At 47.0% G+C, this 57,671-nt stretch carries 53 protein-coding genes (2 of these 53 running past the window's edge); 32 read left to right on the top strand and 21 right to left on the bottom strand.

The window, feature by feature from the left end:
• The 3 genes in view from thrA to thrC are tightly spaced (at most 10 nt apart) and all read left to right on the top strand, a layout consistent with a single transcriptional unit that may run on beyond the window.
• Positions 1-1,500 carry the 3' portion of a bifunctional aspartate kinase/homoserine dehydrogenase I gene (gene thrA, locus C510_RS0102010; protein ID WP_018709670.1) on the top strand. The gene continues 933 nt to the left of window position 1, outside the view, so the window shows 1,500 of its 2,433 coding nt (coding positions 934-2,433); its start codon lies off the left edge, out of view; its stop codon occupies positions 1,498-1,500.
• Positions 1,501-1,504: 4 nt separating this feature from the next.
• Positions 1,505-2,716, top strand: coding sequence for a cofactor-independent phosphoglycerate mutase (locus C510_RS0102005; protein WP_026320069.1), 1,212 nt, complete (start codon positions 1,505-1,507; stop codon positions 2,714-2,716).
• A gap of 10 nt (positions 2,717-2,726) precedes the next feature.
• Positions 2,727-4,028, top strand: a complete 1,302-nt coding sequence (thrC, locus tag C510_RS0102000; RefSeq protein WP_025892091.1) for a threonine synthase — start codon at positions 2,727-2,729, stop codon at positions 4,026-4,028.
• A gap of 137 nt (positions 4,029-4,165) precedes the next feature.
• Here thrC and C510_RS0101995 read toward each other — a convergent pair whose 3' ends face one another.
• The 5 genes from C510_RS0101995 to C510_RS0101975 form a co-directional block, all read right to left on the bottom strand.
• Entirely contained in the window at positions 4,166-4,798 is a 633-nt protein-coding gene (locus tag C510_RS0101995) for a cytidylate kinase-like family protein (RefSeq protein ID WP_022340412.1), read from the bottom strand.
• 81 nt (positions 4,799-4,879) lie between these two features.
• Positions 4,880-6,259 carry an MATE family efflux transporter gene (locus tag C510_RS0101990; protein ID WP_018709666.1) on the bottom strand — a complete coding sequence of 460 codons (1,380 nt, stop codon included), beginning with the start codon at positions 6,257-6,259 and terminating at the stop codon, positions 4,880-4,882.
• A gap of 266 nt (positions 6,260-6,525) precedes the next feature.
• Positions 6,526-6,927, bottom strand: a complete 402-nt coding sequence (locus C510_RS0101985) for a hypothetical protein (RefSeq protein ID WP_018709665.1) — start codon at positions 6,925-6,927, stop codon at positions 6,526-6,528.
• A 513-nt stretch (positions 6,928-7,440) separates the two neighbouring features.
• Positions 7,441-9,642, bottom strand: coding sequence for a sodium-translocating pyrophosphatase (locus C510_RS0101980; RefSeq protein ID WP_018709664.1), 2,202 nt, complete (start codon positions 9,640-9,642; stop codon positions 7,441-7,443).
• Positions 9,643-9,768: 126 nt separating this feature from the next.
• On the bottom strand, positions 9,769-10,452 hold the full coding sequence (locus C510_RS0101975; RefSeq protein ID WP_018709663.1) for an MIP family channel protein: 684 nt from the start codon (positions 10,450-10,452) through the stop codon (positions 9,769-9,771).
• 393 nt (positions 10,453-10,845) lie between these two features.
• Between C510_RS0101975 and C510_RS0101970 the strand changes: the two genes are divergently transcribed.
• The 7 genes from C510_RS0101970 to C510_RS0101940 all read left to right on the top strand — a co-directional run bounded on the left by C510_RS0101970 (position 10,846) and on the right by C510_RS0101940 (position 17,676).
• Entirely contained in the window at positions 10,846-12,231 is a 1,386-nt protein-coding gene (locus C510_RS0101970) for a S8 family peptidase (protein WP_018709662.1), read from the top strand.
• Positions 12,218-13,522, top strand: a complete 1,305-nt coding sequence (xseA, locus tag C510_RS0101965) for an exodeoxyribonuclease VII large subunit (RefSeq protein WP_018709661.1) — start codon at positions 12,218-12,220, stop codon at positions 13,520-13,522. The genes C510_RS0101970 and xseA overlap by 14 nt, the downstream gene beginning before the upstream one ends.
• 21 nt (positions 13,523-13,543) lie before the next feature.
• On the top strand, positions 13,544-13,756 hold the full coding sequence (gene xseB / locus C510_RS0101960; protein WP_018709660.1) for an exodeoxyribonuclease VII small subunit: 213 nt from the start codon (positions 13,544-13,546) through the stop codon (positions 13,754-13,756).
• Positions 13,757-13,883: 127 nt separating this feature from the next.
• On the top strand, positions 13,884-14,903 hold the full coding sequence (locus tag C510_RS0101955; protein ID WP_018709659.1) for a branched-chain amino acid aminotransferase: 1,020 nt from the start codon (positions 13,884-13,886) through the stop codon (positions 14,901-14,903).
• A 161-nt stretch (positions 14,904-15,064) separates the two neighbouring features.
• A complete protein-coding gene (locus tag C510_RS0101950) occupies positions 15,065-15,673 on the top strand; it encodes a hypothetical protein (RefSeq protein ID WP_025892093.1) in 609 nt (202 codons plus the stop codon).
• A gap of 126 nt (positions 15,674-15,799) precedes the next feature.
• Entirely contained in the window at positions 15,800-16,558 is a 759-nt protein-coding gene (gene trmB, locus C510_RS0101945; protein WP_018709657.1) for a tRNA (guanosine(46)-N7)-methyltransferase TrmB, read from the top strand.
• Between the two features lie 17 nt (positions 16,559-16,575).
• Complete coding sequence (locus C510_RS0101940; protein ID WP_018709656.1) at positions 16,576-17,676, top strand: Mrp/NBP35 family ATP-binding protein; 1,101 nt, start codon at positions 16,576-16,578, stop codon at positions 17,674-17,676.
• An 89-nt stretch (positions 17,677-17,765) separates the two neighbouring features.
• Here the strand turns inward: C510_RS0101940 and dinB are convergent, their stop codons facing one another.
• The gene (gene dinB / locus C510_RS0101935) at positions 17,766-18,866 is read right to left on the bottom strand and encodes a DNA polymerase IV (RefSeq protein WP_018709655.1); all 1,101 of its coding nucleotides are present in this window, start codon (positions 18,864-18,866) and stop codon (positions 17,766-17,768) included.
• A 102-nt stretch (positions 18,867-18,968) separates the two neighbouring features.
• Between dinB and C510_RS0101930 the strand changes: the two genes are divergently transcribed.
• From C510_RS0101930 to fmt, 3 genes are read left to right on the top strand one after another with little or no spacing between them, the layout of a single operon-like run.
• Entirely contained in the window at positions 18,969-19,532 is a 564-nt protein-coding gene (locus C510_RS0101930; RefSeq protein WP_025892094.1) for an L-threonylcarbamoyladenylate synthase, read from the top strand.
• 33 nt (positions 19,533-19,565) lie between these two features.
• Positions 19,566-21,365: a chloride channel protein gene (locus tag C510_RS0101925; RefSeq protein WP_018709653.1), complete on the top strand. Its 1,800-nt coding sequence runs from the start codon at positions 19,566-19,568 to the stop codon at positions 21,363-21,365.
• 24 nt (positions 21,366-21,389) lie between these two features.
• Positions 21,390-22,361 (top strand): methionyl-tRNA formyltransferase, encoded by a 972-nt coding sequence (gene fmt / locus C510_RS0101920; protein ID WP_018709652.1) that lies wholly within the window; start codon positions 21,390-21,392, stop codon positions 22,359-22,361.
• Between the two features lie 87 nt (positions 22,362-22,448).
• Here the strand turns inward: fmt and C510_RS0101915 are convergent, their stop codons facing one another.
• The gene (locus C510_RS0101915; RefSeq protein WP_025892095.1) at positions 22,449-23,174 is read right to left on the bottom strand and encodes a NigD1/NigD2 family lipoprotein; all 726 of its coding nucleotides are present in this window, start codon (positions 23,172-23,174) and stop codon (positions 22,449-22,451) included.
• Between the two features lie 159 nt (positions 23,175-23,333).
• Between C510_RS0101915 and C510_RS0101910 the strand changes: the two genes are divergently transcribed.
• From C510_RS0101910 to glmM, 7 genes are all read left to right on the top strand, one after another.
• A complete protein-coding gene (locus C510_RS0101910) occupies positions 23,334-23,873 on the top strand; it encodes an RNA polymerase sigma factor (protein WP_018709650.1) in 540 nt (179 codons plus the stop codon).
• 2 nt (positions 23,874-23,875) lie between these two features.
• Entirely contained in the window at positions 23,876-25,192 is a 1,317-nt protein-coding gene (locus C510_RS0101905) for an outer membrane beta-barrel protein (RefSeq protein ID WP_018709649.1), read from the top strand.
• 102 nt (positions 25,193-25,294) lie between these two features.
• Positions 25,295-25,948 carry a ribulose-phosphate 3-epimerase gene (rpe, locus tag C510_RS0101900; protein ID WP_022340402.1) on the top strand — a complete coding sequence of 218 codons (654 nt, stop codon included), beginning with the start codon at positions 25,295-25,297 and terminating at the stop codon, positions 25,946-25,948.
• Between the two features lie 7 nt (positions 25,949-25,955).
• Positions 25,956-27,947 (top strand): ComEC/Rec2 family competence protein, encoded by a 1,992-nt coding sequence (locus C510_RS0101895; RefSeq protein WP_018709647.1) that lies wholly within the window; start codon positions 25,956-25,958, stop codon positions 27,945-27,947.
• Positions 27,948-27,992: 45 nt separating this feature from the next.
• On the top strand, positions 27,993-29,030 hold the full coding sequence (locus tag C510_RS0101890; RefSeq protein WP_018709646.1) for a DHH family phosphoesterase: 1,038 nt from the start codon (positions 27,993-27,995) through the stop codon (positions 29,028-29,030).
• 81 nt (positions 29,031-29,111) lie between these two features.
• On the top strand, positions 29,112-29,768 hold the full coding sequence (bamK, locus tag C510_RS0101885; protein WP_022340400.1) for a BamK family beta-barrel-assembly machinery protein: 657 nt from the start codon (positions 29,112-29,114) through the stop codon (positions 29,766-29,768).
• A 9-nt stretch (positions 29,769-29,777) separates the two neighbouring features.
• Positions 29,778-31,166, top strand: coding sequence for a phosphoglucosamine mutase (gene glmM / locus C510_RS0101880; RefSeq protein ID WP_018709644.1), 1,389 nt, complete (start codon positions 29,778-29,780; stop codon positions 31,164-31,166).
• A gap of 96 nt (positions 31,167-31,262) precedes the next feature.
• Here the strand turns inward: glmM and hemW are convergent, their stop codons facing one another.
• Entirely contained in the window at positions 31,263-32,393 is a 1,131-nt protein-coding gene (gene hemW, locus C510_RS0101875; protein ID WP_018709643.1) for a radical SAM family heme chaperone HemW, read from the bottom strand.
• Positions 32,394-32,498: 105 nt separating this feature from the next.
• Here hemW and C510_RS0101870 point away from each other — a divergent pair, with 105 nt between their 5' ends.
• Complete coding sequence (locus tag C510_RS0101870; protein ID WP_025892096.1) at positions 32,499-32,918, top strand: putative signal transducing protein; 420 nt, start codon at positions 32,499-32,501, stop codon at positions 32,916-32,918.
• Between the two features lie 35 nt (positions 32,919-32,953).
• On the opposite strand, the gene C510_RS0101865 is transcribed toward C510_RS0101870, so the two are convergent.
• On the bottom strand, positions 32,954-33,562 hold the full coding sequence (locus C510_RS0101865; protein WP_018709641.1) for an HU family DNA-binding protein: 609 nt from the start codon (positions 33,560-33,562) through the stop codon (positions 32,954-32,956).
• Between the two features lie 439 nt (positions 33,563-34,001).
• Here C510_RS0101865 and C510_RS0101860 point away from each other — a divergent pair, with 439 nt between their 5' ends.
• The 3 genes from C510_RS0101860 (at position 34,002) to rprY (ending at position 38,685) form a co-directional block, all read left to right on the top strand.
• Positions 34,002-36,161 (top strand): elongation factor G, encoded by a 2,160-nt coding sequence (locus tag C510_RS0101860; protein WP_018709640.1) that lies wholly within the window; start codon positions 34,002-34,004, stop codon positions 36,159-36,161.
• 264 nt (positions 36,162-36,425) lie between these two features.
• Positions 36,426-37,985 carry a sensor histidine kinase gene (locus tag C510_RS0101855; RefSeq protein ID WP_025892098.1) on the top strand — a complete coding sequence of 520 codons (1,560 nt, stop codon included), beginning with the start codon at positions 36,426-36,428 and terminating at the stop codon, positions 37,983-37,985.
• A gap of 1 nt (position 37,986) precedes the next feature.
• Complete coding sequence (gene rprY, locus C510_RS0101850) at positions 37,987-38,685, top strand: response regulator transcription factor RprY (RefSeq protein ID WP_018709638.1); 699 nt, start codon at positions 37,987-37,989, stop codon at positions 38,683-38,685.
• 78 nt (positions 38,686-38,763) lie between these two features.
• On the opposite strand, the gene C510_RS17470 is transcribed toward rprY, so the two are convergent.
• Both C510_RS17470 and C510_RS0101840 read right to left on the bottom strand, forming a co-directional pair.
• Positions 38,764-38,940 (bottom strand): hypothetical protein, encoded by a 177-nt coding sequence (locus C510_RS17470; RefSeq protein WP_022340395.1) that lies wholly within the window; start codon positions 38,938-38,940, stop codon positions 38,764-38,766.
• Between the two features lie 132 nt (positions 38,941-39,072).
• Positions 39,073-39,519 carry a MarR family winged helix-turn-helix transcriptional regulator gene (locus tag C510_RS0101840; protein ID WP_018709636.1) on the bottom strand — a complete coding sequence of 149 codons (447 nt, stop codon included), beginning with the start codon at positions 39,517-39,519 and terminating at the stop codon, positions 39,073-39,075.
• 341 nt (positions 39,520-39,860) lie between these two features.
• On the opposite strand from C510_RS0101840, the gene rpsF reads away from it, so the two are divergent.
• The 3 genes from rpsF to rplI are packed head-to-tail and all read left to right on the top strand — an operon-like array spanning position 39,861 to position 40,947.
• Entirely contained in the window at positions 39,861-40,208 is a 348-nt protein-coding gene (gene rpsF, locus C510_RS0101835) for a 30S ribosomal protein S6 (protein ID WP_018709635.1), read from the top strand.
• Between the two features lie 2 nt (positions 40,209-40,210).
• Entirely contained in the window at positions 40,211-40,480 is a 270-nt protein-coding gene (gene rpsR, locus C510_RS0101830) for a 30S ribosomal protein S18 (protein ID WP_005841178.1), read from the top strand.
• A 17-nt stretch (positions 40,481-40,497) separates the two neighbouring features.
• Positions 40,498-40,947, top strand: a complete 450-nt coding sequence (gene rplI, locus C510_RS0101825; RefSeq protein WP_018709634.1) for a 50S ribosomal protein L9 — start codon at positions 40,498-40,500, stop codon at positions 40,945-40,947.
• Positions 40,948-41,258: 311 nt separating this feature from the next.
• On the opposite strand, the gene C510_RS0101820 is transcribed toward rplI, so the two are convergent.
• The gene (locus C510_RS0101820; RefSeq protein WP_018709633.1) at positions 41,259-41,453 is read right to left on the bottom strand and encodes a PG1828 family lipoprotein; all 195 of its coding nucleotides are present in this window, start codon (positions 41,451-41,453) and stop codon (positions 41,259-41,261) included.
• A gap of 301 nt (positions 41,454-41,754) precedes the next feature.
• On the opposite strand from C510_RS0101820, the gene mtaB reads away from it, so the two are divergent.
• From mtaB to C510_RS0101800, 3 genes are read left to right on the top strand one after another with little or no spacing between them, the layout of a single operon-like run.
• The gene (gene mtaB, locus C510_RS0101810) at positions 41,755-43,074 is read left to right on the top strand and encodes a tRNA (N(6)-L-threonylcarbamoyladenosine(37)-C(2))-methylthiotransferase MtaB (protein WP_018709631.1); all 1,320 of its coding nucleotides are present in this window, start codon (positions 41,755-41,757) and stop codon (positions 43,072-43,074) included.
• The gene (locus tag C510_RS0101805) at positions 43,071-44,090 is read left to right on the top strand and encodes a glycosyltransferase family 2 protein (protein ID WP_018709630.1); all 1,020 of its coding nucleotides are present in this window, start codon (positions 43,071-43,073) and stop codon (positions 44,088-44,090) included. The genes mtaB and C510_RS0101805 overlap by 4 nt, the downstream gene beginning before the upstream one ends.
• Positions 44,091-44,118: 28 nt before the next feature.
• Positions 44,119-45,153 carry an AI-2E family transporter gene (locus C510_RS0101800; RefSeq protein WP_018709629.1) on the top strand — a complete coding sequence of 345 codons (1,035 nt, stop codon included), beginning with the start codon at positions 44,119-44,121 and terminating at the stop codon, positions 45,151-45,153.
• Between the two features lie 54 nt (positions 45,154-45,207).
• Here the strand turns inward: C510_RS0101800 and miaA are convergent, their stop codons facing one another.
• The 9 genes from miaA to C510_RS0101755 form a co-directional block, all read right to left on the bottom strand.
• Positions 45,208-46,119 carry a tRNA (adenosine(37)-N6)-dimethylallyltransferase MiaA gene (gene miaA, locus C510_RS0101795; protein ID WP_034775716.1) on the bottom strand — a complete coding sequence of 304 codons (912 nt, stop codon included), beginning with the start codon at positions 46,117-46,119 and terminating at the stop codon, positions 45,208-45,210.
• A gap of 78 nt (positions 46,120-46,197) precedes the next feature.
• Positions 46,198-46,752 carry an IS1096 element passenger TnpR family protein gene (locus C510_RS0101790; RefSeq protein WP_018709627.1) on the bottom strand — a complete coding sequence of 185 codons (555 nt, stop codon included), beginning with the start codon at positions 46,750-46,752 and terminating at the stop codon, positions 46,198-46,200.
• A gap of 53 nt (positions 46,753-46,805) precedes the next feature.
• Entirely contained in the window at positions 46,806-47,573 is a 768-nt protein-coding gene (gene lpxA, locus C510_RS0101785; protein WP_018709626.1) for an acyl-ACP--UDP-N-acetylglucosamine O-acyltransferase, read from the bottom strand.
• Positions 47,574-47,581: 8 nt separating this feature from the next.
• Complete coding sequence (locus C510_RS0101780) at positions 47,582-48,967, bottom strand: bifunctional UDP-3-O-[3-hydroxymyristoyl] N-acetylglucosamine deacetylase/3-hydroxyacyl-ACP dehydratase (protein WP_018709625.1); 1,386 nt, start codon at positions 48,965-48,967, stop codon at positions 47,582-47,584.
• Between the two features lie 5 nt (positions 48,968-48,972).
• A complete protein-coding gene (gene lpxD / locus C510_RS0101775) occupies positions 48,973-50,013 on the bottom strand; it encodes a UDP-3-O-(3-hydroxymyristoyl)glucosamine N-acyltransferase (protein ID WP_022340390.1) in 1,041 nt (346 codons plus the stop codon).
• A 318-nt stretch (positions 50,014-50,331) separates the two neighbouring features.
• Positions 50,332-51,156, bottom strand: coding sequence for an orotidine-5'-phosphate decarboxylase (gene pyrF, locus C510_RS0101770; protein WP_018709623.1), 825 nt, complete (start codon positions 51,154-51,156; stop codon positions 50,332-50,334).
• Between the two features lie 83 nt (positions 51,157-51,239).
• Positions 51,240-52,349 (bottom strand): peptide chain release factor 1, encoded by a 1,110-nt coding sequence (gene prfA / locus C510_RS0101765; protein WP_018709622.1) that lies wholly within the window; start codon positions 52,347-52,349, stop codon positions 51,240-51,242.
• A gap of 13 nt (positions 52,350-52,362) precedes the next feature.
• A complete protein-coding gene (locus C510_RS0101760; protein WP_022340389.1) occupies positions 52,363-53,532 on the bottom strand; it encodes an AIR synthase-related protein in 1,170 nt (389 codons plus the stop codon).
• An 89-nt stretch (positions 53,533-53,621) separates the two neighbouring features.
• The gene (locus C510_RS0101755) at positions 53,622-55,289 is read right to left on the bottom strand and encodes a glycoside hydrolase family 10-like protein (protein WP_025892099.1); all 1,668 of its coding nucleotides are present in this window, start codon (positions 55,287-55,289) and stop codon (positions 53,622-53,624) included.
• 195 nt (positions 55,290-55,484) lie between these two features.
• Here C510_RS0101755 and C510_RS0101750 point away from each other — a divergent pair, with 195 nt between their 5' ends.
• Entirely contained in the window at positions 55,485-56,915 is a 1,431-nt protein-coding gene (locus tag C510_RS0101750) for a carbon starvation CstA family protein (protein ID WP_026320066.1), read from the top strand.
• Positions 56,916-57,035: 120 nt separating this feature from the next.
• Positions 57,036-57,671 carry the 5' portion of a hypothetical protein gene (locus C510_RS0101745; RefSeq protein WP_026320065.1) on the top strand. 606 nt of this gene lie beyond the right edge of the window, so only the first 636 of its 1,242 coding nucleotides appear in the window; it begins with the start codon at positions 57,036-57,038; its stop codon lies beyond the right edge, outside the window.

The following is a 57,671-nucleotide window of genomic DNA, read 5'->3' as shown; positions in this document are numbered from 1 at the left end:
ATTACCATGACCGGTCTGGGCATGGTGGGTGTCATCGGAGTGGATCACCGTCTGTTCCGTGCGCTGGCCGAGAACGGCATCAGCGTGTTCCTGGTTTCGCAGGCTTCTTCCGAGAACTCCATTTCCATCGGTGTACGGAACGGAGAGGCCGAACTGGCATGCTCCCTGCTGAACGAGGAATTCGCCAAGGAAATCGAAATGGGTGAAATCAGCCCGATGAAGGTGGAAGGCGGACTGGCTACCGTAGCGATTGTAGGCGAGAACATGAAACATACGCCGGGTATCGCCGGGAAGCTGTTCGGTACGTTGGGACGGAACGGTATCAATGTCATCGCATGCGCACAGGGAGCTTCAGAGACCAACATCTCGTTTGTGGTAGACGGCGCTTCGCTCCGCAAGACCCTGAACGTGATTCACGACTCCTTTTTTCTTTCGGAATATCAGGTGCTGAATCTTTTCGTCTGCGGTATCGGAACCGTAGGCCATAGCCTGTTGGAGCAGATTCACGGCCAGCAGGAACGCTTGAAGAAGGAACGCGGACTGAAGCTGAGAGTCGTAGGCATCGCCAACGGACATCAGGCGTACTTCTGCCGCCAGGGCATCGATTTGGCGAACTTCCGCCAGGAACTGGACGAGAAGGGGGTACCGTCGTGCACCCAGTTGCTACACGACGAGGTCATCGGTATGAACATCTTCAATTCGGTGTTTGTGGATTGTACCGCAAGCCCGGAAATCGCCGGCCTGTACAAGGACTTCCTGAAGCACAACATTTCGGTGGTGGCCGCCAATAAGATAGCCGCCTCTTCGGATTATGAAATCTATGCGGAACTGAAGCAGATAGCCCGCCAGCGTGGAGTGAAATTCCTCTTCGAGACGAACGTAGGTGCCGGACTTCCGGTCATCAATACCATCAACGACCTGATAAACAGCGGTGATAAGATTCTGAAGATTGAAGCGGTGCTGAGCGGTACGTTGAATTACATCTTCAATACCTTGAGCGCGGAAGTCCCGTTGAGCGAAACCATCCGCAGAGCCAAGGAGGAAGGCTATTCCGAGCCGGACCCGCGCATCGATCTGAGTGGAAAGGACGTCATCCGGAAACTGGTCATCCTGGCCCGTGAAGCCGGTTACCGCCTGAACCAGGAAGACGTGGTGAAACACCTGTTCATTCCGGATGAATTCTTCGAAGGTACCCTGGACGATTTCTGGACCAAGATTCCGCAACTGGATGCCGATTTCGAGAAACAACGCCAGAAACTGGAGGCCGAAGACAAACGCTGGCGTTTCGTGGCCAAGCTGGAAGACGGCAAGGGAACGGTTTCCCTGCAGGAAGTGGGGCACGACCATCCGTTCTATACCCTGGAAGGAAGTAACAATATAATTCTGCTGACAACTGAACGATATAACGAATACCCGATGCTGATTCAGGGATACGGTGCCGGTGCCGGTGTGACCGCGGCCGGTGTGTTCGCTGACATCATGAGCATCGCTAACATTTAGGATTATGAAACATCTGATTATTTTGGGGGACGGTATGGCCGACTGGAAAGTACCGTCTTTGGGAAACAAGACTTTGCTGCAATACGCACATACACCTTATATGGACAAGCTGGCCAGCCTGGGACGTACCGGTATGCTCAAGACCGTGGCCGACGGCTTCCATCCGGGAAGCGAGGTGGCCAACATGTCCGTCATGGGATATGACCTGCCGAAAGTATACGAGGGGCGGGGAGTACTGGAAGCCGCCAGCATCGGTGTCGACCTGGAACCGGGTGACATGGCTATGCGTTGTAACATCATCTGTGTGGAAGGAGAGACGCTGAAGAACCACTCGGCCGGTCACATCACGACCGAAGAAGCCGATGTGCTGATCAAGTTCCTGGACGAAAAGCTGGGGAACGACCGGATTCATTTCTATACCGGTGTCCAGTACCGCCACCTGTTGGTGATAAAGGGAGGCGACAAGCGCGTGGCCTGTGTCCCTCCGCACGACATCCCGTTGCAACCCTTCCGGCCGAACCTGGTGAAACCGCTCTGTCCGGAGGCACAGGAAACGGCCGACCTGTTGAACGGTCTGATTCTGAAATCACAGGAATTGCTGGCCGGTCACCCGTTGAACCTGAAGCGGATGGCCGAAGGAAAAGACCCTGCCAACAGCATCTGGCCGTGGAGCCCGGGGTATCGTCCGAAGATGGAGCCGCTTTCACAGAAGTATCCGGCTATCCGGAAAGGCTCGGTCATTACGGCGGTCGACCTGATTCGAGGTATCGGACGCTACGCGGGCTTGCGTTGCATCGATGTAGAAGGAGCTACCGGCCTGTATACGACCAACTATGAAGGAAAGGCGCAGGCGGCCATCGATGCCTTGAAGACCGACGATTTCGTATACCTCCACATCGAGGCAAGCGACGAGGCCGGCCATGAAGGCGATGTAGACCTGAAGCTGAAGACCATCGAATACCTGGACGGCCGGGCACTGAGACCCATTTATGAAGCCGTGAAGGACTGGGAGGAACCGGTGGCCATCGCTGTCCTGCCGGACCATCCGACACCTTGCGAGCTACGTACACATACCAATACTCCCGTGCCGTTCCTGATCTATTATCCTGGCATTGTTCCGGATTCCGTACAGACATACGACGAGGAATCCTGCCAACAGGGCGCTTACGGCATGATGGAGAAGGATGAGTTTATGAACCTGTTTATGAATCTTTAAGTTGACGAATATGAAATACTATAGCACAAACAAACGGGCTTCCGACGCTACGCTGGAGGAAGCCGTAGTGAAAGGTCTGGCGGCTGACAAGGGCCTTTACATGCCTTATCAGATAAAGCCGCTCCCCCAGTCTTTTTACGATGAGATAGAACATCTTTCCTTCCAGGAAATCGCTTACCGGGTGGCGGATGCCTTCTTCGGCGAAGACGTGCCTGCCGATACCCTGAAGCAGATTGTATACGACACGTTGAGCTTCGATGTCCCTGCCGTAAAGGTGAAGGAAAACATCTATTCACTGGAGCTGTTCCACGGACCGACCCTGGCCTTCAAGGATGTAGGCGGACGTTTCATGGCCCGTCTGTTGGGGTATTTCATCCGCAAGGAAGGAAAGAAGCAGGTGAATGTGCTGGTGGCTACTTCGGGCGATACGGGTAGTGCCGTAGCCAACGGTTTCCTGGGTGTGGAAGGTATCCATGTATATGTCCTGTATCCGAAAGGAAAGGTGAGCGAGATTCAGGAAAAGCAGTTCACTACATTGGGACGGAACATCACCGCCATCGAAGTGGACGGCACGTTCGATGATTGCCAGGCGCTGGTGAAGAACGCCTTCATGGACGAGGAGTTGAACGCCCACATGCAATTGACTTCGGCCAACTCCATCAATGTGGCCCGTTTCCTGCCGCAGGCTTTCTACTATTTCTATGCATACGCCCAGATGAAGCGCCGGAACCTGGCCGATAACCTGGTGGTTTGTGTACCGAGCGGTAACTTCGGTAACATTACGGCCGGCCTGTTCGGCAAACGGATGGGATTGCCGGTGAAGCGTTTTATCGCGGCCAATAACCGGAACGATATCTTCTACCAGTACCTGAAGACCGGCCAGTATAATCCGCGTCCTTCCATCGCTACCATCGCGAATGCCATGGATGTGGGCGACCCGAGCAACTTCGCCCGTGTGCTCGATTTGTACGGGGGCAGCCATGACGCCATTGCCGCTGAAATCAGCGGAGCCACCTATACCGATGAACAGATCCGCGAAACGGTCCGTCAGGTATACGATGAAACCGGTTACCTGCTCGACCCGCACGGTGCCTGCGGCTACCGGGCTTTGGCCGAAGGACTGGCTCCGGACGAAGTCGGTGTATTCCTGGAAACTGCCCATCCGGCCAAGTTCCTCCAGACGGTGGAAGGCATCATCGGCCGTAAGGTGGAAATACCCGAAAAGCTTCAGGCTTTCATGCGCGGAACCAAGCAGAGTATTCCGATGAGCAAGGATTTTGCATCGTTCAAGGAATATCTGATGAATGAATAAGTGACGAAGAATAATGGGGCCTGGAAGAATTGTCCGGGTCCATTTACCGAAAAACACCGGTTCCTGGTTGGAGCCGGTGTTTCTTTATTCTTTGGGGAATGTCCTGACGGAAAGGTAATCCGTCGGAACGGGAATTGTCAGGGAAGCTGCAATTTCAATTTGACAAACTGCTTGATGAAGTCGATTGTTCCTTCGATGCCCAATACCGATGAGTCGATGCACAAGTGATACGTGGCGGCGGCTCCCCAGGTCTTGTAGCTGTAGTAGTTGTAATAGGTGGAGCGTTTCTTGTCGGCTTTCTCCATCAGCTCTTCCGCTTTCTCGGCGGTGATGTGATGCAGGCGCATCAGGCGTTCGATACGGGCCTCGGGGGAAGCGGAAACAAAGACGTTGCAGCACCGGGGATGGTCGCGCAGGATATAGTCGGCGCACCGTCCTACGAAGAGGCAGGACTGTTGTTCGGCCAGCTGGCGGATGACATCGCTCTGTATCTTGAACAACGAGTCGTTGCTCAGGTAAGAATTATATGGGTAGGCACCTTCCGTAATGAACGGGAAACGCGAGCCGAAGAGACCGCCCAGCAGGCTCTGGGAAGCTTTCTCGTCCGCCTTTTCAAAAAATTCCTTGCAGAGGCCGCTTTCTTTGGAGGCCAGGTTGATGAGTTCCTTGTCGTAGAAAGCGATTCCTAATTCTTTTGCCAGTTTTTCACCGATTTCTTTTCCGCCGCTTCCTAACTGGCGGCCAAGATTGATTACATAGTGCTCGTTCATATCGTTGTCCTTTGTTACTCCTTGACAAATATACAATTTTTTTATATTGTTCCCAGTTGTAGGAACTTTTTTCTGCCGAATTTATTGCTTATCGATAGTCAGGCCCTGTTCGATGGCATGACGCTTGAAGGTCTGGAACTGCTTGTAGAGCATGATGGCCGCAATGATGCTGGCCGCCGCGTCGGAGATAGGCATGCTGAGCCATACTCCTTTGGCATCCCAGAGCATCGGAAGGATGATCAGGCAAGGAATCAGAATCAGTACTTGGCGGCTCAGTGACAGGATGATGGCCTTCCGTGCCATTCCGATACTCTGGAAGAAGTTCGAGGTGACCATCTGGAAACCGATGATGGGGAAGAACATCACGACAATCCGAAGTCCCTGGGCGGAGATGTTGATCAGGGTTTCATCGTTGGTGAAGGCGGAAACGGCCAGTTTGGGCATGAGCTCGCCGACCAGGAATCCGGTGGTGGTGATGAGGGTGGCCGCGATGACCGTCAGTTTCATGACCTGGTTCACCCGGTGGTATTGCTTGGCTCCGAAGTTGTATCCGGCGATGGGTTGCATGCCTTGGTTCAAGCCCATGACAATCATGACGAAAAGGAAAGAGATACGGTTCACGATACCGAAGGCACCGATGGCCAAATCGCCGTCATACAGCTTCAATCCCTTGTTGATGAGGATGACAATGAAGCAGGACGCTACGTTCATGAAGAAAGGGGCCAGACCGATGCCGATGATGTTTTCCACCAGGACCCGTTTCAGCCGGTAAATACCCCGATGCAGATGAAGTACTTCTTTCTTGTTGCAGAATATCTTGAACAACCAGATGAGCGACAGAATCTGTGCCAGGATGGTAGCGATGGCAGCTCCTCGGATTCCCCAACCGAATCCGTAGATGAAGATGGGGTCGAGTATCGTATTGATGACTACCGTGAAGATAGTGGCCAGCATGGCTTTTTGCGGATGTCCGGCCGAACGGAGTACTGAGTTGAGTCCGAGATACATGTGGGTGACTACGTTGCCCAACAAGATTGTAACCATGTAGTCGCGGGCGTATGGAAGAGTTGCTTCGCTGGCACCGAAGAAATACAAGATAGGGTCGAGAAAGGCCAGTGTGATGATGGTAAACACGATACCGATGAGAAAGTTCAGTGAAACTACGTTGCCTAGAATCTTGTGAGCGGTATCGTAATCCTTTTGTCCCAGCTTGACTGAAATCAGTGTGGACGCGCCTACACCTACCAACGAACCGAAAGCGGCTGCCAGGTTCATCAGCGGGAAAGTGACGGCCAGTCCGGAGATAGCCAACGGTCCTACGCCGTGACCGATAAAGATACTGTCTACCATGTTATAAAGGGAAGAGGCCGTCATGGCGATGATGGCCGGAACCGCGTATTGTGTCAGTAGTTTTCCGATACGTTCAGTCCCTAGTTCGTTGATTTTTCCATTTTGCGACATAAAACTCTTTTTATTGCTAAGTGGTTGATATAAAAAACTCTCTAATTTAGTCGCCGCAAAGGTACGGAAAATACGGTAAAATTGGGGAAAGGTAATGTAAAACTTGTCAAAAATGTATATATTTTTTTAGAACTAGTCGATGTGAAAAGATGAAAACAATTTGCTCTGATAAAATTTTCAGAACATCTTCGGAATAGCCTGATATAGAAACAGGTCTATTTATCTTTCTTCAGATAAATAGACCTGTCTTAAGTTATAGAAAAGCCTTAATCGATTGTACAACCATCTTTGGTGATATTCAGTGTACTACTTTTTACTGTTTTCCCGTTACTGGTTTTTAGATGGAAAGTAATATGCAGAGTTCCTGCAAATCCTGTTACACCTTCAGAGAACTCGTATTGCATGGCCTTTACAGCTTTGTCAAAATAGTAGATAGCTTCATCTTTAGTTAATTTCTCCCAACCTATATCTGATAAAGTTGTATTCAGTTCTGATTCGATCAGATTAATTTCTTGAGAATCCAGTCCCCCTCCAGAAACTTCAACTTCGATGTAATAATCGTTTAAAGCCTGGTCATCCACTTCGTCATCATCATTACTACAACTTGCCATACATAATGTTACAATTAACATTGCTAACCATAACGGTAAATACTTAACTGCTTTCATAGTGCTATAATTTAATTTAAAGTTTAAATGTCTATGATTTATCGGGATAGATAACCTGAAAGGTTATCAGGCACATTACATATACTAATCTATTTAAAACAAAAATACCTAAAAAAGTATTAATAATTATACAATATATATGCATCATGGATTATTCGGGTCTGATACGGGGATATTAGTATGAAAAACGAGTATAAGTGGATTAAATAAATTCGGTTACTAGGGAAACGTCAAAATCTATTTTTATAATGATAAACTTTTATCAGAGATTTGTCTTGTTCATTGTAATGAATAGGGATAGACGAAACAGAACGGTATACTTAGGTAAGTTTAGAATATGGGAAATAAACAAAAGAATCTTATCAGACATCCGATTGGAGAATGATAAGATTCCTTTAGTATAGATGAAAGTAATCAATCAGCCGATTTTCATGAAGATTAAGCTTTTCTTCCTTTGGAGTTTTCTGATTAAATTCATAGTTATGACAAGTTTTCTGATACTTAGATATGGTATCAGAAGATGCTCCAGGCCACGGTCAGACCGGCCATGACGATGGCCACCATGCTCATCAGTTTGATGAGGATGTTCAGGCTCGGGCCGGAGGTGTCTTTGAACGGGTCGCCCACGGTATCGCCTACAACGGTCGCCTTGTGTACGTCACTTCCTTTTCCGCCGAAGTTGCCTTCTTCCACGTACTTCTTGGCATTGTCCCACGCTCCGCCGGAGTTGGCCATGAAGATAGCCAGCACGAAACCGCTACTCAGGCCACCTATCAGCAATCCCAATACACCGGGTACACCGAAGACGATGCCGGTCAGGATAGGAGCGATGATGGCGATGAGCGAAGGTACCACCATCTCACGTTGGGCACCCTTGGTGGAGATGGCTACGCAACGGGCGTAATCGGGTTCCGTTTCGCCGGTCAGGATTCCCTTGATTTCGCGGAACTGGCGGCGTACCTCGTCTACCATGTGGGCGGCGGCACGTCCTACGGCATTCATGGTCAGACCGCAGAACAGGAAGGCCATCATGGAGCCGATGAACATGCCCGACAAGACCTTCGGATTCATCAGCGTAACGTCATAGTAGTGCATGAAATCGAAGAACGTCGCGTCCTGCAAGGGGACGGAGGTCCCGCCTACCGTGATTTCGGTCGTGCCGATGCGGGTGAGACCGATACGGATTTCTTCGATGTATGAAGCCAGCAACGCCAAACCGGTCAGGGCGGCCGAGCCGATGGCGAATCCCTTGCCGGTAGCGGCGGTGGTATTTCCCAAGGAATCGAGGGCATCGGTACGTTTACGCACTTCGGCACCCAGGCCCGACATCTCGGCATTACCGCCGGCGTTGTCGGCTATCGGACCGTAAGCGTCGGTGGCAAGAGTGATACCCAGGGTAGAAAGCATACCTACCGCCGCGATGCCGATGCCGTAAAGGCCGAGGCCTACGTTACTGAAATCGAAGCCCGAGGCAAACAGGTAAGATGCGATGATACCTACTACCACGGCAATGACCGGGATGGCGGTGGAAAGCATTCCCAGACCGATACCGGAAATGATGACGGTGGCCGGACCGGTCTTTCCGCTTTCACTCAGCTTTTGGGTGGGCCTGTAGGATTGGGAGGTGTAATATTCCGTGGAACGTCCGATGACGATACCCACCAGCAGACCGACGACAACCGAGCAGGAAATCCACATCCAGTTATCCAGCTTCAATAGCCAGAGAATGAAGAAGGTAGCCACGACAATCAGTACCGAGCTGAGGTTGGTCCCGAAGCCCAGGGCTCCGAGCAAATCTTTCATGGTGGCGTTCTCCTTGGTACGTACGGCAAAGATTCCGATGATGGAGAGCAGGATACCTACGGCCGCAATCAGCATCGGGGCAATCACCGCCTTGTATTGCATGAGGGTATCACCGCTATGGATAAAAGCGGCGGCTCCGAGGGCGGCGGTGGCCAGGATGGAACCGCAATAGCTTTCGTACAGGTCGGCACCCATACCGGCTACATCGCCTACGTTATCGCCTACATTGTCGGCGATGGTGGCAGGGTTGCGCGGGTCGTCTTCCGGAATACCGGCTTCTACCTTACCTACCAGGTCGGCTCCTACATCGGCGGCTTTCGTATAGATACCTCCACCGACACGGGCGAACAGGGCTTGCGTAGAGGCACCCATACCGAAGGTCAGCATGGTCGTGGTGATGACGCAGAGTTTGTGGGTCGGGGTCAGTGTGTCCGCCGGAATCACGGCATTCAGCAACAGGTACCAGAAGGAAATGTCGAGCAATCCGAGTCCGACCACTACCAGTCCCATGACCGCTCCGCTACGGAAAGCGATGCGCAGACCGCTGTTCAACGAGGCGCGTGCGGCATTGGCGGTACGTGCAGAAGCATAGGTAGCGGTCTTCATGCCCAGGAATCCGGAAAGTCCGGAGAAGAATCCGCCGGTCAGGAAGGCTACCGGTACCCAATGGTTCTGTACATCGAAGCCGTAGGCCATGATGGAGAACAGGATTACCAGTCCGAGGAAGACCATCCCGACGATTTTGTATTGTTGTTTCAGGTAAGACATGGCGCCTTTGCGTACGGCGGCGGCAATCTTCATCATTTGAGGAGTTCCTTCGCTCTCTTTCATCATCTGGCGGTGGAAGTGCCAGGCAAAACCGAGGGCCAGGATAGAAGCGACGGGTATAACCCAGAATAGCAATTGGTCCATAGCGTGTATAAATTTAAGGTTTGGTTTTAGAATTGTTCCGGCTGACAGGGTTTGGATACTGGTCCGGGCGGATTCCCGGCAGGCTGCTGATGGGGTTCCGCCCGGAAATAAGGTTTGCTGGGCGCGTCACTTGCGTCCGGCCGTAAAGAATTTCCAGACCAGTGCGCTACAGGCGGCTCCCAGGAACGGAGCGACAATGAACAACCACAGCTGTGAAAGGGCTTGTCCGCCTTCTACCAGTGCCGGGCCGATGCTACGGGCCGGATTGACGGAAGTGCCTGTAATGGGGATGCAGACGATGTGAATCAGGACCAGTGTCAGACCGATGGCGAGTCCTGCCAGGTTTCCGGCACCGCCCTTTTCGTCGGTGGCCCCCAGAACTACCAGGACGAAGATGAAGGTGAAGACGGCTTCGGCAATGAAGGCCTGGGCGGTTTCTCCCATGTCGAAGGTATTCGACCCTGTGGTGGTAGGACCGTCAAATCCGCCCGTCGAAACCAGTAGGGCGAGGATGAATGAGCCTAGCAAGGCACCTATCACCTGGAAAAGCATGTACATCGAGGCATCCTTGTTGCTCATCCGTCCCGACATCCACACCCCCAGGGTGATGGCCGGGTTGATGTGGCATCCCGAAATGCTTCCAATAGTATAGGCCATGGCCACAACGGATAGTCCGAAAGCCAAGGCAACTCCCAGGGTTCCTACTCCGGCGCCTACCGTTCCGGCCATGCTTCCGGCAAATACGGCGCTACCGCATCCCATCAAGACAAGCACCATGGTGCCTATCATTTCTGCCAAATACTTTCTCATACGCTTCGATATTTAGAGTTAGACAATCAGCTGTAGGAAAAGATGTCTCTAAAATACGAAAATTCTTCGGAAAACGGGTGGCGCAGGGAGGTTTTAACATTTGCTTTGCCGGTCGCGAAGTCTTCTTGGTCCTTGGGGATAGAGGGGTGTTTCCCCGCTTTTTTCGAACGTGGAGACGTGTCCGTCAAAACAAACGTTCGTTTCAGGCAAGATGTCCGTTCGTCTTGAGTAAAACGTCCGTTCGTCTTGCACCAGATGTCCGTTCGTTTTCCGTTCGGTTCCAATCATCGGTGGCCTGTCACGTGATTCGGCTGAAATTCGGTATCGTAACGTCTTTTATCGGCCGAAAAATCGTATCTTTGCACCCGCTTAATCATTGTGAAAAGAAGAAACATGTGTAGAAAGATTGTGCTGTTGCTCGGTATGCTGGCCTGTACGTTGCTGGTTCCGGCTCAGGAGAGTTACAAATTCAGGGTACAACTGACTGATAAGAACCCTACCGTTTATTCATTGGACCGCCCGGAGGAATTCCTGTCCGAAAAGGCTTTGCAAAGACGTGAAAGACAAGGATTGGGTGTCGATTCTACCGACTTGCCGGTCTGCAAGGAATACATTGCCCGCCTGGTACAGTTGGGAGGAAAACTGGTAACATCCAGTAAATGGAACAATACCGTAGTGATGGGAGTGCCCAGCGAAGGAATAGCTCAGTCGTTTCTGGACCTGCCTTTTGTGCGTGCCGTCAAGCGGGTATGGGTTTCGCCCGATACGGTTTTTCCGCGTACGGAAAACCGGAAGAAAGAGGTGAAGAACGAGTGGAAGAAAATGGACGATTATTACGGTGTCAGCGCACAGCAGGTGAAAATCCATCACGGCGATAGCCTGCATCAGGCGGGATTCCGTGGTCAAGGGATGGAGATAGCCGTCATCGACGCCGGTTTCTACAATGCCGATGTCATCAAATATTTCAAGTCGGTTGCGGTGCGTGGAATCCGTGACTTTGTAAATCCGGAATCGGATATCTACGGAGAACATTATCACGGCTTGAAGGTGCTCTCCTGTATGGCGGCCAATGCCCCTCATGTGATGGTCGGTACGGCTCCCGAGACGGCTTACTGGCTCTTGCGGAGCGAGGACAACGATACAGAGCAGCCGGTGGAGGAAGATTACTGGGCGGCCGCCATCGAGTTTGCCGATAGTGTGGGCGTCGATGTGGTCAATACGTCGTTGGGATATTATGAATTCGATGACCCGCTTTGCAACTATACTTACCGGGATTTGGACGGAAAGACTTCGCTGATGTCGGCGTCGGCTTCGCGTGCGGCAGACAAAGGTATCCTGGTGGTCTGCAGTGCCGGAAACTCAGGTATTGACCGCTGGAAGAAGATTACTCCGCCTGCCGATGCCTTCAATGTGCTGACGGTGGGAGCGGTCGACCAGTTCGGGCTGAATGCCGATTTTTCTTCGGTAGGAAATACGACGGACGGCCGGGTGAAGCCGGATATCATGGCCGTGGGGGTACGTTCCAGCGTGTCTGGTGAGGACGGGAATGTATCGTATGCCAACGGAACTTCGTTCGCTTCGCCTACGTTCTGCGGATTGGTCACCTGTTTGTGGCAGGCCTGTCCGTGGCTGACCGTGAAGCAATTGATTGATGTGGTCCGCCGTTCGGGCGATCGGGCCGATTATCCGGATAATGTCTACGGATATGGTATTCCGGACGTCTGGAAGGCCTATAAGCTGGCACTGGCACTCAAACCTGAAGCAGATGGAAACCAATAACCGTTCCCTGTCGCTGGTAGAACTGAATGCGTTGGTGCGCCGGAGCATCCGTACTTGTCTGCCCGATGAGTATTGGGTACAGGCCGAACTGAGCGATGTGCGCAGCAACTATTCGGGACATTGCTACCTGGAATTCGTACAGAAGGATACCAAAAGCAATGCCTTGGTGGCCAAGGCGCGGGGAATCATCTGGAGCAATGTGTATCAGTTGCTGAAACCTTATTTCGAACGTGAAACCGGACAGGCTTTCGTCTCAGGCATCAAGGTGCTGGTAAAAGTTACCGTCGATTTTCATGAACTCTACGGGTATTCCTTGACGGTAGTCGATATCGACCCTTCGTATACCTTGGGGGATATGGTGCGACGGCGGAAAGAGATTCTCCGCCGGTTGGAGGCCGACGGTATCCTGACGATGAACAAGGAGCTGGAACTTCCGGAGTTGCTTCAACGTATCGCCGTCATTTCTTCGGCTACGGCCGCCGGTTACGGCGATTTCTGTAACCAGTTGGCACACAATGCTTTCGGATTTGTCTTCTATCCGAAACTTTTTCCGGCGGTGATGCAGGGAGATCAGGTGGAGATATCCATCATCGCTGCCCTTGACAAGATTTATGCCTCCGGTATCGACTGGGATGCGGTAGTCATCATCCGTGGGGGAGGGGCTACTTCCGACCTCTCGGGATTTGATACTTACGACCTGGCCGCTCATTGTGCCCAGTTCCCTCTTCCGATAATTACCGGTATCGGTCATGAACGGGATGATACGGTTCTCGATTTGATATCGCATACCCGGGTGAAGACTCCTACGGCGGCTGCCGAGTTCCTGATAAATCATCAGCGGCAGACGGCGGAGCATCTGGAAGCGTTGGCCCTGTTCTTTGCGGAAAGTCTGCCCGACCGGATTCGCCGGGAGAAAGAACGGTTGGAACGATGTGTGTCGCGCATTCCTTCGCAGGTTCAGATGAGGCTTCAACGTGAAACCTTCAGGCAGGAACGTTTGGGCAAGCGGATGGAAATGGCCTGGCAGACCCGTCTGGTACGTGAACAGTACCGGCTACAGGTAGAGCAACGGCTGATGTCGGCGGCCGGGAGAAGGTTGGAACAGGAACAGCATCGGTTACAACTGCTGGAACAACGTGTACAGGCGGCTTCGCCCGAAGTGCTGTTGAAGCGGGGGTACAGCCTTACGCTGAAAGACGGGAAGGCGGTGACCGACATCGCCCAGCTACAGGCGGGGGATGAAGTGGAGACCCGGCTGGCAAAGGGGACCTTCCGAAGTAAAGTATTATAATTAAAGGTAAGAATAAAGAATATGGCAGCAACCAAAGAAACCTATTCCGAGGCCATGAAACGCCTGGAAGCGATCGTATCACGGATTGAAAGTAATGAGCTCGACATCGACCAGTTGGGAAGTCAGCTTCAGGAAGCGCAGAAACTCATCAAGTTCTGCCGGGAGAAACTTTATAAGGCCGATGAGGAAATCAAGAAGATACTGGAGGAGGGTAAGACTCCGGAAGAAAAATAAATCTGCAACAAAAGTATGGGCTCTCCGTATAATTATCGGAAAAAATAAGCGTTAAAATTTGATTTTGTAAATTAAAGCAGTACTTTTGCCCTTGTAATACTAGGAAATAAACATAACACAATACAATATGAAAGAAATTGATTGGTCTAATCTGTCATTCGGCTATATGCGGACAGATTACAATGTACGTTGTTATTATCGGGATGGAAAATGGGGTGAAATGGAATTATGCTCAGAAGAAACCCTGAATATCCACATGGCAGCTACTTGTCTGCATTACGGACAGGAAGCTTTCGAAGGTTTGAAGGCTTACCGTGGCAAGGACGGTAAAATCCGTATCTTCCGTCTGGAAGCCAACGCAGAACGTCTGCAAAGTACTTGTGACGGTATCTTGATGCCGAAATTCCCTACAGAATTGTTCCGTGAAGCAGTTACTAAGGTAGTGAAGGCCAATGAACGCTTCATTCCTCCCTACGAAAGCGGTGCATCGCTGTATATCCGTCCGTTGTTGATCGGTACAGGCGCACAGGTAGGTGTACATCCGGCCAACGAATATTTGTTCGTAGTCTTTGTAACACCGGTAGGTCCTTATTTCAAGGGTGGTTTCGCTACCAATCCGTATGTCATCATCCGCCAGTTTGACCGTGCGGCTCCGCTGGGAACCGGTACTTATAAGGTAGGTGGAAACTATGCTGCCAGTCTGCGTGCCAACAAGATGGCTCACGATGCTGGTTATGCCAGTGAATTCTACCTGGATGCCAAAGAGAAGAAATACATCGACGAATGTGGCGCTGCCAACTTCTTCGGTATCAAGAACAATACATACATCACACCGTTGTCTACTTCTATCTTGCCATCCATCACCAACAAGAGCCTGATGCAGTTGGCCGAAGATATGGGTATGAAGGTAGAACGTCGTCCGATTCCGGAAGAGGAACTGGCTACGTTCGAAGAAGCCGGTGCTTGCGGTACTGCTGCCGTAATCAGTCCGATTGAACGGATTGACGATTTGGAAAACCACAAATCGTATGTTATTGCCAAGGATGGTAAACCGGGTCCGATCAGCGAAAAGCTGTATAACAAATTGCGTGCTATCCAGTATGGTGACGAGGCTGACCCGTACGGCTGGGTTACTGTGCTTGATTGATAAGACTGAAATGGAAAGATTGTAAGTGGATTTATATACACTTACAATCTTTTTTGTATTGGAACATAAGTATCTGTTGGGAAACAGTAGACGACTTTTTCCGTTCATTCTGAAGAATGTGAATTTCTTTTATTATATTGTTAACCTTAAATCTGTAACTTATGGGAAATAAAATCACGGTCGGCGGAGTCCTGACTGAAGGGCTTAGCATTGGTTTGAAAAATGTAGTATCTCTCCTTGTAGCTACCTTATTGTGGCTGGTGACCATCTGGATTCCTTATTTGAATGTGGGCACTACCATTGCCATGACGGTTATTCCGGTAGAACTGAGTAAAGGAAAGGTTATCTCTCCTACATTTATTTTTGATGGTAAATATCGTCAGTATATGGGTGAATATTTCACGCTGATAGGGTTGATGTCCATGTCTATTATTCCAGCATTACTCTTTATGGTTGTTCCCGGACTTATCATTGCTCTGGGCTGGAGTTTGGCTTTCTATCTGTTGCTTGACAAAGGACTTGCTCCGGGTGAAGCTCTTGTACAAAGTAATAAGGCGACTTACGGATATAAATGGACCATCTTTGGTGTGAACTTCATCATCATGCTGGCCTTTTACATCTTGAGTTTTATTTTTGCTTTGATTCCGTTTATCGGTGCGTTGTTGATGCTGGTTGCTGTATTGGCTATTGTTGTCGTTTCTTTGGGATGTTCAGCTGTTATCTATCGTAACCTGACTGCAGATGAACAACAGGCAGATGCAATAGAGTAAGGTATCAAAATATTAATTTCTGAAGGCTTCTCTCGTTCTGTTTATTGGAACGGGAGAAGTTTTCTTTTGCCTGTTCCGTAAAAAACAGCTAACTTTGCCGCCACGTAGTAATCCATAAAAACAAGCATGGGAAAAGGAAAGTTAGCGAAATTTGCAGATATGGCGGAATACCCGCACGTGTTCGAATATCCGTATTCGGTAGTAGACGATGTACCGTTCGACATGAAGGGACGTTGGAAACAGGATTTTTTTGGAAATGATAATCCGATTGTGCTGGAGTTGGGATGCGGACGGGGTGAATATACGGTAGGATTGGGCCGTCGTTATACCGACAAGAATTTCATCGGAGTAGACATCAAAGGGGCCCGTATGTGGACCGGTGCAACCGAAGCCTTGAACGAAGGGCTGAAGAATGTTGCGTTCCTGCGTACGAACATCGAAATCATTGACCGTTTCTTCGCACCGGGCGAAGTGGACGAAATCTGGCTGACTTTCTCGGACCCGCAGATGAAGAAGGCGACGAAGCGGTTGACTTCAACCTATTTCATGAACCGTTACCGGAAGTTCCTGGTGCCCGACGGGCTGATTCATCTGAAGACGGACAGTAACTTCATGTTTACCTATACGAAAAGTATGGTGGAAGCCAATCATCTGCCGGTAGAATTCATGACGGACGACCTGTATCATTCGGGCATGGACGATGATATCTTGAGTATCCGTACTTATTACGAGCAGCAGTGGTTGGACCGTGGACTGAACATCAAATACCTGAAGTTCCGTTTGCCGCAGGAAGGTGAACTGGTGGAGCCCGACGTGGAAATCGAACTCGATGATTACCGGAGTTATAACCGCAGCAAACGGAGCGGACTGAAAACAAGCAAATAAATCAAACGATTGTTGATATGACATTATATCCGAAATTGATTCTTGACGCACTGGCAACCGTGCGTTATCCGGGAAACGGAAAGAATCTGGTAGAAGCCGAAATGATTGCCGACAACCTTCGTATCGATGGTATGAAGGTAAGTTTCTCCATCATCTTTGAAAAGCCGACCGACCCGTTCATGAAATCGGTCATCCGTGCGGCAGAAACAGCTATCCATACGTATGTTTCGAAAGAGGTGGAAGTGACGATTGCTACGGAAAGCCGTCAGGCTGCACGTCCGGAGCCTGGAAAATTGTTGCCGCAGGTAAAGAATGTGATTGCCGTATCCTCCGGTAAGGGTGGGGTAGGTAAATCGACGATAGCCGCCAATCTGGCTGTAGCCTTGGCGAAGCTGGGCTACAAGGTTGGTTTGCTGGATGCCGATATTTTCGGTCCGTCTGTTCCGAAAATGTTCCAGGTGGAAGATGCCCGTCCGTATGCCGAAGAAGTGGAGGGTCGTGACTTGATTGTTCCGATTGAAAAATATGGCATCGAACTGTTGTCTATCGGTTTCTTTGTTGACCCGGACCAGGCTACCTTGTGGCGTGGCGGTATGGCCAGCAATGCTTTGAAACAGCTGGTAGGTGATGCCAAATGGGGTGAACTGGATTATTTCATCCTTGATACTCCTCCGGGAACCAGCGACATTCACTTGACGCTGCTGCAGACATTGGCCATTACCGGGGCGGTGATTGTCAGTACGCCACAGGAAGTTGCGCTGGCTGATGCACGGAAAGGTATCAACATGTATATGAACGATAAGGTGAATGTGCCTATCCTGGGATTGGTAGAGAACATGTCTTGGTTTACACCGGCCGAATTGCCGGAGAACAAGTATTACCTGTTCGGAAAAGAGGGTACCAAACGTCTGGCAGAGGAGTTGAATGTACCGTTGTTGGGTCAGATTCCTATTGTGCAGAGTATTTGTGAAAACGGTGATAAGGGTACGCCGGCCGCACTTGATGAAAACAGCCTGACTGGTATGGCCTTTATCGAGCTGGCACGCAACGTAGTGGCACAGACCGAGAAACGGAATGCGGAACTGGCTCCTACAGAGATTGTCCATACCCATAAATAAAATTGTCGGATTGATCGGGGAGGTCCCCGAAGACAATTGATGGCCTTCTGAAGAAGTTGTTTACCGTGGCAATTCTTCAGAAGGCTTTTTTAGTCTTCTTGGAAATCGAAGGACAGTTGTACCCATTCCGGTGAGTTCGGTAAGATGAGGGAGTCTGTATCTTTCGGGTTTGAGACAGACAATCCTATCAGGCGGATGGGGTGGTGGGTGTAGTCGACGTCTTTCAATAGCTTTTTGGCCAAGGGAAGTATTTCCTTCAAGGTGGTCAGTGGCCGGGAAATACTTTGGCTACGTGTTATTTGGGTGAAGTCGCCGAATTTTATCTTCAAGGTAAGCGTCGTTCCCTTGAACTGTTTCCGTGCCAGGCGCTCTACCAGTTCGCAGGCTACATGGTATAACTCGATGATGACAGAAGAAGACAGTGAGATGTCTTTTTCCAGTGTGTGTTCGCAACCTATGGATTTCCGGATGCGCACGGCTTCTACCGGACGGTTGTCTATGCCACGGGCAAAATCGTAATAGAGAGAACCGATTTTTCCGAATTGTCGGGTCAGCATTTCCATGGAGCATTGCCGTAAGGTTTCCCCGTTGTATATTCCCAACTGATGCATTCTTTTGGCGGTGACCGGCCCTACTCCCCAGAATGATTCGATAGGCAGACGGTCGATAAAGGCTTGTGCCTGGTCTGGATGGATGGTACATAGGCCATCCGGTTTCCGGTAGTCTGAAGCTACCTTAGCCAGGAATTTGTTGTAGGAAACTCCGGCTGAGGCTATCAGATGGAGGTCGGTCCGGATGCGTTGTTTGATTTCTTTGGCTATATCGACAGCCAGTTCCATGGATTTCTTGTTTTCTGTGACATCCAGAAAAGCCTCATCCAGAGAAATAGGCTCAATCAAGTCAGTGTATTCCTGGAAAATGGCATGTACCTGGGCAGATACTTCCTTGTATACTTCCATCCGTCCTTCCACAAAAATCAGGTCAGGGCAAAGTTTCAATGCTTTCTGTGAGGGCATGGCCGAACGTACTCCGAATTTCCGGGCCTCGTAACTGGCTGCGGCCACTACTCCCCGTTTCTCGGCATGCCCTACGGCAACGGGTTTCCCCTTCAGCTCAGGATGGTCACGTTGCTCCACTGAGGCGTAGAAGGCATCCATGTCAATATGGATAATTTTCCGGAGTTCAGTCATAAAACAGATAGCTTTTGTGCAAAAATAATGAAACTTTTTTGGGTCATCCTAAAAATCATTTGTACTTTTGTCGTATCTTACAAAATTGTGACGATTTTTATGATGAAAGATGAGATTAAAAAGGCCTGTGAGGTCATGCAGAAAGGGGGTGTCATCCTTTATCCTACTGATACAGTGTGGGGAATAGGATGTGACGCAACCAATGAAGAGGCTGTGAAGCGGGTGTATGAAATCAAGAAACGTGCCGACAGCAAAGCGATGCTGGTATTGGTAGACAGCCCTGTGAAGGTGGATTTTTATGTACAGGATGTACCCTCTGTGGCTTGGGATTTGATTGAAATGACCACCAAGCCGTTGACGATTATATACGATGGAGCGCGTAATCTGGCTCCGAATCTGATTGCTGCCGATGGCAGTGTAGGTATCCGTGTTACTTCCGAAGAATTTTCCAAGGAGCTTTGCTTCCGTTTCCGGAAAGCCATCGTTTCTACTTCGGCCAATATCAGTGGTCAGCCTGCACCGGCTGTATATAGTGAGATTTCGGAAGAAATCAAGCAGGCTGTGGATTATGTAGTGGATTTCCGTCGGGAAGAGACAGGACATCCCAAACCTTCCAGTATCATTAAATTAGGAAAAGGGGGAGAAGTAAAGATTATCCGCGAATAAAATCCAAACAAAACTAAACTCCATTACTGAGCCATGCAGATAGAAGAAGAGAAATACAGTTGGCTTCAGCGTTTCCTGGTGTGGAGAGAGAAACATATCAAAGATAAGCAGTTTATTCTGATACTGAGTTTCCTGGTGGGAATATGTACGGCACTGGCTGCTTTTGTGCTGAAGTTTTTAGTGGAATATATCAAAGAGTTTCTGACAGAGAATTTCGATACAACCCGGGCCAACGGATTATATTTGGTATATCCGGTGGTGGGTATTCTGTTGACAAGCCTTTTTATCCGAAAGGTGGTACGTGATGACATCAGTCATGGTGTGACGAAGATTCTGTATGCCATTTCCCGGAAACAGAGCCGTATCAAGCGTCACAATGTATGGTCGTCGGTGTGTGCATCTGCCATCACCATCGGTTGTGGTGGTTCGGTCGGAGCCGAAGCACCGATTGTGTTGACCGGTTCTGCCATCGGTTCCAATTTGGGAGCCCTGTTCCGGATGGACCACAAGACCCTGATGCTGCTGGTAGGATGTGGAGCAGCCGGTGCCGTTTCGGGCATCTTTAAAGCTCCGATTGCCGGACTCGTTTTCACCTTGGAGGTATTGATGATTGACCTGACAATGGCTTCGTTACTTCCGTTGCTGATTTCGAGTGTGACAGCTGCCTCTGTGGCTTATGTGCTGACCGGAACCGAAGCTATGTTCCAGTTTCATCTGGATTATCCGTTTGCTTTGGAACGTATTCCTTATGCCATTGGACTGGGGATATTCTGTGGATTGATAGCGTGGTATTTCACCCGTTCGATGAATTGGATTGAAAATATCTTCCGCCGATACTCTAACCCTTACGTCAAGTTTGTGATAGGGGCTTCCATGCTGAGCATTCTGATTTTCTTGTTCCCGCCATTGTACGGTGAAGGTTACGATACCATCACCCTGTTGCTGAACGGTAAGTCGAGTGTGGACTGGAATACGGTGATGAACAATTCATTCTTCTACGGAAACGGCAGTTTGCTTATCATCTATTTGATATTGATCATTCTCTTGAAGGTATTTGCATCGAGTGCTACGAACGGTGGAGGCGGTTGTGGAGGTATCTTTGCACCGAGTCTGTTTTTGGGTTGTATCTCCGGCTTTGTCTTCTCTTACGTATGTAATGAGTTTCATATCGGGAACACTTATATTCCGGAAAAGAATTTTGCCTTGATGGGAATGGCCGGGCTGATGTCGGGAGTTATGCATGCTCCGTTGACGGGTATTTTCCTGATTGCAGAGTTGACCGGTGGATATGACCTGTTCCTTCCGCTGATGATTGTATCTGTCAGTGCATACCTTACGATTATCGTATTCGAGCCACATAGTATTTACTCCATGCGTTTGGCCAAAAAAGGGGAACTGCTTACCCATCACAAGGATAAGGCGGTACTGACATTGATGAATGTGGAGAGTATTATTGAAACTGATTTCCAGAAACTTCGTCCGGATATGGACTTGGCAGGAATGGTCAAAGCAATTTCACTTTCCACCCGTAACCTGTTTCCCGTTGTCGGTGTACAGGGGGAATTTCTGGGAATGGTCAATCTGGACGATGTCCGGAATGTAATGTTCCGTCAGGAGTTATATCATAAATATTACGTAGAGCGGTTCATGAAGGAACCGAAAGCGATTATCAATACCACAGACTCCATGGAGGTGGTGATGCAGAAATTCGACAAGACTGGCGCCTGGAATTTGCCGGTGATTGACGAACAACGTAAATACAAAGGCATTGTTTCGAAATCGAAGATGCTGAATACGTACCGTCAGGTAATGGTGGATTTTTCTGCCGAATAAGTGTAACATTAAAAAGAGCAACGAATGGACAAGAAAGACTTACGTATCGTGTATATGGGAACTCCCGAGTTCGCTGTAGAAAGTTTGAAGCGATTGGTGGAAGGCGGTTACCAGGTAGTGGGTGTTATTACGATGCCCGATAAACCGATGGGACGCCACGGAAGTGTCCTTCAACCGAGTCCCGTTAAGGAATATGCTGTTTCTCAAGGTTTGAAAGTCCTGCAACCGGAGAAACTGAAAGATGAGGCTTTTCTGGATGAACTGCGTGCATTGAAAGCCGACCTTCAGATTGTGGTGGCTTTCCGTATGCTTCCGGAAGTTGTCTGGAATATGCCTCGTTTGGGAACCTTCAACCTGCACGCTTCGTTGTTGCCCCAATACCGGGGAGCTGCTCCTATCAACTGGGCGGTCATCAACGGTGATACAGAGACTGGAATCACGACATTTTTCCTGAAACATGAAATCGATACCGGTGAAATCATCGATCAGGTGAAGGTGCCGATAGCCGATACGGATAATGTAGGAATCGTATATGACCGGTTGATGCTCTTGGGCGGTGATTTGGTCGTGAAGACGGTGGATGCCATTTTAGCAGGTAATGTGAAGACTACTCCACAAGAGGAACTGGCTAAGGTGGATGAACTCCGTCCGGCTCCTAAAATATTCAAGGATACTTGTCGTATCGACTGGACAAAAGGAGTTAAACCTGTCTATGACTTTATCCGGGGACTGTCTCCTTATCCGGCCGCTTGGACGGAACTTTCTCAGGGAGAGGCTTCACCTGTCATGCTGAAAATTTATGAATCCGCTAAGATTTTCTGTGAACATGCATTACAGCCGGGTACTGTAGTGACCGATAAGAAAACCTATTTCCGGGTTGCATCAACCGATGGGTATGTAGATATTCTGTCTTTGCAACTGGCAGGTAAGAAACGGATGCGGGTAGCCGATTTCTTGCGTGGATACCGTCATACGGAAGATACCTGTGTCAGATGACGGACAATGTGTAAAAGTTTAAAAGGCCAGTCACTATTCAGCGGAATAGAAACTGGCCTTGCTACTTGTTGATAGAATAGATTGGAACTAATTGCTCTTTTTGACTTCCCATACAGCTTGGCTGTCAGCACCGCTGTTGTATTTGATGAGAAAGCCCTGAAAGTTGTTTTGTTGATATTCAGGAATGCTTTTCAAGGTAAAGGATGTGACTCCCCAATACCATCCTGTCGGTGTATCCGATTTCGCGTCGTGGCGTAACTCAACAAGAAGCATTCCCCGATTGTCCAGTTCGGTTCCTTCAGGTAGGATTAGCGTGAAGTCATGGATGTTGTTATTGCCAGAACCTTTGAAATTAAATTCAATGTTCAGGTGTTCTTTGCTGATGGAACTTCCGGTAATCTGTACCGGATCGTTTCCGAATCGGTTCAAATCATTATCTTCAGCTTCTCGTAAATCGGTGGCTGCCCGTGTCGGAATATTGTAGAGGTTGAGCACAATGACCTCCTGTGCTGTAGATATTGGATTATGTGGGTCCGATTGGAATACAACATTCAGAAATACTCGTTGCCCGATACTGTCCGCTCCGCTTTTTTCAAAGACTTCAGGATTGGTTGGTATGAGAGTGCCATAAGTATCGGATGCGATGGTGATTGGATCAACATCTTCTACCGTACCTAAAGTCGGGTAATAAGCGTTGGTTCCGTCTAAGGAAGCTGAAAGATCATCGGAATAATCTTTCTCCATACAGCCAGACATCAGTGTGTATCCTGCCATCAATCCTCCCAGCATTATTTTACGGATAATTTTTATCATGTGTTCATTCTTTCTATTTGTCTAGAAAATGTAGTTTCTGAGGAAATACTGCATTTGTGTCTGTTAAAAACTTCCTGAAGAAGAAAATTTTGTACGATGTGCAGTATTTTTGTGGACTTTTCATTTATAGAATGTATAGTTCGAACACGAAGCACGGTTATGACAGAAGAAGAATTAGCGCAACGATGTGCCAAGGCGGATGCTTTGGCACGAAAGCAACTGTATGAACAGTACGGTGGGCAGCTTATGGCTATTTGTCTCCGTTATGTCAGCGACCGGGAGTCCGCTCAAGATGTATTACATGACGGATTTATACGGATTTTCCAATCTTTTCAGCAGTTTCATTATCAGGGAGTCGGATCGTTAAAAGCTTGGATGTCACGGATTATGGTCAATGAGGCTTTAGGCTTTTTGCGCAAGAAGAACCAACAGGTACAGCAGGAAGTGCTGATGGATGAAATTCCTGACAGGGAGGAGGATGAATCGACGGAAGACATTCCTCAATCCGTGCTGATGAGACTTATCCGTGAATTGCCTGACGGTTATCGTACAGTGTTCAATCTGTATGTCTTCGAAGAAAAAAGCCATAAGGAAATCGGTACGCTTTTAGGAATAACCGAGCGTACGTCTTCTTCTCAGTTTTATCGGGCGAAAACATTGTTATTGAAAAAAATCAAAGAATATAGAAAGAGTTTATAGGCATGAAAGAAGATGATAAATGGATACGACAAATGCGTAAGCAGCTGGAAGACTATTCAGAGCCTTTGCCGACCGGTTTGTGGGAGGAGATTGAAAAGGATTTGAATCAGCCTGCTTTACAGCCGAAAGTGGTTCCTCTCTGGAAACGCTGGCAGGCTGTTGCCGCCGTTGTGGCTGTAGTACTCGTGTCATCGACGGCTGTTTGGATGCTGATGACCGGTAATGGGGAGTCGACGGGACAAACTTCGTTGGTAGCAGATACCTCATCTTCAGAACCGTCGGTTAACGATGGGGAAGTATCTGATGTTGTGGAGGAGGAATCTTCTACACTCCCTGCTGTCCATCAGGTTACTCAAGGAGTGACCTCTTTGCTGGCTGCTGTAGCTCCATCATTGGTTTCGGCAGACTTGGATGCACAGGAAAAACATCCGTTGCAGACAGATATCGCTGTAGTGCCTTCTGATGGTCAGACTACTGACAACGAGGAAATTCAAGAGAGTCAGGAAGAGTATGAAAATACCGCAAGAGAAGCCCGTGAAATCCAACGGAAGGCAGACCGTGAGCAGTTGAAACGAAATGCTTTACTTGCGGTTGCCGACAAGTCTTCTGCTTCGCATGGCTGGCAGATAGGAGTAACCACGGGTAATTCTTTTTCTTCGGCTTCAAATAATTTTCAAGGCCTTGCGACTTTGATGAGCCGGAACAGTATGTTGATGAACGATGATTTGGCTATGAATTCAGTTAGTGATAACAGCATGGCTTATACTCAAGTATTGTTCCATAACCGTGACCAGGTTACCGAAACCCGTGTTCATCATCGGATGCCGGTAACGGTTGGGGCTACATTAAGTTATTCCTTTTCTGATAGGTGGAGTGTGGAAACAGGTTTGACTTATACACTTCTTTCTTCCGAACTTCATACGGGAACTCAGTCATACATCGAAGAAGAGCAAAAATTACATTACGTAGGAATTCCGTTGAAGGTGAAGCATACATTCTGGCAGAACAGATGGGTTACGGTATATGCGGTTGCCGGAGGAGCGGTGGAAAAATGTGTTTCAGGTAGTTTGGAAACTTTGTATGTGACCGGAAATTCTGACCGTAAGAAGGAACATACTTCCTTGGATGTAAAGAATTTGCAATGGTCGGTCAATGCTGCAGTCGGTGGACAGTTCAATATGACCCGTCAGTTGGGACTGTATGTCGAGCCAGGGATTTCTTATTATTTCGATGATGGTACAGGCATAGAAACCATCCGGAAAGAACACCCTTGTAATTTCAATCTGCAGTTAGGTCTGCGTTTTACCCTTCCCAAATGAAGTTGAACAGCAAGATGGATAGCCGAAAAATCAGAACTGTTTCTATCGTTATTGTGGAAAAAAAACGTAACTTTGTCTTTTGAAATACTAATTAATGTACAGATGAAGGAAATTAAGTTATCTCCCTCTTTGCTTTCTGCCAATTTCGCTAATTTGCAGGATGATTTGGATAAGATAAACCGGAGTGAAGCCGATTGGCTTCATATCGATATCATGGACGGGGTGTTCGTACCGAATATCTCTTTTGGTTTTCCGGTTTTGAAGTATGTGGCCAAGTTATCGAAAAAACCGTTGGATGTGCATCTGATGATTGTTCAGCCTGAAAAGTTCATTACGGAAGTGAAGGAGTTGGGGACGATGCTGATGAATGTACATTATGAGGCTTGTACGCATTTGCATCGGGTTGTTCAGCAGATTAAGGCTGCCGGAATGCAGGCGGGAGTAACGTTAAATCCAGCTACACCGGTCTGTATGCTTGCAGACATTATTGAAGAACTGGATTTGGTCTTATTGATGTCGGTCAATCCGGGTTTCGGCGGTCAGAAATTTATTCCTCATACGCTTCAGAAAGTGTCTGAGCTTCGGGAACTGATAGAACGGACTCATTCTCATGCTTTGATAGAAGTGGATGGCGGTGTGAATCTGGAAACAGCTCCCTTGTTGAAGCAGGCAGGTGCTGATGTACTGGTAGCAGGAAATGCCGTATTCAAGGCACCTGATATGATAGAAATGGTTCACCAGTTGAAAAACATCTGACAACAGTTTGCTGAAAAACGCTTCTTATATTATTTATCCGTTGTTCCGGCTGGCTTTTTCGATGGCAGCCGGAATTTTTTTATTCGACAGGTTTCTGTCGGACCGTTTGTCTTGGCCGTGGGCGTTCGGGCTGTTTGGAATAGCTGTTGTCCTGACCTGTGTTTGTTTCCGTTCATCGGTTTACCGGTGGAGGAGCCTGTTCGGTTACCTGGCAACTCTTTCCTTTTTTCTGTTAGGTGGTTGTTCCGTCTTATACCAACAAAGCCGTATTGACTATCCATGGCCGCAGGAAGCGGAAGTTTATGAAGGAGTGGTTCAAACTGTACCTTACCTGAAGGGTAAAACTTTTCGGGCTGAAGTCACAGTAACGCATCGGTTGGAGGCTTCGGAAGATACATGTATACGGGAGAAGAGGTGGTTGCCTGTCAGGCGGAAAATCCTGTTGTATTGGATTCTCGATTCTGCAGGGACATCGTTGCAGTGCGGTGACCGCATCTGCTTTCACGCAACCGTTTCCCGTCCTGTTTCGGATATGAATCTGACAGGATTTGATTATGGAAAATACCTGTTTCGACAGGGAATCAGTGGTACGGCTTTGGCTTTTGAAGGGCATTGGAAGCGCTTGCAACCTGCGTTCATGCTGACGTGGAAGCAACGTGCCTTGTTGTTGCGGGAGCGACTGCTGGAGCAGTATCGGAACTGGGGGTTGGAAGGCGATGTGCTGGCAGTTGTTTCGGCATTGACAGTCGGCGAGAAACGAGAACTGACCGAGGAACTGAAAGCTGTCTACAGTGCGGCGGGAACCAGCCATGTCCTGGCGCTTTCCGGACTTCATGTGGGGATGATAGTAGGTATCCTTTGGATATTGTTGGCACCCTTGAAGCGGTGGAGGCATGGAAAGAATGTTGCTTCTGTTCTGCTGGTCGTTTGTCTGTGGATGTTCGCTTTTCTTTCCGGACTGAGCGCTTCTGTGGTACGTGCCGTGACGATGTTTACGCTTTATGTGTTGGCTTCGTGGGTCTCGGAAGAGCGTTTCTCGGGCTTTCTTTCCGTCACCCTGACCGCCTTTCTGATGCTTGTCTATCAGCCTATGTATCTGTTCGATATCAGCTTCCAGTTATCCTTTGTGGCCGTATACAGTATTCTGCTGTTGTATCCGCTCATTTCTTCCTGGTGGAGTCCTCGTAACCGGATAGGTACTTACGTATGGAATGCCTTATCGGTATCTTTAGCCGCACAACTAGGTACGCTTCCGCTTATTCTGTATTATTTCGGTGCTTTCCCCACTTATTTCCTTTTAGCCAATCTGGTTGTGAGCCCGTTGGCCTGCTGCATCTTGTGTGCCACACTGGGGGCTTTCCTTTTAGGAAATCTTCCAGTCGTCGGGGCGGGTGTCATCTGGTTATTGACACAGACAACTGTATTGCTGAATGTCATAATGGAGTCTGTCAGTTCCTTGGACGGTTCCCAACTGACAGCTATTCATCTTTCTGCTTTTCAGGCCTTGTTGCTGTTTCTGTTGCTGGGGGCAGTCTATGCGTACCTGCATCGTCGTTCGGCACTGCGGCTGATGACTTGTCTCGGGATAGTTAATGTCTTTCTGGTGATAGGTATCTGGCGTTATGGCCGACCTTTCTCCGACAGTTTCTACCTGTATCGTTCCGAAGTCTATCATCGGAAACGATTCGAAGCGGAGGTCTTGTCTTCTGCGAATGGTTTTTACAGGTTAGATGCTTTGAAGGTGGCTGTATTGAAGGACAGCACCTGGAGGAAGAAGCAGGCTGCTGAGAAGCTGGCTGTCGATTATGCCTATATTTGCAGGGGGTTCCGTGGAAATGTCGAGGGACTTTCACGGGTGTTTGAAATCCGTCAGGTTGTATTCGATGGTTCGTTGAACCCTTCTTACCGAAAGTCTCTGAAAGCGGAATGTATGCGGTATCAGATTCCGTTTGCGGAATTGCCGGCTGAAGGTTCTTATCGAATCGTTCGCAAGTATTGAAAAAAAAATGTATTTTTGTCGCTTCAAAAATATCTACATCGATTTATGTTAACTAAAATCATTCAACAGGCTAATATCGATAAGGTGAAGACCTATTTCGAGCGTGCCGAAAAAATAGTCATTGTCACCCATGTCTCTCCTGATGGAGATGCGTTAGGCTCTTCGTTGGGACTGATGCATTACTTGTATGAAGAGGAGAAAACCGTCCATGTCATTGTACCGAATGCGTTTCCGGATTTCCTGCGTTGGATGCCCGGTGCCAAAGATATTATCCGTTATGACAAATACAGTGAGTTCGCTGATAAGTTGATAGCCGAAGCCGATGTCATCTGTTGTCTGGATTTCAATGCCTTGTCGCGCATTGATGCCGTTGGTCCTGCTGTGGCGGCTTCAGCCGGACGTAAAGTGATGATTGACCATCATCTGAATCCGGAACCTTTCTGTCGGGTTACTATTTCGCATCCGGAAATTTCTTCTACTTCCGAACTCGTGTTCCGTCTGATTTGTCGCATGGGATGTTTCGATGAGATTACCTATGAGGGTGCCCAATGTATCTATACCGGTATGATGACCGATACGGGAGGATTTACATACAATTCCAACAACCGTGAAATATATTTTATCATCAGCGAATTGCTTTCGAAGGGAATTGATAAGGATGAAATCTACCGGAAGGTATTCAATACGTATTCCGAAGGACGTCTGCGGCTGATGGGTTATGTGTTGTATGAAAAGATGGAAGTCTTTCCCCAGTTCCATGCGTCGCTCATCTGGCTGACGAAGGAGGAACAAGGAAGGTTCCAGTATGTAAAAGGAGATACCGAAGGGTTTGTCAACATGCCTTTGCAGATGAAGGGTATCTGTTTCTCTGTATTCTTGCGCGAAGATACCGAGAAGAAGATGATTAAAGTTTCGTTACGCTCTGTCGGCAGTTTCCCTTGCAACAAGGTCGCTGCTGAATTCTTTAACGGCGGTGGACATCTGAATGCTTCCGGTGGCGAATTTTATGGAACAATGCCCGAAGCCATCGAACTCTTCAAGCAGGCTTTGGTGAAATACGAAGACCTTTTAGTAAAAAATTAGTTATTAAAATAAATAATAGAATAAAAAGGAGGGCAGATAAAGGCCGATTTATTACTTTTGCTCCTACTAATTTTTAGAAAAATGAAGAAACTACATCTAGTCCTGATGCTAGCTTTTGTATTCGGCTGTTTTTTACAGAGTTGTAATGACGGTAAAACCTATGCCGAATTGAAAGAAGAAGAAGCTGACGCAATCAATGCCTTTTTGGCGAAGAATGATATTGAAGTCATTTCTGAAGAAGAATTTTTGAGAGATACGGTCACTAAAGAGAACCAGTATGTATTGTTCGATGACAATGGAGTCTATATGAACATCGTCCAGCGTGGAGTAGGCGAGAAGTTGGGTGACGGTTCTTACGAAATCCATTCCCGTTTCATGGAGATTGCTTTACAGGACCGCACCGAATTGTTTGCTTCGGGCGATACGCTGCTGGCAAATATGCATTGGAATGATTATCCTTCGGCCCAGACCGACCCGGAGACTTTCCGTCTGGATGTTTCAGGAGATTCCTATTCCGCTACTTTTATGGACCGTTCCAAGATGGCTTCTTACTATGAAAGTTCAGCCGTTCCTTCAGGTTGGCTGGTACCTATTCCTTTCCTGAAGATTTCCCGTACTACGGAGGCTTCGAAAGTATCTCGTGTGAAGTTGATTGTTCCTCACAGTCAAGGTACAATGATGGCTTCTCAATATGTATACCCTTGTTTCTATGAAATAACCTATAACCTTGGAAGATAATTTATTATTATGACACTGATTAAATCTATTTCTGGAATTCGCGGTACTATCGGCGGACCGGCAGGTGACGGACTGAATCCGTTGGACATTGTAAAGTTCACTTCGGCTTATGCTACATTGATTCGTAAGACCACTTCTGTAAAGAGTAACAAAATTGTAGTAGGTCGTGATGCCCGTATTTCAGGCGAAATGGTGAAGAATGTCGTGTGTGGAACCCTGATGGGAATGGGCTTCGATGTTGTGAACATCGGTCTGGCATCTACTCCTACCACAGAGTTGGCTGTGACAATGGAAGGCGCTTGTGGCGGTATCATTCTGACTGCCAGCCATAATCCGCGTCAGTGGAACGCCTTGAAACTGCTGAACGAGCATGGTGAATTCCTGAATGCAGCCGAAGGTAATGAAGTGTTGCGTATCGCTGAGGCTGAAGCTTTCGAATATGCAGATGTAGACCATATCGGTCATTATACCGAAGATAATTCCTACAACCAGAAGCACATTGACAGTGTATTGGCACTGAAACTGGTGGATGTGGATGCTATCCGCAAAGCCAATTTCCGCGTGGCACTCGATACCGTAAACTCAGTGGGAGGTATTGTCCTTCCGGAATTATTGAAACAGCTGGGTGTGCAGCATGTAGAAACCTTGTACGCTGAACCTACCGGCGATTTCCAGCATAATCCGGAACCTTTGGAAAAGAACTTGGGCGACATCATGGGATTGATGAAAACCGGTAATAACGATGTGGCTTTCGTCGTTGACCCGGATGTTGACCGTTTGGCTATTATCTGCGAAGACGGTACGATGTACGGTGAAGAATATACCTTGGTGACAGTAGCCGACTATGTATTGAAACATACTCCGGGCAATACGGTATCAAACCTGAGCTCTACCCGTGCCTTGCGCGATGTAACCCGTAAATACGGTATGGAATACAATGCTTCTGCCGTAGGTGAAGTGAATGTAACAACCAAGATGAAGGAAACTCATGCCGTCATCGGTGGTGAAGGAAACGGTGGAGTCATCTATCCGGAATCACACTACGGTCGTGATGCACTGGTAGGTATCGCTTTGTTCCTGAGCCATCTGGCACACGAAGGCAAGAAGGTTTCCGAACTGCGTGCCACTTATCCGAACTATTTCATTGCCAAGAACCGTATAGACCTGACTCCGGAAACCGATGTAGACGCTATTCTGGCAAAGGTGAAAGAGCTGTACAAGAACGAAGAAATCAATGATATCGACGGTGTGAAGATAGATTTCCCTGACAAGTGGGTACATCTGCGTAAGAGTAATACCGAACCGATTATCCGTGTATATTCTGAAGCTTCTACCATGGAAGCTGCCGATGAACTGGGTAAGCAGATTATGGATATCGTTTACAGTCTGGCAAAATAATCCGTTCTTCGGATGCTTTAAATAAAGGAGAAGACGTCTTCTGAGGTGATTCAGAGGGCGTCTTTTTTTAGCTCCTTCCGGCTTCTTTTGCGAAGCCTAATCCACCCAAAGCATATCGCTCATGATGCCGTCGGAAATGAAGATTCCCTTTTCGGTCAGTTTCAGCGTTTCTTCGGTTATTTCCAGGGTGCCTTGCTGAAGATGCGGTTGAGCCATCCGCAGGCAGTAACGGTACAGCTTTTCTCCGAACTTTTCTTTCAGTTGTCCGAGCGGCATTCCCCAGCAGGTGCGGATGGAGGTGATGACAAAGTCGTTGTAGCGGGTATAAAGGTCAAGCTCTTCGATTTCCGAAACCGGACTCCCTTCCGTAATACCTTTGATATAATTGTCCAGCGATGCGATATTCCATTGACGGCTTGTTCCGTTATAGGAATGTGCGGAAGGTCCGCATCCCAGGTACTTTTTCCCGGTCCAATAGCTTGAGTTATGGCGGGAATACTTGTCCGGTAGGCAGAAATTAGAGATTTCGTAATGCTGGTAACCGTTCTCTTTCAACCGCTGCATCAGCCGGTTGAAGAAATCCACGCTTAAATCTTCGTCCACCTCTTTCACCCGGTGCTCTTCGCGCAGTTTCCAGAGTGCGGTACCTTCTTCATAAATCAGGTGATAGGCGGAAATGTGTTCGGGATGCAGCCGGACAGCTTGCGATAAATCGTTCTCCCAACTTTCGGTAGTCTCGCCGGGAAGACCGTACATCAGGTCGATACTGATGTTCTGGAAACCGGCTTTCCGGCAATTTTCGAACGCTTCGATGGCCTGTCGGGCGGTATGTCGGCGGTGCAGCCGTTCCAGCATGACTTCGCTGAACGTCTGGATGCCCATGCTCAGCCGGTTGAACGGAAAGGAACGTAGCATGCCGATGTATTCCGGAGTCAGGTCATCCGGATTGGCCTCTAAGGTGATTTCAGGGGATTCCGCTATCGGATACATCCGGTAGATGGTGTCGAAAATCCGTTTGAAATCGTTCTCTTCCAACTGGGAGGGAGTTCCACCGCCCAGGTAGATGGTTTCCACTGTTTCGCCTTGCAGGTAATCCTGCCGTTGTTCCAGTTCCTTGCACAGGGTACGTATGTAGGCCTCCCGTTTTTCGCCTTGGGTGGTTGAATAGAAGTCGCAATAGATGCATCTCCGTTTGCAGAAGGGGATATGTAGATAGATTCCAGCCATGATATTGGGTTTGATGCGTCAAAAGTACATATTCCGAAAGAAAATTCCGTAAAATTGTTTTTCTTTTTGTATCTTGTCACTTGTAAATCCTTTTATTTGATTGCCATGAAAACGGTACGTCTGATGGCCTGTGACGATTCTTTCCAGGCTAATCTTATCAAGGGAGCCTTGGAGAATGAAGGCATCCCGGTTATATTACACAATGAGCATACCTCCGACGTTATGCGCGGTTATATCCGGGAAGCCTCTACGGTGGATATATTTATCGATGAACGGGACAGCGAGCGGGCCTTGGAGCTACTGGAACGGAATCAGATGATTCCGGAGCGGTTGAATTGTTGTCCTTACTGTCATTCGGACCAGATAACATTTGTGCTGAAGAAAAAGCACCGTGTCCGTGCCATCTTGGCGGGACTGTTGGCGCTGTTGGCCGCTTCTTCCCCCGGTACGGAACATTGGGAATACGTCTGTAAGCAGTGTGGAGCTCGTTTTGACAGACCGGTGGGTAAGGAGAAGAAGCAGTGACCTTTTGGATTTTATACGGTTCCATGAGTGACGGTTCAGGTAGCCAACAGGTAAACTTTATGTGGAGCTCTTCCCCGGGTGACAAGCCGTCCTTCTTTCACCCATCGGTTCAAGTCGCTCCAGGCTTTTGTCTTCAGGAGTCCGGTCAGTTCACCGTAAGTTGTCCGGCTGATGAAGGTGTGCTCTTTCAGGTACTGTTGAAGAAGTCCGAAACGTGCTTCTTCATTCAATTCTGACGAACTGGCTCCGAACTTGAAGGCAAGGGGAGCCCGTACCAGGTCTCCTTGACAGCGTCGGCTGAATCCCTTGGATACCTGTATCTTCACTTTATCGAAGCGGATGGATTGGGCATGGATTCCTTCTTCCTTATATACGGTACGGTCAGCTTTCAAGGTGGCTGTTGCCGTGCCGATAGTCCCCAGCTCTACCCGATAGCCGTGTGCCAGGTAATACAGCATCCATTTTTCCAGTTCTTCCTGCACTCCCAGTATCGTGCCTTCCTTGAAGGTAGACGATTCGGCAATCCGTCCGGCCAGTTCACGGAAGGTGACGGTACCGTTGGATACCAGTTTCGGATAAAGTACAGGAGGTTCATCCGTGCTTTTAGGTTGTGGAACCTGTAGAAAATCATACTTTGCTTCCATCTGTTTGTAGGTTTAGGCGGTGAATGTTTATGTTCTTTGTCTGGGAACCGAATATTCTCCGTTTCTGGTCCATACGTTCTTTGTCCGGCGACTGTATGTTTTCCGGTTGGGGGATATCGGTTTCCTGCGGACAAAAGTAGAATCATCTGCCGGAGGAAAGTTGTCGTTCCTTCGGATTCCGCCGGTTTGGTCCGTTTTCTTGCGCTTAAAGCACGATGGCAAGAGCATGGATATGTTAATGAAAACTCCAGCATGACGGGGACTTAGAACGTATCTTTCAGAGGATTCGGACGGGTATTGCAGGAGATATGCCTTACAACATAGTTTAGTAACACGAAGATAAAAGTTGTTTTTCTACACATTTATTTCTAATTTGCGCCTCACTTACAAGAGATATGAAAAGCATATCCTTCTGTTACTAATTAAATCTTGAAATACCATGAAAGTATATCAGACTAACGAAATCAAGAACATTGCCCTCCTTGGTAATGACGGATCAGGTAAGACCACCCTCACAGAAGCGCTGCTCTATGAGAGTGGTATCATAAAACGTCGCGGTAGAATTACGGCAAAAAATACAGTCAGCGATTATTTTCCGGTAGAGCAAGAGTATGGTTACTCTGTTTTCTCTACCGTTTATCATGTAGAGTGGAATGGTAAGAAACTGAATATCATCGACTGTCCGGGTAGTGACGACTTTGTAGGTGCAGCTATCACCGCATTGAACGTAACCGATACAGCCATCCTGCTGTTGAACGGTCAGTATGGTCCGGAAGTAGGTACACAGAATCATTTCCGTTATACAGAAAAATTGGGTAAGCCGGTTATTTTCCTGGTGAACCAGCTGGATAGCGAAAAATGTGACTTCGACCATGTACTCGAGCAGTTGAAAGAGAATTACGGTCCTAAAGTAGTTCCGGTGCAGTATCCGTTGGCCACTGGTCCGGACTTCAATTCGTTGATCGATGTACTTTTAATGAAAAAATATTCATGGGGACCGGAAGGTGGTGCTCCAACAATCGAGGATATTCCTGCAGAAGAAATGGAAAAAGCCATGGAATGGCACAAAACTTTGGTGGAAGCTGCTGCAGAACACGATGAGACCTTGATGGAAAAATTCTTTGAATCGGAATCGTTGACCGAAGACGAAATGCGTGAAGGTATCCGTAAAGGATTGGCTGCGCGTGGTATGTTCCCGGTATTCTGCGTTTGCGCCGGAAAAGACATGGGTGTACGCCGTCTGATGGAATTCCTGGGTAATGTGGTTCCGTTCGTTGACGAGATGCCGGTTGTTCACAATACCCGTGGTGTTCCTGTTCCTCCCGATCCGAACGGACCTACTTCACTGTATTTCTTCAAGACCGCTGTCGAGCCGCACATCGGTGACGTACAGTACTTCAAGGTGATGAGCGGTGTCGTAAAAGAAGGTGACGACCTGAGTAACGCAGACCGTGGCTCGAAGGAACGTATGGCCCAGCTGTATGTTTGTGCAGGCGCTACCCGTGATAAGGTAGACGAACTCCGTGCCGGCGATATCGGTTGTACCGTGAAGCTGAAAGATGTAAAGACCGGAAATACACTGAACGGCAAGGATTGTGAAAACCGTTTCAACTTCATCAAATATCCGAATCCGAAATATACCCGTGCCATCAAGCCGGTGAACGAAGCCGATACAGAAAAGATGATGGCGGTATTGAACCGTATGCGTGAAGAAGATCCGACATGGGTGATTGAACAGTCGAAGGAACTGAAGCAGATTCTGGTTCACGGACAAGGTGAATTCCATCTGCGTACCTTGAAATGGCGTCTGGAAAACAATGAAAAGCTGCAGGTACAGTTCTTCGAACCGAAGATTCCGTATCGTGAAACCATCACAAAAGCTGCACGTGCCGATTATCGTCATAAGAAACAGTCGGGTGGTGCCGGTCAGTTCGGTGAAGTTCACCTGATAGTTGAGCCTTATTACGAAGGTATGCCGATGCCGGATGTTTACCGTTTCAACGGTCAGGAATTCAAGATGAATGTGAAAGGTACAGAAACCATCGATTTGGAATGGGGCGGCAAGCTGGTATTCGTGAACAGCGTAGTAGGTGGTGCCATCGATGCACGCTTTATGCCGGCTATCCTGAAAGGTATCATGAGCCGTATGGAGCAGGGACCGTTGACTGGTTCTTATGCCCGCGATGTACGTGTCATTGTATACGACGGTAAGATGCACCCGGTAGATTCCAATGAAATTTCGTTCATGTTGGCCGGACGTCATGCGTTCAGCGAAGCCTTCAAGAATGCCGGTCCGAAGATTCTGGAACCGATTTATGACGTAGAAGTATTCGTACCGAGCGACAAGCTGGGTGATGTGATGAGCGATATGCAGGGACGCCGTGGTATGATTATGGGTATGAGCAGTGAAAAGGGATATGAAAAACTTGCTGCCAAAGTGCCTTTGAAAGAAATGTCCAATTATTCTACTTCATTGAGTTCATTGACAGGTGGACGTGCATCCTTCATCATGAAGTTTGCCAGCTACGAACTGGTTCCGACAGATGTACAGAACAAGCTGATGAAAGAGTTCGAAGAACAGGATAAGGATGATATGTAAAATTAACTTGTTATTTCTATAGGTAAAAAGGTCGTATTTCTTAAAAATACGACCTTTTTTATTTAATGAACCTTAAACAAAACGGGGGAGAAACTTGTTCTAAGTTTAAAATTTGATTATTTTTGCATAGTAGACAATACGGATTCTGAGGTTAATACCGTTTTTAGGATGTTAATTTTAAGATTCTGTTAATATAAAGAAATGCGACTCTAAATTATGTTAAGTGTTGTATAGGGTATGCTTTAGGTAGTTAATTTTGTCTTCATGAAAAAGTCAACTATTTGGATTTTAGGTGTTATTATGGGCCTCTCTTTCCTGAGCCTGCTTTACCTGCAGGTCAGTTACATTGAAGAGATGGTCAAGATGCGCAGAGGACAGTTCGAAGAAAGTGTGAACCGTAGTCTGGTACAGGCTGTGCACAACCTGGAGCTGGTAGAAACCAAGAAATACCTGGAGAAGGATGTCGCTGCCCAGGAACGGGCTGCACGTCTGTCGGAGCAGTTGCAGCAGCAACAGCGCCAGGAATCCTCCGGCAATGTGGTGGAACATCATCAGTATACGGTGACATCTCCGGATGGAACCATGTATTCTACGTTCGAGTTGAAGACCATTACCAACCGTCCGGCCAATGTGCCGAAGGTGATAATCTCTACCGGAAAGAACATTCCGCAGACTTCACGCCGTCTGCAGGAAATCCTGAAGGAACGCTATGTCTATCAGCGGGCACTGCTGGATGAAGTGGTCTATAACATTCTTTATACGGCAAGTGACAAGCCGTTGAAGGAACGGATTAACTTCAAACAGCTGGATCATTTCCTGAAGTCGGAACTTTTGAACAACGGCATTGATATTCCGTATCATTTCTCGGTGACCGACCGTGACGGCAAAGAAGTGTACCGTTGTTCGGATTATGTGTTCGATGGCGAAAAGATTTATTCGCGGCTGTTGTTCGAGAATGACCCGCCGGCCAAGATGGGATTTGTGAACATCTTCTTCCCGACACTGGATTCGTATATCTTCAGTTCGGTACGGTTCATGATACCTTCCATCGTCTTTACGCTGGTATTGCTGGTGACATTCATTTTCACCATCTATATCATCTTCCGGCAAAAGAAGCTGACTGAAATCAAGAACGATTTCATCAACAATATGACGCACGAGTTCAAGACGCCGATTTCAACCATATCGTTGGCTGCGCAGATGCTGAACGATCCGGCTGTAGCCAAATCGCCGATGATGTTCAAACATATTTCCGGAGTCATCAACGATGAGACGAAACGGTTGCGTTTCCAGGTAGAGAAAGTACTTCAGATGTCCATGTTCGAACGGCAGAAGGCGACATTGAAGAAGAAGGAGATAGATGCTCATGAACTGATCAATGGAGTCATCAATACTTTCCGGCTGAAAGTGGAAAAGTACAATGGAAGTCTGGATGCAGAACTGAATGCGGAAGATCCGATAATCTTTGTGGACGAGATGCATTTTACCAATGTCATCTTCAACCTGCTGGATAACGCGGTGAAGTATCGGAAGCCGGACGGAGAACTTCGGTTGAAGATCAGGACCTGGAACGAGGCGAACAAGCTGCATATCTCTATCGAAGATAACGGTATCGGTATCAAGAAGGAGAATCTGAAGAAGATATTTGATAAGTTCTACCGGGTTCATACCGGAAACCTGCACGATGTGAAGGGATTCGGATTGGGTCTGGCCTATGTAAAGAAAATCATTGCGGATCATAAAGGTACTATCCGTGCCGAGAGTGAGCTCAATGTAGGAACTAAATTTATAATTGTATTACCTTTATTTAAAGACGAAGAATAATATGGATGAAAAATTACGAATCTTGCTGTGCGAAGACGATGAGAATCTTGGCATGCTGTTGAGAGAATATTTGCAGGCTAAAGGATATTCTGCAGAGTTGTATCCGGATGGTGAAGCCGGCTATAAGGCTTTTCTGAAAAATAAATATGATTTGGTCGTTACTGACGTGATGATGCCTAAGAAGGACGGATTCTCATTGGTTTCCGAAATCCGTCAGGCCAATGCTGAGATTCCGGTCATTTTCCTTACCGCAAAAACGATGAAGGAAGATATCTTGGAAGGCTTCAAACTGGGTGGTGACGATTATATTACAAAACCGTTCAGCATGGAAGAGCTGACACTGCGTATCGAGGCTATTCTGCGTCGGGTACGTGGAAAACGGAACAAGGAAAGTACGGTTTACAAGATTGGCCGTTTCACCTTCGATACCCAGAAGCAGATTCTGTCTATCGGTGACAAACAGACCAAACTGACTACCAAGGAATCTGAACTGCTGGCCTTGCTGTGTGCACATGCCAACGAAATCCTTCAGCGTGACTTCGCCTTGAAGACTATCTGGATAGATGATAATTATTTCAATGCACGAAGCATGGATGTGTATATCACAAAACTGCGTAAGCATCTGAAGGCGGATGATTCCATCGAAATCATCAATATCCACGGTAAGGGGTATAAACTGATTACATCCGACAATGAATAAGGATGTAGATGATACATTAAAAAAGCCTGGAAAGCTGTTGGCTATCCAGGCTTTTTTATTCCTTTGACGAATGGGAAATCAGTCGGTGATTCGTTTGTTCATGATAATATGAACGATGAGTCCGACAACTACCAATACCAAAGAAAGACCCAGTGTGGCATTGTCGTTTACATTGGCTGTGCTGTAGCATGCGATCAGGACTACTGCACCGATGATTACCAATATCACTCCTAAATACTTTAAAAAGTTTTTCATGTGTGTCTTCGTTTTATGGTTTATTATTTCTTGGTTACAAATTAAAGCATAATTCTTCTATCTCGGAAATTATTTGATGAAAAAAAATAGAAATTCAATCAAATAACAGGCACTTGTACAGGAGTTTTTTCTTTAATCTTTGGTATTTGTGAATATTTTGCGTAAAACTTCCTGACTGACACGCAATTCTTCCAATGTCAGTCCGTGTAAGGCTTCCTTGAGGGTTTTGTTGGCAATGAACCGAGCCTTCTCTTCCAGTTCTTTTCCGGTACGGGTCAGGTGAATCTGGTTGGTGCGGCGGTCTTTCTTGTCCGAAATCCTCACGACCAGATGCTGCCGTTCCATGTTATCTATCAGACGGGTCATACTGGGCTTGTCTTTGAATGTAGCATTGCACAGCTCTTGCTGGGTGACCCCGTCCTTTTCCCACAGGAACAGCAGGACGGTCCATTGTTCAGGAGTGATGTCCATACCGTTCTGCCGGAAATTCCGGCTCAGTTTCCGGTTGATGGCTGCCGACACTTTTCCGTTCAGGATGGCGAAGATGAGCTGTATGTCGAAATTGAACTGTTCTATCATGTAATTATTGTTTAAACAACTAGGCAAAGATACAATTTCTTTGGGCAATATGTAAGAAGAAATCGTTATTTTTACTTGTATTCTGCCGAAAAAGGGGCTGGGAGCGCCGAGAAGCGTACCGTTTGCGGTTGATTAATTCGTTCGGTTACATGAATTTGAGTGTAAGAATGGAGTACTGGAGGTTGGGTTTGTTTACCTGGTTTCCTTAATATTTCATAATTGGACGGAGCTTTTTGCACTTTTCATTAAAAAAGACTGCATAAGTGTTTGTAGGTTAGAGAAAAAAATGTACCTTTGCGCCGCAATTGAAATTTATTTATTAATTATTTAATTAACAAAGTATGAATCAATACGAAACCGTTTTCATTTTGACTCCCGTTTTGTCTGACGTACAGATGAAGGAAGCGGTAGAAAAGTTCAAAGCTATCCTGACTCAGGAAGGTGCAGAGATCATCAACGAAGAAAACTGGGGATTGAAGAAGCTGGCTTATCCTATCCAGAAGAAATCTACTGGTTTTTATCAGCTGATTGAGTTTAAAGCAGACCCGTCGGTAATCGCAAAATTGGAAGTTAACTACCGTCGTGACGAACGTGTTATCCGTTTCTTGACTTTCAAGATGGACAAATACGCTGCAGAATACGCTGCTAAGAGAAGAAATGTTAAATCAACTAAAAAAGAGGAAAACTAATCATGGCACAGCAACAATCAGAAATCAGATATTTAACTCCGCCTTCAGTAGACGTTAAGAAGAAAAAATACTGCCGTTTCAAAAAGAGTGGTATTAAGTATATCGACTACAAAGATCCTGAATTCCTGAAGAAATTCTTGAACGAACAGGGAAAAATCCTTCCGCGCCGTATTACAGGTACTTCATTGAAGTTCCAGCGTCGTATTGCGCAGGCTGTTAAGAGAGCTCGTCACTTGGCTTTGCTGCCTTTCGTAACTGATATGATGAAATAATTTAAGGAGGAATAAGTATGGAAATTATCTTGAAAGAAGACGTAGTTAACTTGGGCTACAAAAATGATATTGTAACCGTTAAGTCAGGTTATGGTCGTAACTATCTTATTCCGACTGGCAAAGCAGTTATCGCTTCTCCAGCTGCAAAGAAAATGTTGGCTGAAGAATTGAAGCAGCGTGCTCACAAATTGGAAAAGATTAAAAAGGATGCTGAAGCAGTTGCTGAATCTTTGAAAGGTGTATCTTTGAAGATTGCTACAAAGGTTAGCTCTACAGGCTCTATCTACGGTTCAGTAGGTAACATTCAGATTGCTGATGAATTGGCTAAATTGGGTCATAACATCGATCGTAAGATCATCGTTGTTAAGGATCAGGTTAAAGAAGTTGGTCAGTACAAAGCTATCGTTAAACTTCACAAGGAAGTATCTGTAGAAATTCCTTTTGAAGTAGTTGCAGAAGAAGCTTAATTTTGTTATCTGTAGATACTTGATAAGTCCCCGGTTGGATGTGGAATCCGATCGGGGATTCTTTTTTGTGTGTCCGCTGATGCGGTTTTAATGAGGACAGCGCCAGGATGTACGCGAATAAGAAGATTATACCTGCTCTGAAATATCAGGTTGATTGTGGGAGGAGCTGAATGCTTGCTGGGGGGAGTGAGCGGGGGAAGTGAATGTTTCCTTCAATGAAGGAAGGGCGTGTTGTGGGTAAAGTGTGGGCATAAAAAAAGTCTGTAGGCTGAGCTTACAGACTTTCAATTCTCTCTAATTGTTCAATCAGATTATTCAGCTGTTGCAACTGAATCAGTTGCTACAGTGTCAGCAACTACTGCTGCAGAGTCAACAACCGGAGCAGCTTCTTCTACAACTGCTACAGAATCAGTTTCAGTGCTTACTTCAGTGTTAGCTGCTTTGTTACCGCAAGATGCGAAAGATACAGCAGCGAATGCTACGAACAAAAATACTAATTTTTTCATTTTCTTTGCTTTTTAAATCTGTAATACTTATGTTTGTTTCTTAAAACGCTGCAAAGATATAGACTTTTATGATACGTTGTTCTCTTTTCTTCGATTTTTTTGAGGGAAAATACACTTTTTTCTTTAATTGGTTGATTTTCAATATGCTGTAAAACATATTTTTTTGAGCATTCGATTAGCAGAACTGCAAAATCATGGTCTGTGACGCAAAGATACTGTTTGTGCTAATTGAGGGGCGGATACCTTAAAATCACGAAATATTGTGTACCTTTGCAGGAGATATTTTATAGATTAAATAGGTATGATTGATACAACTGTTTTTCAAGATAAAAAGGCTGTTTATTATACGTTAGGATGTAAGCTGAACTTTGCTGAGACTTCTTCCATCGGGAAAACCCTGAAAGAAGCAGGCGTGCGTACTGCCCGGAAAGGTGAGCGGGCAGACATCTGCATCGTCAATACGTGTTCGGTAACGGAAGTGGCTGATAAGAAGTGCAGACAGGCTATTCATCGGTTGACAAAGGAGCATCCGGGTGCTTTTGTTGTAGTGACGGGATGCTACGCTCAGCTGAAACCGGAACAGGTGGCCGATATCGAAGGAGTGGACTTGGTACTGGGAGCGGAACAGAAGGGTGACTTGATGAAGTATTTGGGGAACCTGGAGAAACATGCTCACGGTGAAGCCATCACAACGGCTACGAAAGATATTCGGACGTTTTCTCCTTCGTGTTCACGAGGTGACCGTACCCGGTATTTCCTGAAGGTGCAGGATGGGTGTGACTATTTTTGTTCTTACTGTACAATTCCTTTTGCAAGGGGGCGCAGTCGGAACGGAAGAATCGCCGATTTGGTGGAACAGGCCCGGCAGGTGGCTGCCGAAGGTGGTAAAGAAATAGTCTTGACCGGTGTGAACATCGGGGATTTCGGAAAATCTACCGGAGAAACTTTCTTCGAACTGGTGAAGGCGCTTGATCAGGTGGAAGGTATCGAACGTTACCGCATCTCTTCCATTGAGCCGAACTTATTGACCGACGAGATTATTGCCTATGTAGCCCAGTCTCGTGCGTTCATGCCGCATTTCCATATACCTTTACAGTCTGGTTGTGACGAAGTCTTGAAACTGATGCGTCGCCGGTATGATACGTCTTTGTTTGCTTCGAAGGTCCATCGGATTAAGGAACTGATACCGGATGCCTTTATCGGGGTAGATGTCATAGTTGGTACCCGTGGCGAAACACCCGAGTATTTCGAGCAGGCTTATTCTTTTATTCAAGGATTGGATGTTACCCAGCTGCATGTGTTCAGCTATTCGGAACGTCCCGGAACACAGGCATTGAAGATTGATTATGTGGTTCCGGCCGAAGAGAAACATCGTCGTAGCCAGTGCTTGCTGTCTCTCTCGGATGAAAAGACCAAAGCTTTCTATGCCCGGCATATCGGTCAGGAAGCGGATGTGCTGATGGAAAAATCGAAGACCGGTTCTCCGATGCATGGCTTTACTGCCAATTATATCCGGGTGGAATTACCGTACGATATGACGCTTGACAACCACCTGGTCCATGTACGTCTGGGTGATTTCAATGAAGACGGTACGGCACTGAAAGGAGAAGTGTTGGGATGAAGGTTTCGGTAGTCATATTGAATTGGAACGGAGAAGAAATGCTTCGCAGGTTTCTTCCTTCGGTTGTGGCTAGCGTTCCCGAGCGTTATGGAGAAGTCTGTGTAGCTGATAATGCTTCGACTGATGCTTCCTGTGAGGTTGTTTCGAAAGAATTTCCTTCTGTACGTCTGATTCGGTTGGATAAGAATTACGGGTTCGCGGAAGGATATAACCAGGCCTTACAGCAGGTGGAGGCTGAATATGTTGTTTTGCTGAACAGCGATGTTGAAGTGTCTGAGGGCTGGTTGGAACCGATGGTAACTTACATGGATGAACATCCGGAAGTGGCAGCTTGTCAGCCGAAGTTGCTCAGTTACAGAGTACGTGACCATTTTGAGTATGCGGGTGCCTCCGGAGGATTTATTGACCGTTACGGTTATCCGTTCTGTCGTGGACGTATTTTTGAAGAAGTAGAGATGGACAAGGGGCAGTATGATACTGTGCTTCCGGTTTTCTGGGCTACTGGAGCGGCTCTGATGGTCCGGCTGGATGTCTACCGGAAGGTAGGTGGTTTGGACGGACGTTTCTTTGCGCACATGGAAGAAATAGATCTTTGCTGGCGGATGCGTAGCCGGGGATATGAATTGGTTTGCTTGCCGTTCAGTAAGGTGTATCATGTGGGAGGAGCTACGCTCAAGAAAGAAAATCCGCGCAAGACATTCTTGAATTTCCGGAATAATCTGCTGATGTTGTATAAGAACCTTCCTGAAAGTGAACTGGCAACAGTTATGCGGGTACGAGCCTGTCTGGACTTACTGGCGGCGTTGGCGTTTTTGTTGAAGGCTGATTGGAAGAATGCACAGGCGGTGATACGGGCCCGGAGGGAATTCCGGCAGATGCGACCAGACTTTGTAGCCGACCGTCAGGAGAATCTGCGCCAGACATCGGTTCAGGTAATTCCTCAACGTTTCCTGTTCAGTATTTTGTGGCAGGCAAAAATGAAGCAAAGAAAACATTTCTCTGATCTTTTTCATTAATAGATTTAGATTCATCAATAGATAGATTATGAAGGAACAATACTGGAAATATTCACTGATTCTGCTGATAGTAGGGTTAGGTATATTGCTGTTTCAACAGGCACAACCGTTCATGAATGGTATTTTAGGCGGTTTTACGCTTTTTCTTCTGGTGCGTAACTGGACCTATCGCTTGAAGGCTAAAATGAAGCCCGCACCGGCAGTATGGTTAGTGACCATTACTACAACTTTGTTTTTCCTGATACCTTTGTCTTTTCTGGTTTGGGTATTAATAGACCAACTTTCCGGTCTGCATCTGGATGCCAAGAGCCTGGTTGCACCGGCTAAACAGGCAGCACAGATAGTCAAGGACCGTACTGGATTCGATGTATTCTCGGAAAACAGTGTTTCATTCATGGTAAGTCATTTATCCAGTTTCGGTCAGCAAGTGATGTCTGGAGTCAGTGACTTTTTTGTCAACCTGTGCGTGGCTATCATGTTGCTTTTCTTTTTGCTGTATGAAGGGAAATCCTTGGAAGAATACATTTCTACGATCCTTCCTTTCAAGGAGAAGGATAAGAAGGAGGTACTCGATAAGATTCAGGTGATTGTCCGTTCCAATGCCATCGGCATTCCTTTGCTGGCTGCTATTCAGGGAATCATATCCTTGGGTGGGTATTGGTTATGCGATGCGCCGAATCCGGTCTTCAGTGCGATGCTGACAGCCTTTGCTTCCATTATCCCTTTGGTAGGAACGGCTTTGGTATGGGTACCTATCTCCATTTATTTCCTGTTGACCGGTAATTGGGTAAGTGCCTTGATTCTGCTGGGATATGGTGGTATTGTCATTTCGCAATGCGATAACCTCATTCGTTTCATGTTACAGAAGAAGATGGCGAATATCCATCCGTTAATTACGATTTTCGGTGTAGTGGCAGGTTTGCCTATATTCGGTTTTATGGGAATTATTTTTGGTCCGCTGATGGTTTCGCTGTTCTTGCTTTTCCTGGATATGTTCCGGAAAGAATACTTGTTGCCAAATCAGGAGGGTAGTGTTTCATCGACGGAAACCGGAAAGGAATAAATATCGGTTGAAGGTAAAAAACAAAGGCGGCAGTCTGTATTATGTCTGTCGCCTTTATTGTATCCGATGGGATAACTGTCTTTCTATAAAATCCAGTATTTCGTCATGTTGGTCCGGATGGAACCAGGTAATGTCTGTATCCCGTTTGAACCAAGTCATCTGTTTCCGCGAGTAGATTCGGGAATTCTGCTTGATTTTCTCAATGGCAAAAGCCAAGTCCCATTCTCCATCGAAATAGTTGAATAACTCTTTGTAACCTACTGTATTCAGTGCATTCAGTTGGCGGTAAGGATAAACTTTGCGTGCTTCTTCCAGCAGTCCTTCTTCCATCATGAAGTCTACCCGTCGGTTTATCCGTTCATAAAGTTCTTCACGTTCTCTTTTGAGCCCGATTTTCAGTATATGGAACGGTCGTTCTTTGGTAGTACGGGTACGGAAAGATGTGTAGGTCTTGCCTGTCATGTAACAGATTTCGAGGGCATGAATTACGCGCTTCGGATTTTTGAGGTCTACTTGCTGATAGTATTCCGGATCCAGAAGCTTCAGTTCTGCACATAACTGTTCCAATCCTTCTGTTTCATAACGATGCATCATCAGCTCTCGTGTATCTTTATCTACAGTAGGTATGTCATCGATACCTTTGCAGACCGCATCTACATACATCATGGATCCTCCGGTCATCAGAACTACCGGATGGGTAGGGAATAGTTCCTCCAGTTTCTTCAATACTTCTGCTTCGTATTGTGCCGCACTGTAATAGTCAGTGAGTTTCAATGTACCTACAAAATAGTGAGGTACACGGGCTAGTTGGTCAGGGGTAGGTGCAGCTGTTCCAATTTTCAAATCGGCATAAAGCTGACGGGAGTCGGAAGAAAGTATGGGGGTGTGGTATTTTTCAGCAATTTTCAGGCTGAGTTCTGTCTTTCCGACTCCCGTAGGGCCAATGAGGACAATAAGCGTAGGCATGTCTGCCTGATTGGTTCGGATGATTGCCTCTGTATCCATTATGGGATATAATAGTCTCTGTTCAGCTTAAATATTTGTTTAATATCTTTCGTCATCGTAAGGATTGCCACCTTCTCCTACTTCATAGCCTTCGGGATCGAAATCATCCATATCGAAATCCTGATCGCCATAGAAGTTTTCATCCAGATCGATGGCAGCATTGGTATTCATCTGTTCATCGAAGTCGATAATCTGCTGAGGTGGATTACCTTCTTTTCGTGTACAAGTGGCTTTCTGTAATTCTTTTCCTGTGATGATTTCGGATAGTTCAATAAAGAATACACGTTCAGCCAGCGGGTCGAATACATAAATCAGTTTCTGCTTTTCGTCTTCTAGCAGTTCGCTGAGGTGGGTATCTTTCATTACATATGTATCTTCTTCAGAACTTCCGTTTCCCATGTCTTCCAGAGTGATTTCTGTTTCTTTTTCCCAGTCCTCATCACAGATGAAGAAAGAAGTCATCTGGTCATCTTTATATCCGGTACATTTCAGGATAGCTTCATGCAAATCGTAGAATGAAGCTTCGGAGTCAATTTTGATTTCTCTCAGGAAATCATCGACTTCATCTGATATGATTCTAAATTTATATACCATTGTAATTTACTTTTTATTGTTTCAATTGATGAAGCAAAGATATATTTTTTTATTTAACGGATAATGCCTCGTTGTGAATTTTCAACAAAAGATACGATATATGTTATTTCCGGTGTCATCGGCATTTCTTCTTTGATCTGTGCGATGGCTTCTGTAACGTTCTTACCACTGTTATAGATGATGCGGTAGGCATTATGGATGCTTTCAATCTGTTCGTTGGTGAATCCACGACGGCGGAGCCCTACAATATTGATACCACAGTAGGCAATCGGGTCTCTACCGGCAATGATGTAAGGAGGAATGTCTTTGCTGAAACGGCATCCACCTTGAATCATGACGTAGCTTCCTACGTGGCAGAATTGGTGCATCAGTACAGCTGCACTTACGATGGCATTGTCGTCGATAACGATTTCACCGGCCATTTTGGTAGAGTTACCGATGATACATCCGCTTCCGATGAGAGCATCATGAGCTACATGTACACCTTCCATCAGCAGGTTGTTGCTGCCGACTATCGTTTTTCCTTTAGCTGCTGTTCCCCGGTTGATAGTTACGTTTTCACGGATGGTATTGTTGTCTCCTATTTCTGCGGTCGTTTCTTCTCCTCTGAATTTCAAATCCTGAGGAATAGCACCGATGACAGCTCCCGGAAAGATACGGTTTCCGTTACCGATACGAGAGCCGTAAAGGATATTTGCATTGGGCATAATCACGTTATTGTCGCCGATAACAACATTTTTGTCGATAAAGACAAACGGACCTACCTCTACGTTTTCGCCGATTATAGCTTCCGGATGTATATATGCTAATGGACTGATCATTTTTCTGTTTATTTATTTTTTACGATTTGTGCCATGAATTCAGCTTCGCAAACAATCTTTTCGCCTACGAATACGTAACCTTTCATGGTGGAAATTCCTCTACGGATAGGAGCCATCAGTTCAACCCGGAACAACAGTGTATCTCCCGGTACTACTTTATGGCGGAACTTCACATTGTCTATTTTCAGGAAATAAGTGGAATATCTTTCAGGTTCTTCCAGTGAGTTCAATACCAGCAATCCTCCTACTTGAGCCATAGCCTCAATCTGCAAGACACCAGGCATAACCGGTTCCTGTGGGAAATGTCCCTGGAAGAAAGGTTCGTTGGAAGTAACGTTCTTTACGCCGACAATGTAGTTGGCACCCATGGCGATGACCTTATCTACCAATTGGAACGGATAGCGGTGAGGTAAAAGTTCACGGATACGGTTGACATCCATCAACGGTTCTTCGTTGCAGTTATAAATGGGTGCCTGGATTTCATGCAGGCGGATTTCTTTGCGTAACTGGCGGGCAAATTTGTTGTTGATGGTATGTCCCGGACGGGTAGCGATGATACGCCCTTTGATCGGTTTACCTATTAAAGCGAGGTCACCGATAATGTCCAGTAATTTATGGCGAGCTGGTTCATTTGGCCATACTAATGGAATGTGGTTGATGTAACCTATGTGGGTTGCATCCATATGAGGAACTCCCATGACATCTGCCAGTTTGTCAAAGTTTTCCTGAGTCATCTGTCTTTCATAAATGACAATAGCGTTGTCCAAGTCACCTCCTTTTATCAGTCCAGCATTCAATAACGGTTCTATTTCGCGGACGAATACGAATGTACGTGCAGAAGCGATTTCGGTAGGGAACTGTTCCATATTCTCCAAAGTAGCATATTGATTGTTCAAAATGCTGGAATCGTATGAAATCAGTGTATTGATGCTGAATTGTTCATCCGGTAAAACAATGATGGAAGATCCCGTAGTCTCATCCCGGAATTCTATTTTGGATTTGATGATGTAGTAATCTTTCGGAGCAGCCTGGTCCGCAATGCCTACACGCTTGATGCATTCTACATATGCTTTGGCACTACCGTCTAGAATCGGAAATTCAGGTCCGTTTACCTGGATGAGGCAGTTGTCGATGCCCGCAGCATAAAGTGCCGCAAGTGCATGTTCTACTGTGCTAACTTTTACTCCGTTCTTGGCAAGAACGGTTCCTCGGGTTGTGTCAACTACATTTTCTGCTACAGCGTCGATGATAGGCTGGTCGTCCAAATCAATGCGCTGTATCTTATACCCGTGATGCTCTGGGGCAGGATTGAATGTAACGGTCAGTTTGACTCCTGTATGGAGTCCTTTTCCGTTCAATGAAAAGCTGCCTTTTAAGGTCTGTTGTTTCAACATGGGTTTTATGCGTTAAGTTGTTTTTTTAATTCTTCAATTTCTTTCTGCAGGCGTCCAAGTTCAGCGTACATATCCGGTAATTTCTTATAGATAGCGGCTGAGCGGGCAAATTGTTTCGGGTCGATGGCTGGATATCCCATGAGGGTTGTATTCGATTTTACGTTGCCTGGGATACCAGACTGAGCCCCTACAGTTACATGGTCGCCGACTTTGATGTGTCCGGCTACGCCTACTTGTCCACCGAACATACACCATTCACCGATTTTGGCAGAACCGGCTACACCTCCTTGTGAAGCCATTACGGTATGGCTACCTACTTCTACGTTATGTGCCAATTGAACCAGATTGTCCAGTTTTACGCCTTTATGGATGATTGTTGCTCCCATGGTTGCGCGGTCAATACAGGTATTGGCTCCCACTTCCACATTGTCTTCCAGGATAGTGATGCCAATCTGGGGTATCTTTTCATATCCTTCGGGTGAAGGGGCAAAACCGAATCCGTCAGCACCGATGACGGCTCCCGCATGAAGGACACAGTTGTTTCCGATGCGGCAGTCATGATAAACAGTAACGTGTGGATAGAGGATAGTGTTTGCTCCCACCTTCACATTTACTCCTACGGTAACATGTGGGTGGATATAGCAGTTGTCACCTATTACGGCTCCTTCTTCGATGCAGGCGTAGGGGCCGATGTAGACATTTTTTCCTATTTGGGCTGTTTCAGCAATGGATGCCAAAGAACTGATACCTACTTTTTTAGGCTGGTACATTTCATAAAGTGTCATAAGTTTGGCCAGACTTTCATAGGCATTTTCTACCTTGATGAGTGTTGCACTCACTTCCTGTTCCGGTTCGAAATCCTTATTTACCAGTACGATGGAAGATTGGGTAGTATATATATAATGTATGTATTTGGGATTTGAGAGAAATGAAAGTGCACCGGGAATACCCTCTTCGATTTTAGCGAAGGTATGTACGGTAGCGTTTTCATCTCCTACAATAGTTCCTTGGACGTATTCTGCAATTTGTTTCGCTGAGAACTCCATATTTACAATTTTAATTCTTCTTTTTTTCAGTTCTTTGTTTCCTTGGTGGATAGGAGGATTATCTTTATTCAATCCTATCAATTATGCAAATTACGGTTTTTTTTTTTAGATAACAGAACAAATAGTAAAATATTTGTAGGCTGTTTTGCTGAAAAGGGCATTTTTATCCCATTTTTTCAGAGAATCAGGACAAAACAGATTGAATATTGGATAGAAAAGCCCGAAGAAGTCCGTCTTTTCCTTAAGGGTATATAAGGAAAGAACAGACTTTCTTCGGGCGTATGATGAAGTCATGACCAACCGGTCAGGACAGATTTTTTATAAGATAGCTTTCAACTGTTCGGCCATTTGCTGCTGTACTTTCTGAGCTTCCTGCCCGGCAACGGTAGCGAAGTTTTCTGTCTTGTCTGCATAGATGATGGCACGGCTGGAGTTGACTATCAGGCCACATTCCTTATTCATACCATATTTGCAGACTTCTTCCAGAGAGCCTCCTTGTGCGCCGATACCCGGAACCAGCAGGAAATGATTCGGAACGATTTTACGGATATCCTCGAACATGCGTCCTTGGGTGGCACCTACTACGTACATCATGTTCTGGTCGTTGCCCCATTCCTGTGATTTGCGCAATACTTTTTCAAACAGGCGCTCGCCTTCTGTATCGGTAGTAAGCTGGAAATCGTGTGAGCCCTTGTTGGAAGTCAGTGCCAGCAGAATTACCCATTTGCCTTCGTAAGTCAGGAAAGGTGTTACACTGTCTTCACCCATGTAAGGTGCTACCGTAACCGCATCCAGGTTGATTTCTTCGAAGAAAGTACGGGCATACATAGCCGATGTATTACCGATATCACCACGTTTGGCATCAGCTATAATGAATTGGTCCGGATAATTTTCATTCAGGTATTGGATAGTCTTTTCAAAAGAAATCCATCCTTTTACGCCCATGCTTTCATAGAAAGCCAGATTCGGTTTATAGGCGATACAGTAGGGAGCTGTTGCATCGATAATCGCTTTGTTGAAGGCGAAAATCGGGTCTTCTTCTTTCAGCAGGTGTTCCGGAATCTTTTTGATATCCGTATCCAGTCCTACACACAGGAAAGACTGTTTCTTCTTGATGTTTTCGAATAATGTTTGTTTGTTCATAATCCCTAAACGTTTAAGTTCTTGAGTTCTTCGGTTTTTAAGTTGGTGAAATTATCCCTTTTTGTGCAATCTGTCGACAGTTGTTATAATTCACTTTCTTTCAGGCGTTCCGCGTTTTCTGCAACGGTCAGGTGGTCGATGCAGTCCTGGATGTCTCCGTCCATGAAAGCCGCCAGATTATAAATGGTATAATTGATGCGGTGGTCGGTGATACGTCCCTGCGGATAATTGTATGTACGGATTTTGGCCGAACGGTCACCCGTGCTGACCATGGTCTTGCGCTTGGAAGCGATATCGTCAATGTACTTCTGGTGTTCCTTGTCGTAGATGAAAGTACGCAGACGGCTGAGGGCGCGTTCCTTGTTCTTCGGCTGGTCACGGGTCTCGGTACATTCGATAAGGATTTCTTCCACGATACCGGTATTCGGGTTTTTCCAGTTGTAACGCAGGCGGACTCCCGATTCCACTTTGTTCACGTTCTGGCCTCCGGCACCGCCGCTTCGGAAGGTATCCCATTTGATTTCACCTTCATTGATTTCCACATCGAACGGTTCCGCTTCGGGCAATACCGCTACGGATGCTGCCGAAGTATGTACGCGTCCTTGGGTTTCAGTGGCAGGTACCCGTTGTACCCGGTGGACTCCCGATTCGTATTTCAAGGTTCCGTATACCTTGTCTCCGGTAACGGAACAGATGATTTCCTTGAAACCTCCTGCGGCTCCTTCATTGGCACTCGATACCTCCAGTTTCCAGCCTTTCGATTCGCAGTATTTGGAATACATACGGAACAGGTCGCCGGCAAAGATGGCAGCTTCGTCACCTCCCGTACCGCCACGGATTTCCAGAATGGCGTTCCGGTCGTCCTGCGGGTCGGCAGGAACCAGCAACAGCTTGATTTCTTCTTCCAGTTCGGGTATGCGTGCCTCGCAGGCAGCAGCTTCTTCGCGGGCCATTTCCTTCATTTCCGGATCGTTCTCGGCCATCATCATTTTGGCTTCCTCCAGTCCGTTGAGGCATTGCAGGTATTCCTTCCGGGCGGCCATGATGTCGCCCAGTTCCTTGTATTCCTTCGTCAGTTTGACATATCGTTTCTGGTCGGCTATCACGTTCGGGTCCGTAATCAGGGTAGATACTTCCTCGAAGCGTGATACCAGTCCTTCCAGTTTTTCTAAAATGGTATTGTTTTCTGCCATTGATATATTCCGATTAATAGCTGAATTCTCCGAACTCGCTGCGGATAATCAGTTCCTTGTGGTCGCTTTCTTCGATGCGTCCGATAATCTGAGCGTCGATGTTGAACGATTTGCTGATTTCGATGACCTGTTCTGCATGTTCCGGTGACAGGTAGACTTCCAGACGGTGTCCCATGTTGAATACCTTGTACATTTCGTCCCAGTCGGTACCGCTCTGTTCCTTGATGGTGCGAAACAAAGGAGGAACCGGGAAGAGGTTATCCTTGATGACACGGCAGTTATCGCCTACGAAGTGCAGTACTTTCGTCTGTGCACCTCCTGAGCAGTGAACCATACCGTGAATCTGTGGGCGCAGGGCATCCAGCAGTTTCTTGACAACCGGCGCATAGGTACGGGTAGGAGAGAGCACCAGCTTACCGGCATCCAGCGGAGAGCCTTCTACGGCGTCAGTCAGCTTCAGCTGACCGCTGTATACCAGTTCTTCAGGTACAGCCTTATCGTAGCTTTCCGGATATTTTTCGGCCAGGTATTTGGCGAACACGTCGTGACGGGCACTGGTCAGACCGTTGCTTCCCATACCGCCGTTATATTCTTTTTCATAAGTAGCCTGACCGTAAGAAGCCAATCCGACGATGACGTCACCCGGACGGATGTTGGCATTGTCGATTACATCCGAACGTTTCATACGGCAAGTCACGGTACTGTCTACGATAATGGTACGTACCAGGTCGCCTACATCGGCAGTTTCGCCTCCGGTAGCATAGACTCCTACACCCATTTCGCGGAGTTCGGCCAACAGTTCGTCTGTACCGTTGATGATGGCAGAAATCACTTCACCCGGAACCAGCAGCTTGTTACGTCCGATGGTCGATGATACCAGGATGTTGTCTACAGCACCCACACAGAGCAGGTCGTCGATGTTCATAATCAGTGCATCCTGAGCGATGCCCTTCCATACAGAGAGGTCGCCAGTTTCTTTCCAATACAGGTAAGCCAGAGAAGATTTGGTTCCGGCACCGTCTGCATGCATAATGTTGCAATATTCCGGGTCTCCACCCAGAATATCCGGGATAATCTTGCAGAATGCTTTCGGGAAAATACCTTTGTCAATGTTCTTGATTGCGTTATGTACATCTTCTTTCGATGCTGAAACGCCACGCATCATGTATCGTTGGTTACTCATGATATAAATGGATTTTGATGTATTTCTGTTTGTTATGCAAAATTAGCGATAATTTTATTCATTTCCATCATCTTTTGTCAATAAAAGCTTCATTGTACCAGGGTACCTATCAGTTCGCTGCTGCCGTTTGGACGGAGGAGGGTCAACCGGTAAAAACCTTTTTTGAGTGAATCTTTCCAATCGGGTGCCGGCTGTGTAGTCCGCAGTACTTCCTGTCCGGTGGCATCTGATATGATTAAGGTGCACCCTTCGGGAATTTCAGGGAGTTCATCGTTGATGAGCAGAAAATCTACGAGCTTAGGCTGGTTTAATTCCAATGCTTCACTTTCATTGCCGTAACGGTCAACAGCGGTAACTGCCCAATAGGCCCGCTGGTGCCACGGTACTTCCGGCTGGAAAAGAAATTCGGTCTTCCGGACTCCGTTAGCCACCAGGTTCTCGGCTTTCTGGATATCAACGGGGTATTGGTTGGATGCATAGATACGGTAGGTTACATACGTGCGTTTGTCATTGTCCTCCGATGCTGTCCAACCCAAATGGAGTGATTTTCCGTCTATCTGGAACGATGGGTGAGTTGGAGTAGAAGGCGGGATGCTGTCTTGCCAGGTCATGGCGGGGACAACAGCCGGATACAGGTAGAACCGTTCTTTCAGTTCGTCCAGCAGGCCTTTTGTATTGTCCAGTAAAAAATGGTTCCGGAAATAAGCCTGTCCGTCCAGTTTGACATTGCGGATGAAATAAAGCTGCCGGACTATCTCGTCCAGTTTCCAGTCCTGTTCGTCCGGATGGAGGAAATAGATTCCCAGACCGGGTACGACCCATCGGTTATTCTTGTTTTCCAGCCAGTCGAGGGCGAACGGATAGAAATTGTTTCCCTGGAAATACATCATCGGAAACAGGGCGTCATGAATGCCTTCTTTCAACCATCGCTGTGCATCCTGGCAGACAATGGCGTATGCGTTCCATCCTTTTGAGGTATATCGTTGGGTATCGTTGTATTTACCTATAGGGGAACTGCTGACTTTTACCCACGGTTTCAGTGATTTGACGGTTTGGTAGCAGGTCTTGACGATTCGGGTGATGTTGTCCCTCCGCCAGTCCTTAATAGGTTGTTTATTACCGTATTTCCGGTAGGTGTCCTGATCCGGAAATTTCATGGCCTGGTCCGGGTAACGGATGTAGTCGAAATGAATTCCGTCGATGTCGTAATTGGTGACGATTTCGCGTACGATTCCTGCCAGGTAATTGGCGGTTTCGGGGTTTCCCGGATCCAGATACCAGGAAGAGTTGATGTGTTTGCAAAAGGAAGGATGCTTTTTGGCTACGGCATTCTTCCCGTGCAGCCGCATCTGCCTGTCATTTCCGATGGGGATGGACACGAACCAGGCATGGATTTCCATTCCCCGCTTATGACATTCTTCTACGGCAAAAGCCAACGGGTCATAAGCCGGTACCCTTCCGGTAAATCCGGTAATGGATTCGGCAAAAGGTTCGTATGCGGAAGGATAAATGACATCCCCGCGCAGACGTGTCTGGAATAAAACGGTATTGAAATTGGCTTCTTTGAGCTGATCCAGCAGTTGGCAGAGCTCTTCCTTCTGCCGTTTGATGCCTTCCGGGGAGTTGGCTTTATGTCGGGGCCAGTCCATTCCTCCCAAAGTAGTGACCCACGATGCCCGGATTTCATATTTGGGTTGTGCTGCCAAAGGAAGAAAAATCGTTATTCCTATCAGCCAGCAAAGTATTTTTCTGTACATCATCTAGTTTTTGTCCGCAAAAGTAGGATAAAAATCAGAGATGGCAAACGAACGGTATGCTTATTCATACAATTTAGTAATCAGAGCGGATAGAAGGCCAATTGTTTGCCTGATATCATGATTTTTAAGGAAAAAGATGCTGAGTGATGGATGAAATTATTACTTTTGCGGCAGATTATCGATTTTTTAAGATTTATGGTAACTTTTACAATTGCATTACTTCTGTTGTTGGTGGGGTATTGGGTATATGGGCGATATATAAATTCTTTGTTTCTTCCAGATTCTTCACGTAAAACTCCTGCCGTGACCATGACGGATGGAGTAGATTTTATCCCTTTGCCGACGTGGAAAATTTTCATGATTCAGTTCTTGAACATAGCAGGTCTTGGACCTATTTTCGGAGCAATCATGGGAGCACAGTTCGGTACCGCTTCTTACCTGTGGATTGTGTTGGGAACGATTTTTGCCGGTGCTGTACACGATTTCCTTTCCGGATGTATCTCTATCCGTAATAATGGAGAGAGCTTGCCCGAAATCATCGGTCGGTATCTGGGAGTAAGAACCAAGAACATCGCCTGTGCGTTTACTGTACTGCTTATGGTGCTGGTAGGTGCTGTGTTCGTATCTGGTCCGGCCGAACTGCTGGCAGGAATGACTCCGAAGAGCCTTGACATGTACTTCTGGATTGTAGTCATCTTTATTTATTATGTGCTGGCTACTATGTTGCCGATTGATAAGATTATCGGCCGTATCTATCCGTTGTTTGCTTTTGCCTTGATTTTTATGGCGGTCGGTATCCTGGTGATGCTTTACGTGAAGAGCCCTGATTTGCCTGAGATGTGGAACGGGTTCGGTACCAAGTACGAGAAGAATCCTATTTTCCCGATGATGTTCATTTCCATCGCCTGTGGAGCTATCAGCGGCTTCCATGCTACCCAGTCTCCGCTGATGGCACGCTGTATCACGAATGAAAAACATTGCCGCCCGATTTTTTATGGAGCAATGGTAACCGAAGGTATCGTAGCATTGATCTGGGCAGCTGCCGCTACCTACTTCTTCCATGAAAACGGAATTGTGGATCAGGCTACCGGTATCGCATATTCCGGAGCTGCAGTTGCGACAAATATTTCAAAAGACTGGTTAGGTACTTTTGGAGGTGTTCTGGCTATTCTGGGTATTGTGGCAGCTCCGATTACCAGCGGTGATACGGCACTCCGTTCAGCCCGTCTGATTGTGGCAGACTTCTTCCACGTTGAGCAGCAAAGCATCTCCAAACGTCTGCTGATTTGTATTCCTATATTCCTGGTGACTGTTTTCATCTTGATATACAGTATGAGCGATGCGGAAGGCTTCAAGATTATCTGGCGTTATTTCGCTTGGTGTAACCAGGCTTTGTCAGTCTTTACGTTGTGGGCGATAACCGTATTCCTGGTACGTGCAAAGAAGAATTATTGGGTGACATTTATACCGGCATTGTTCATGACCTGTGTATGTACGACCTATTTGTTGATTGCTCCGGAGGGATTCGGGCTTTCAGAAACAGTTTCCTATATCGGTGGAGGAATTTGTGTGCTGATAGCTCTCGTCTGGTTTATCAGCTGGTTCCGTAAGGAAAAGAAACTCTAAAATCCGGATTAGATTCTCCGGAGATTATCCAACAATCTTGGAATGAAGGGATTGTTGGATTTTCTGTTTGTGAGAGGTCGGACGTTCCCTCGTTTGATTTTAATTGATGTATAAATATATATGAAGAAAAGATTTTTCGTGCTGGCAGCTCTGGTTGGCATGTCGGCAGGCGCAATGGCTCAGAAGAAAGGATTCGACTACACGTTTTATGGTCAGGTCCGTACCGATGTGTTCTATAATAGCCGTTCGAATTCTGAAACAGTGGACGGATTGTTTTACATGTATCCGAAAGATGTGAATCCTGATGCGGATGGTAACGATTTGAACGGCAAGGCAAACAACGGTTTCTATGTCTTGTATACCCGTTTAGGGGTGGATGTAAAAGGACCGATGCTGGGAAAGATAAAGACTTCGGCTAAAGTGGAAGCCGATTTCCGTGGTTCCGGTACTTCTTATTCTACGGTGCGAATCCGCCACGCCTATTTCAACCTGGCTTGGAACGGTTCAGCTTTGCTGGTAGGTCAGACTTGGCATCCGCTGTACGGTGATGTGGCCCCCGATATCTTGAACCTGAACATGGGTGCTCCGTATCAGCCCTTCAGCCGGGCACCTCAAATCCGTTATAAATTCAATACGAAGCATTTCGGGCTGACAGCCGCTGCTATCGGACAGTCACAATACTTGTCCGTAGGTCCTTCTTCGGATATTCCGGGTGCAACCGGTACTACAAAAAGCCAGAGCTTCCTGAAGAACAGT

The organism is Phocaeicola barnesiae DSM 18169 = JCM 13652 (genome assembly GCF_000374585.1).
Lineage (GTDB): Bacteria > Bacteroidota > Bacteroidia > Bacteroidales > Bacteroidaceae > Phocaeicola > Phocaeicola barnesiae.
The sequence above is the reverse complement of the archived record's forward strand: the minus strand, read 5'-3'. Positions and strand labels throughout refer to the sequence as shown.

What these genes read in the sequence shown, in the direction of transcription:
- C510_RS0102005 (WP_026320069.1), top strand. Translation starts at nt 1,505, where the DNA reads ATGAAACATCTGATTATTTTGGGGGACGGTATGGCCGACTGGAAAGTA.
- thrC (WP_025892091.1), top strand. Translation starts at nt 2,727, where the DNA reads ATGAAATACTATAGCACAAACAAACGGGCTTCCGACGCTACGCTGGAG.
- C510_RS0101995 (WP_022340412.1), bottom strand. Translation starts at nt 4,798, where the DNA reads ATGAACGAGCACTATGTAATCAATCTTGGCCGCCAGTTAGGAAGCGGC.
- C510_RS0101990 (WP_018709666.1), bottom strand. Translation starts at nt 6,259, where the DNA reads ATGTCGCAAAATGGAAAAATCAACGAACTAGGGACTGAACGTATCGGA.
- C510_RS0101985 (WP_018709665.1), bottom strand. Translation starts at nt 6,927, where the DNA reads ATGAAAGCAGTTAAGTATTTACCGTTATGGTTAGCAATGTTAATTGTA.
- C510_RS0101980 (WP_018709664.1), bottom strand. Translation starts at nt 9,642, where the DNA reads ATGGACCAATTGCTATTCTGGGTTATACCCGTCGCTTCTATCCTGGCC.
- C510_RS0101975 (WP_018709663.1), bottom strand. Translation starts at nt 10,452, where the DNA reads ATGAGAAAGTATTTGGCAGAAATGATAGGCACCATGGTGCTTGTCTTG.
- C510_RS0101970 (WP_018709662.1), top strand. Translation starts at nt 10,846, where the DNA reads ATGTGTAGAAAGATTGTGCTGTTGCTCGGTATGCTGGCCTGTACGTTG.
- xseA (WP_018709661.1), top strand. Translation starts at nt 12,218, where the DNA reads ATGGAAACCAATAACCGTTCCCTGTCGCTGGTAGAACTGAATGCGTTG.
- xseB (WP_018709660.1), top strand. Translation starts at nt 13,544, where the DNA reads ATGGCAGCAACCAAAGAAACCTATTCCGAGGCCATGAAACGCCTGGAA.
- C510_RS0101955 (WP_018709659.1), top strand. Translation starts at nt 13,884, where the DNA reads ATGAAAGAAATTGATTGGTCTAATCTGTCATTCGGCTATATGCGGACA.
- C510_RS0101950 (WP_025892093.1), top strand. Translation starts at nt 15,065, where the DNA reads ATGGGAAATAAAATCACGGTCGGCGGAGTCCTGACTGAAGGGCTTAGC.
- trmB (WP_018709657.1), top strand. Translation starts at nt 15,800, where the DNA reads ATGGGAAAAGGAAAGTTAGCGAAATTTGCAGATATGGCGGAATACCCG.
- C510_RS0101940 (WP_018709656.1), top strand. Translation starts at nt 16,576, where the DNA reads ATGACATTATATCCGAAATTGATTCTTGACGCACTGGCAACCGTGCGT.
- dinB (WP_018709655.1), bottom strand. Translation starts at nt 18,866, where the DNA reads ATGACTGAACTCCGGAAAATTATCCATATTGACATGGATGCCTTCTAC.
- C510_RS0101930 (WP_025892094.1), top strand. Translation starts at nt 18,969, where the DNA reads ATGAAAGATGAGATTAAAAAGGCCTGTGAGGTCATGCAGAAAGGGGGT.
- C510_RS0101925 (WP_018709653.1), top strand. Translation starts at nt 19,566, where the DNA reads ATGCAGATAGAAGAAGAGAAATACAGTTGGCTTCAGCGTTTCCTGGTG.
- fmt (WP_018709652.1), top strand. Translation starts at nt 21,390, where the DNA reads ATGGACAAGAAAGACTTACGTATCGTGTATATGGGAACTCCCGAGTTC.
- C510_RS0101915 (WP_025892095.1), bottom strand. Translation starts at nt 23,174, where the DNA reads ATGATAAAAATTATCCGTAAAATAATGCTGGGAGGATTGATGGCAGGA.
- C510_RS0101910 (WP_018709650.1), top strand. Translation starts at nt 23,334, where the DNA reads ATGACAGAAGAAGAATTAGCGCAACGATGTGCCAAGGCGGATGCTTTG.
- C510_RS0101905 (WP_018709649.1), top strand. Translation starts at nt 23,876, where the DNA reads ATGAAAGAAGATGATAAATGGATACGACAAATGCGTAAGCAGCTGGAA.
- rpe (WP_022340402.1), top strand. Translation starts at nt 25,295, where the DNA reads ATGAAGGAAATTAAGTTATCTCCCTCTTTGCTTTCTGCCAATTTCGCT.
- C510_RS0101890 (WP_018709646.1), top strand. Translation starts at nt 27,993, where the DNA reads ATGTTAACTAAAATCATTCAACAGGCTAATATCGATAAGGTGAAGACC.
- bamK (WP_022340400.1), top strand. Translation starts at nt 29,112, where the DNA reads ATGAAGAAACTACATCTAGTCCTGATGCTAGCTTTTGTATTCGGCTGT.
- glmM (WP_018709644.1), top strand. Translation starts at nt 29,778, where the DNA reads ATGACACTGATTAAATCTATTTCTGGAATTCGCGGTACTATCGGCGGA.
- hemW (WP_018709643.1), bottom strand. Translation starts at nt 32,393, where the DNA reads ATGGCTGGAATCTATCTACATATCCCCTTCTGCAAACGGAGATGCATC.
- C510_RS0101870 (WP_025892096.1), top strand. Translation starts at nt 32,499, where the DNA reads ATGAAAACGGTACGTCTGATGGCCTGTGACGATTCTTTCCAGGCTAAT.
- C510_RS0101865 (WP_018709641.1), bottom strand. Translation starts at nt 33,562, where the DNA reads ATGGAAGCAAAGTATGATTTTCTACAGGTTCCACAACCTAAAAGCACG.
- C510_RS0101860 (WP_018709640.1), top strand. Translation starts at nt 34,002, where the DNA reads ATGAAAGTATATCAGACTAACGAAATCAAGAACATTGCCCTCCTTGGT.
- C510_RS0101855 (WP_025892098.1), top strand. Translation starts at nt 36,426, where the DNA reads ATGAAAAAGTCAACTATTTGGATTTTAGGTGTTATTATGGGCCTCTCT.
- rprY (WP_018709638.1), top strand. Translation starts at nt 37,987, where the DNA reads ATGGATGAAAAATTACGAATCTTGCTGTGCGAAGACGATGAGAATCTT.
- C510_RS17470 (WP_022340395.1), bottom strand. Translation starts at nt 38,940, where the DNA reads ATGAAAAACTTTTTAAAGTATTTAGGAGTGATATTGGTAATCATCGGT.
- C510_RS0101840 (WP_018709636.1), bottom strand. Translation starts at nt 39,519, where the DNA reads ATGATAGAACAGTTCAATTTCGACATACAGCTCATCTTCGCCATCCTG.
- rpsF (WP_018709635.1), top strand. Translation starts at nt 39,861, where the DNA reads ATGAATCAATACGAAACCGTTTTCATTTTGACTCCCGTTTTGTCTGAC.
- rpsR (WP_005841178.1), top strand. Translation starts at nt 40,211, where the DNA reads ATGGCACAGCAACAATCAGAAATCAGATATTTAACTCCGCCTTCAGTA.
- rplI (WP_018709634.1), top strand. Translation starts at nt 40,498, where the DNA reads ATGGAAATTATCTTGAAAGAAGACGTAGTTAACTTGGGCTACAAAAAT.
- C510_RS0101820 (WP_018709633.1), bottom strand. Translation starts at nt 41,453, where the DNA reads ATGAAAAAATTAGTATTTTTGTTCGTAGCATTCGCTGCTGTATCTTTC.
- mtaB (WP_018709631.1), top strand. Translation starts at nt 41,755, where the DNA reads ATGATTGATACAACTGTTTTTCAAGATAAAAAGGCTGTTTATTATACG.
- C510_RS0101805 (WP_018709630.1), top strand. Translation starts at nt 43,071, where the DNA reads ATGAAGGTTTCGGTAGTCATATTGAATTGGAACGGAGAAGAAATGCTT.
- C510_RS0101800 (WP_018709629.1), top strand. Translation starts at nt 44,119, where the DNA reads ATGAAGGAACAATACTGGAAATATTCACTGATTCTGCTGATAGTAGGG.
- miaA (WP_034775716.1), bottom strand. Translation starts at nt 46,119, where the DNA reads ATGCCTACGCTTATTGTCCTCATTGGCCCTACGGGAGTCGGAAAGACA.
- C510_RS0101790 (WP_018709627.1), bottom strand. Translation starts at nt 46,752, where the DNA reads ATGGTATATAAATTTAGAATCATATCAGATGAAGTCGATGATTTCCTG.
- lpxA (WP_018709626.1), bottom strand. Translation starts at nt 47,573, where the DNA reads ATGATCAGTCCATTAGCATATATACATCCGGAAGCTATAATCGGCGAA.
- C510_RS0101780 (WP_018709625.1), bottom strand. Translation starts at nt 48,967, where the DNA reads ATGTTGAAACAACAGACCTTAAAAGGCAGCTTTTCATTGAACGGAAAA.
- lpxD (WP_022340390.1), bottom strand. Translation starts at nt 50,013, where the DNA reads ATGGAGTTCTCAGCGAAACAAATTGCAGAATACGTCCAAGGAACTATT.
- pyrF (WP_018709623.1), bottom strand. Translation starts at nt 51,156, where the DNA reads ATGAACAAACAAACATTATTCGAAAACATCAAGAAGAAACAGTCTTTC.
- prfA (WP_018709622.1), bottom strand. Translation starts at nt 52,349, where the DNA reads ATGGCAGAAAACAATACCATTTTAGAAAAACTGGAAGGACTGGTATCA.
- C510_RS0101760 (WP_022340389.1), bottom strand. Translation starts at nt 53,532, where the DNA reads ATGAGTAACCAACGATACATGATGCGTGGCGTTTCAGCATCGAAAGAA.
- C510_RS0101755 (WP_025892099.1), bottom strand. Translation starts at nt 55,289, where the DNA reads ATGTACAGAAAAATACTTTGCTGGCTGATAGGAATAACGATTTTTCTT.
- C510_RS0101750 (WP_026320066.1), top strand. Translation starts at nt 55,485, where the DNA reads ATGGTAACTTTTACAATTGCATTACTTCTGTTGTTGGTGGGGTATTGG.